This is a genomic window from Shewanella sp. GD04112, assembly GCF_029835735.1.
Classification (GTDB): Bacteria; Pseudomonadota; Gammaproteobacteria; order Enterobacterales; family Shewanellaceae; genus Shewanella.
This window is the reverse complement of sequence record NZ_JAOEAL010000001.1, coordinates 3,515,005-3,572,557: the sequence shown is the minus strand read 5'-3', so window position 1 is coordinate 3,572,557 and position 57,553 is coordinate 3,515,005. Positions and strand designations below refer to the sequence as shown.

Sequence of the window (57,553 nt, the reverse complement as noted above, 5' to 3'; positions counted from 1 at the left end):
ATGCAGTGGGCTTTAACCGATTAAAAATCGTGAGTCAATGGCAAAAAGGGGCATTTTTCCACGGGAGTGTGGGTAATTTTGGGTGAGCTCTGTGTATAACATTTAGGTATTACTTTGATTAAATCACTTAATTTGCATTAGGTTAAAAAGTGAGCTTTTTAGTTTTTGAGTCATAAACTCTTATATGCTATTTGCATAATTATTTGATTTGAATGTATTTATTTTGTTTTTGTACGCAGGCTGCCGTGAATGATATTTGCTGTTTTTTGAACGATATACCTAGTTTACCCGAGTTTCAAACAGAGATATCCACAGAAAATGTGGATATCCCCAAGGTTGAACCTCCTGGATTGTTGATAAAGTAGTAAGTTGAAGGTATTTATCCAAAAAATAGCTGTAAATAGAGGTTTGCTGAGAGACTGGCTTTGTGAAACAATCGGTTTATTAAAAGTTATCCTTATTTGGAGTCCATGTGATTGATAGCGACGGCTTTCGCGCAAATGTGGGCATAATAATTTGTAATAGATACGGCCAAGTGATGTGGGCCAGACGATTCGGACAACATTCATGGCAATTTCCTCAGGGCGGTGTCGATGATGGTGAATCGGCCGAAGAGGCGATGTACCGTGAATTGTATGAGGAAGTAGGCTTAAGACCCGAGCATGTCACTATATTAACCTCGACCCGTTCTTGGTTAAGATACCGCTTGCCCAAGCGTTTAGTGAGACAGGACAGCAAGCCTGTGTGCATCGGCCAAAAACAAAAATGGTTTCTGTTACAACTCAAAAGCCAAGATAGTGCGATTAATTTAAGTTCTTCAGGCCACCCTGAGTTTGACGATTGGCGTTGGGTAAGTTATTGGTATCCCGTGCGGCAGGTTGTCTCATTTAAGCGTGATGTTTATCGTAAGGTAATGAAAGAGTTTGCGGTAACGGCATTGTCATTCCAAACCCAGGAAATTCCGAGGAAGCGGGTAAGACAAAGAACAACGGGCTGATTTTCAAAAGAGGATTGAAAACAGTGTTAAATACGCTCAGGGATATTACTCAAGCTGTGGCGTCCGCCCACAGCTTAGAAACCGCATTAGAAGTCCTAGTTTCATCGACCAAAGCGGCGATGGAAACCCAATGTTGCTCGGTCTACATCCTAGATCAGCAAGAACTCGTATTATCTGCCACCGATGGCCTCGAAAAGAGTGCCGTTGGGCGCGTGCGCATGCCGTTAACCCAAGGCTTGGTTGGCTTGGCCGCAGAACGCGAAGAAGCGGTAAACCTTGCCGATGCCCGTCTGCATCCACGCTTTAAACTCTTCCCCGAAGTCGCTGAAGAAGAATACCGTGCCTTTTTAGCCGTCCCCATTATTTATCAAAAAGCCGTCGTCGGCGTAATTGTGGTGCAGCAGGCCAGCGCGCGGCAATTTAGCGAAGGGGAAGAAGCCTTCTTAATGACCTTGGCCGCGCAGCTCGCGATGGCGATCCGGGGATTAAAGCAAAAGGCACAGGTCAGTTCGCTGCATCAACAAATTTTATTTCAAGGAACCTCTGCATCCAGCGGTATCGCCATTGCCCACGCCTTGGTACTTGGTGGTGAAATATCCCTCGAGCAGCCCGATGTGCGCTGTGAGGATATTGCCCTCGAATCCAGCCGATTAGTGGCGGCGATGGTGCGTTGTAAAGAGGCAATCGGCGCCTTATCTCAACGTTTCGACCGTGAGCAGGATGAGGAAGTCGCCTCGATATTCAATGCCTTGCAGCTGCTGCTCGATGATGCCAGCCTAGGTGGTGAATATGCCCGAGAAGTGCAGCAGGGCTGGGAAGCCGAATCTGCGGTTAGCCGGGTTTCGCTGCGTTATATTCAACAGTTTTTAGCGATGGAAGATCCTTACCTCAAGGAGCGGGCGAGTGATATTCGGGATCTGGGGCAAAAGGTATTAAGGCAGTTAATCGAACCCGAGCGTTTAGAGCTTGAACCCGATAAGCCGGTGATTCTAGTGACCCGGGAAGCGGATGCCACAATGTTGGCGGAATTCCCTCGACAAAAATTGGCCGGTATTGTCACTGAATTGGGGGGCGTTAACTCCCATGCTGCGATTTTAGCGCGCGCTCTGGGCGTGCCTGCGATTACTGGCGTCGAGCAATTGTTGTCGGCCGATATTGACCAGAAGCTGTTAGTGGTCAATGCCAGCCGCGGGCAATTAATGGTGTCGCCATCGCCTGCGATTGTTAGCGAATACCGCAGTTTGATTTCGGCTCAAAAGGCGTTGCAACGCCAATACGCGCAGGAGTTAGCCCTGCCGTCGGTGATGCTCGATGGCACTCGCATTCGGTTATACCTTAACGCTGGGTTACTCAGTGGTGTCGCCTCTGAAATTGCCGAAGGTGCCGATGGTATCGGGCTGTATCGCACCGAAATTCCCTTTATGTTGCAACAGCGTTTTCCGAGTGAGTCTGAGCAGGTAAAAGTCTATCAGCAGGTGTTATCGGCGGCATCGGGTCGTCCTGTGGTGATGCGTACCTTAGATGTGGGGGGCGATAAACCGCTGCCTTATTTCCCGATTAAAGAAGATAACCCCTTCTTAGGCTGGCGTGGTATCCGCCTATCATTGGATCACCCAGAGCTATTCCTCGTGCAGTTAAGGGCGATGTTGCAAGCGGGTGGAGAGGGCAAACAGCTTAGTATTTTACTACCTATGGTCAGTAATTTAGATGAAATTGAACAATCCTTGGTCTATCTAGAGCAGGCCTATGTTGAACTCAAAAACGATGTGAACAGCCAGATTGAAATGCCGCGCATTGGCATTATGCTCGAAGTCCCAGCGCTGTTATATCAGTTAGATGAAGTGGCAAAACGCGTCGATTTTGTGTCGGTCGGCAGTAACGATTTGACCCAATATTTACTCGCGGTGGACCGTAACAACCCACGGGTTAGCTCACTGTTTGATAGTTATCATCCAGGCATTCTTCGGGCGCTGCATCAGGCTCGGCTCGATTGCGACTACCATCAACTCGATATCAGTATCTGTGGCGAGCTGGCGGGGGAACCCATGGGGGCGATTCTGCTGGTCGCGATGGGATACCAGCATTTGAGTATGAACCAAGGCAGTTTAGCGCGAATAAATTACCTGCTGCGCCGAGTTTCCCGTGCCGATTTGACGCAACTCTTGTCGCAGGCCTTGAGCCTATCAAACGGTTTTCAAGTGCGTGAGTTGGTTAAAGAATATTTAACACAGCAGGGATTAGCCACAATTCTTAATTAACTAATCGCGCCTTTTGCTTTAAGCTAAGGCTTCACTTAATCACGCTGTAGGTACCCGTGTGGATAGTTTGCTGTCGGTGTTCTTTATTTGCTTGGCTTTAGGCGCGTTTGTCGGTTTTATGGCGGGGTTATTGGGCATCGGTGGTGGCTTAATTGTCGTGCCCGCACTGCTTTATATCTTACCTTCGGTTGGTATCACTTCGGCTCAGTTACCCCATATTGCGATTGCCACATCCCTTGCGGCGATTATTTTAACCTCGATTTCTTCTGCAAGAGCCCACCATAAACGCGGTAATGTGCCCTGGGGATTGTTTCGAACCATGTTTCCGGGGATTATTCTCGGCGCCTTAATGTCTGGCTTTATTGCCGAGCAAATCCCAGCGGCGACCCTCAGACAAGGGTTTGCGGTGTTTGTGATGTTAATGGCGATTCAAATGGCTTATCCCTTCAAAACTGAATCGAACCGAGAGCTACCAAACTCAATGATTCTGTTTGTGGTAGCCGTGATTGTTGCCGCGATTGCAGGATTAATGGGGATTGGCGGCGGCGTCTTGTTAGTGCCGTTTTTAACCTATTTTGGTTTACAGATGCGCCTTGCGGTGGGATTTTCCGCCGCGACCGGATTATTAATCTCCTTGTCGGGCAGCTTAGGGTATATAATCGCGGGCTTTAACGCGCCGGATCTCCCTGAAGGAACCTTAGGGTATATCTATTTACCTGCGCTGTTTGGCTTAATAATAACCTCAATTTTAATGGCTCCTGTAGGCGTTAAGGCAGCAAGCACTTGGCCTACCTCGGTCCTTAAAAAAATATTTGCACTTTTACTCCTGTGTGTCGGTCTCAAATTAATTCTGAGCTGATTTTTAGTGTTTAGCCCTCGATTTGAGGCTGTTGATGGATAAGTTATGGCATTGAATTTTCCCAATATCGATCCCGTGATCGTGAAGTTTGGTCCCTTTGATATTTTTGGACAAACCTTTGAACCCGCCCTGCGTTGGTATGGATTTACCTACTTAGTTGGCTTTGTCGCCGCCATGTGGTTACTCAATCGTCAGGCCGACCGCTCCAATGGTTTATGGTCGAGGGAACAGGTTTCCGATCTGCTGTTTTATGGCTTTTTAGGGGTGATTCTAGGTGGCCGTATCGGCTACGTGCTCTTCTATCATTTCGATTACTTCCTTGCTAGCCCAATGTATTTGTTTAAGATTTCAGAAGGTGGCATGTCTTTCCACGGCGGCTTGATGGGGGTGATTACCGCCATGATTTATATCGCCTGGAAGCAAAAGCGTACCTTCTTTGCGGTTGCAGACATGGTGGCGCCCGTGGTGCCCATTGGCTTAGGTGCGGGGCGGATCGGTAACTTTATCAATGGTGAGTTGTGGGGCCGTGTCACCGATGTCCCTTGGGCCATGGTGTTCCCAAGTGGTGGACCTGAACCTCGTCACCCATCACAACTCTATCAATTCGCCCTTGAAGGGGTGGCCTTATTCCTGCTCCTCTATTGGTTCAGTAAACGAACGAAGAAAGTCGGCGCCGTGTCGGGCATGTTCTTACTCGGATACGGGATTTTCCGTGTGATTGTTGAAACCGTAAGACAACCCGATGCGCAGTTAGGCCTCTACTGGGGCTTTATGACGATGGGGCAGATCCTCTCTGTGCCGATGATCCTCTTCGGTTTATATTTAATTCTTCGTCCAGAGGGTAAGCAGTAATGCAACAGTATTTAGACTTGATGAAGCACATCTTAGCCGAAGGTGTGGATAAATCAGACCGCACAGGTACCGGCACTCGTTCGGTATTTGGTTATCAAATGCGTTTCGATTTGAGTAAGGGCTTTCCCTTAGTCACTACCAAAAAGTGCCATATGCGCTCGATTATTCATGAGCTATTGTGGTTCCTGAAAGGCGATACCAATATTGCTTATCTGCGTGATAATAAAGTCAGTATTTGGGACGAATGGGCCGATGAAAACGGCGATTTAGGCCCTGTCTATGGCGCGCAGTGGCGCAGCTGGCCGACCCAAAGTGGCGATGCTATCGATCAAATTGCTCAGGTGATTGAACAAATCAAATCTCAACCCGATTCACGTCGTTTAATTGTTTCGGCGTGGAACGTGGGTGAACTAGATAAAATGGCGCTGGCACCTTGCCATGCCTTTTTCCAATTCTATGTTGCCGATGGCAAATTATCCTGTCAGCTGTACCAGCGTAGCTGTGATGTGTTCTTAGGTTTACCTTTCAATATCGCCAGTTATGCGCTGCTGACCATGATGGTGGCACAGCAATGTGATTTAGCTTTGGGTGACTTTGTGTGGACGGGCGGCGATACCCACTTGTACTCCAACCATATGGAACAAACGGCGTTGCAGTTAAGCCGCGAGCCAAGACCGTTACCCACCATGACTATCCTGCGTAAACCTGCTTCAATCTTTGATTATCAATTCGAAGATTTCGAGCTAACTCACTACGATCCACACCCGCATATCAAAGCCCCTGTCGCCGTTTAATGGCGAATTTATCGACTAACACCTCGGAATTACCGAGGTGTTTTGTCGAAACTATCGATTATACTTGTTTTTTTTCTTCGTCTACACTCAGTTCATTATGATTTTTTGGAGTGCAAGATGGAAAAAGCAATTAGAAATTTTCTGAGCCAGGAATCGGCTGGCGGCATCCTGTTATTGGTTGCTGTTGTCTTAGCCATGCTCATGGCCAATTCTCCTCTAGCGGGACTCTATCAAGGTTTTCTCGGTACTGAAGTACAAGTGCGTGTCGGCGCGCTCGATCTGCATAAGCCGCTGTTGCTGTGGATTAACGATGGCCTGATGGCATTGTTTTTCTTACTGATTGGCTTAGAGGTGAAGCGTGAACTGTTAGAAGGCGCCTTATCCAGTGTGGCCCAAGCTTCACTGCCAACCTTTGCCGCGATTGGTGGTATGTTAGTGCCTGCTGGCATTTATCTGCTATTTAACTACGGCGATCCTGTAACCCAAGCGGGCTGGGCCATTCCTGCTGCTACCGATATTGCGTTTGCACTCGGCATCATGGCGTTGCTGGGTAGCCGCGTGCCTGTGGCATTGAAGGTCTTCCTACTGGCGCTCGCTATTATCGATGATTTAGGCGTGATTGTGATTATTGCGCTCTTCTACAGCAGCGATCTGTCGACCATTAGCTTAATTATTGCCAGCATTGCGATTGTCGGTTTAGTGGCCTTAAACCGTAAAGGCGTGACCGCGTTAGCACCCTATGGCGTGTTGGGACTCATCCTGTGGGTCGCAGTATTGAAGTCTGGTGTCCACGCGACTTTGGCAGGTGTGATTATTGCCTTCTGTATCCCACTGCGGGCAAAGGATGGCAGCTCACCCTCTGAGCATTTAGAGCATAGCCTGCACCCTTGGAGCACCTTCCTTATCCTGCCAGTCTTTGCTTTTGCGAATGCGGGGGTGGCCTTGGGTAATATGAGTCTAGATACCCTAATTTCCCCTGTACCCGTTGGGATTGCATTGGGACTCATGCTAGGTAAGCCGATTGGTGTGATGCTGTTTAGTTATGTGGCCGTCAAACTGAAGTTGGCGCAATTACCCGATGGAATTGGTTGGAAGCAGATTGCGCCTGTGGCGGCAATGTGTGGTATTGGTTTTACGATGTCGATGTTTATTGCTTCGCTGGCATTTGAGCAAGCAGACCCTATGTACGGCGACTTAGCGCGCCTTGGCACCTTGATAGGCTCAATTCTGGCGGCCTTGATCGGGTATTTCTGGTTATCAAAAGTGTTACCTAAAAAAGGAGTATAACTATGATAAATATGAAATTAGTAGGAATGGCAGCACTGTTAACACTTTCTTCAAGCGCAATGGCTTCGCAGATTGATGCCTGTAACAAGGATGTCGCATCACAAACTTGTCAAAGCTACCTTGAGGGCATAGTCGATGGCGCGTTAATGTTTAAATCTGAAGCATTAGGCGCACGGCTTGAAACCAATGGCTATGAGTCTAGGGCGCTCAAGTACCGTGGCGGTAAACGTTTCCAAGAGGCGAATCGTACGTATTGCGCCAACCGTATACCGGATAGAGACAGTTTAGTCTCAGGCGTAACGGAAGCGGTTAGCACGGGGACGGCAGCCGATTTAGAACAGCTGCAGGGAATAGTGGTTAACTTATTGGATTGTCAGCGTTTAAAATAGCGCAATCGACTCATCATTTGTTAAGCTGAGTCACTGCGATCCGACATACCGCAGCCCTTGAGGCTGCGGTATCCATTAGAGGAAGCTCATTGGCGATGCTGCATCTTAATTACAACCATCTGTATTATTTCTGGATGATCAAGAAGAAGGGCTCTGTGGCCAAGGCGGCCGAAGCCCTTTGTCTGACGCCCCAAACCATCACGGGGCAAATTCGTGCCCTCGAAGATCGTCTTAACGGCAGTCTATTCAAACGTGTCGGACGCAATTTAGAGGCAACGGAACTCGGTGAGCTGGTATTTCGTTACGCCGATAAGATGTTCTCCCTCAGTTATGAGATGCTCGATTTACTCAACTATCAAAAAGATGATGCCATTTTATTTGAAGTGGGTATTGCCGATGCCTTGTCTAAAGCCCTGGCGAGTCGGGTGTTGCTTTCTGTGGTGCCCAATGACGGCTCCATGCACCTTGCTTGTTATGAAGCGACCCACGAAAGTTTAATGACTCGTTTACGTGAGCATAAACTGGATATGATCCTCTCAGACTGTGCAGGTGAGTCATTGAAATATCCTGAGATTTTATCGAAAAAACTGGGTGAGTGTGGCGTGAGCTTTTTCTCCGCTGAAACCTACAGCGCCGATTTCCCTGCCTGTTTAGAACAAGCTCAATTGCTGATCCCCGGCCGTAGAACATCGCTTGGGCAACAATTATACCGTTGGTTCGATGAACAAAATCTTAAGGTGAGCATCCTAGGTGAGTTTGATGATGCGGCGATGATGAAGGCCTTTGGCTACCTTAAACGCGGGATCTTCGTCACGCCGTCGGTCTATCCGCAAGAAGTTATTTCCCACGGCATGCATTTGCTCGGCGAAACCTTAGATGTGAAGGAAGAGTACCATGTGATGTTTGCCGAGCGGATGATCCAACATCCCGCGGTGAAACGTTTATTAGAGACGGATTTCAGTGATTTATTTGCCGGATTAGACAGCCAAGTTCAGCGGTGTTAAACCGAGTTTCAATACGGCTTGCATCGACACTCAACGGCGTGAACTGGTAAACTAAGGCGAAATTTGTTTTGGGAGAATTAACTTGGAGTTAATGAACATTGCACGGGTCCGCTGGGCATGTCGCCGCGGAATGCTCGAATTGGACGTCTTGTTCCAGCCTTTCGTCGAAAATGTTTATCAGGATTTGTCGGATGACGACAAGGCCCTGTTTATTCGTTTACTCGAGTGTGAAGACCCTGAATTATTTGCCTGGTTTATGGGTCACGAAGCCTGTCCCGATGCAGAGCTTGCCCGCATGGTAGTGCAAGTCCGTGGCAGAGCGGCGCCATAGTTTTAGCGTAAAAGCCTCTAGCGACCAGCGACTCTCGTTGGTCGTTTTTGTTTGTGTCTGCAGTACCTCTTTACTTATCTGGCCTGAAACGGACGTTATATTTTGGCTTGTGCTTAAGTTGGTGTTCGCCGTTTTAATCCTCGGATTCTTGGGCTATCAGTTATGGAGACTGAGGTCTTGGCATTGCCGTTTTGAACTCAATGGAAAAGGGGAAGGCTGGCTCTCGACGGGGGAGGCGTTTTATGTGCTCCCGAGAACTTGGGTAACGCCCTTTGTCTGCTTAATTTACTATCAGTCCGCCGATAAGTTGTATCTCTTGCCCCTATGGGCCGATATGTTTAGCGATACAGATTACCGCCACTTATGCCGTTTATTACTCAAGGTTAAAACTCAGGCGACGAGCCAACGCGAGTCCCTTTAATTCATATCTAAAATGATTCCTTCAGCCTAAATAAAACGGGCTTAATCTGAGTAGATTTAGCCCGTTAAAAGTGTCCCTAAAGCAACTCGGTTATTTTTCAGGTTGCAGAATCGTTGGTTGCGGTGAGTCTACCTTCTCGGGATGGTCGATATTATAGTGCAGACCACGGCTCTCTTTACGATCCATCGCGCAGCGGATAATCAGTTCCGCCACTTGCACTAAGTTACGCAGTTCCAGCAGGTTATTGCTGACTCTGAAGTTGCTGTAATACTCTTGGATTTCCTGTTGCAACATCAAGCAGCGGCGCAATGCACGCTCCAAGCGTTTATCCGAGCGGACAATCCCCACATAGTCCCACATAAAGAGGCGCAGTTCATGCCAGTTGTGGGCAATCACCACTTCTTCATCGGAGTTGGACACTTTACTCTCGTCCCACGCCGGAATTTGCCCCGGTAATGGAATTTTGTGCATTTGGCTCTCAATATCCTGCGATGCAGCGCGGGCAAATACCAAGCACTCGAGCAGCGAGTTACTCGCCAAGCGGTTCGCACCATGTAAGCCGGTATAGGCGACTTCGCCGATGGCATAGAGGCCGTTGAGGTCGGTTTGGCCGTGTAAGTCCGTCATCACGCCACCACAGGTATAGTGGGCTGCAGGCACCACTGGAATGGCATCCTTGGTGATATTGATACCCAGTTCCAAGCAGCGACTATAGATCGTTGGGAAGTGCTTGATGATAAAGTCGCTGTCTTTATGGCTGATGTCTAAGTAGACGCAATCGGCACCTAAACGCTTCATCTCATAGTCGATGGCGCGGGCTACGATATCGCGAGGCGCGAGTTCGGCTCGTTCGTCAAAGTCTGGCATAAAGCGGCTGCCATCGGGGCGGCGTAAATAAGCCCCTTCACCGCGCAGGGCTTCGGTCAGCAGGAAGTTACGCGCATCGGCATGGTAAAGGCAGGTCGGATGGAATTGATTAAACTCCATGTTAGCCACACGGCAACCTGCACGCCACGCCATGGCAATACCATCACCACTCGCCACATCGGGGTTTGAGGTGTATTGGTAGACCTTAGAGCTACCGCCCGTGGCTAATGCGACAAATTTTGCCTTAATGGTTTCAACCTGTTCGGCATTACGGTTCCACACATAAGCGCCTAACACGCGATTGCCAGGGCGATTTAATTTACGGGTGGTGATGAGGTCGATGGCGTTGTAACGTTCTAAAACTTGAATATTGGGATGGGCGAGGGCGCGTTCTTGCAGTGTGGTTTGCACTTCTTTGCCAGTCGCATCGGCGGCATGCAGAATGCGTCTATGGCTGTGGCCTCCTTCGCGGGTCAAATGATAAGGCGCGTCTTTGGCATTATCGCCAGCGGTTTCTTCTTTATCGAATGCCACACCACATTCAATTAACCATTGCATGGCGCTCTTGGCGTTTTCAGCGGTAAAAGTCACCACTTCTTTATCGCACAAGCCGGCGCCAGCCACTAACGTATCGGCCACATGGGATTCGATGGTGTCACTTTCATCGAACACGGAGGCGATACCGCCTTGGGCGTAGTATGTCGACCCTTCTGAGAGTGGGCCTTTTGAGAGCAGAATTACGTTTGCTTTTTCAGCAAGATGCAAAGCTAGTGTCAGACCTGCGGCACCGCTACCTATGACTAATATGTCAGATTGGTGTTCAACTACTTGTTTCATCGGGTATCATGCTATGACTGAGAGTGCCATCTATGGTAAACCAACTCACCGATTATGGGTACTTTCCTTTTAACCTTACTTTTTTTGTATAATTCTTAGAACTTTTTCAAAGCACGCTAGTCTACATAAGTGAATATGATTCGAGCGACTGAGAAATCAGCATTTTAGATTTGGGAGAAGTCGGCTCGGATGAGTGGACAAATAAGTGATCAACAATTAGTTGAGCGCGTACAACGGGGAGATAAAAACGCTTTTAACCTGTTGGTGCTTAAATATCAGAGTAAAGTGGTGAGCTTGATTTCACGCTATGTGCGTAACCAAGCCGACGTTACCGATGTAGCACAGGAAGCGTTTATCAAAGCTTATCGAGCTTTGCCAAACTTTCGCGGAGAAAGTGCGTTTTATACCTGGTTGTACCGCATAGCCGTAAACACGGCTAAGAATTACCTCGTGTCACAGGGGCGCAGAGCACCTGCAAATGATGTGGATGCAGAGGATGCCGAATACTACGAAGGCAGTGATGCGCTAAAGGAGTTTGCCTCCCCTGAGCGACTAATGTTATCGGACGAAATCAAAAAAGTGGTTTTCGAGACATTAGAAACCTTGCCGGAAGAATTACGTATGGCGATTTCGCTGCGTGAACTCGATGGGATGAGTTACGAGGATATTGCCATCATCATGGATTGCCCTGTGGGTACTGTAAGATCTCGTATCTTCCGCGCCCGTGAAGCAATCGATAAAAAACTCCAGCCATTACTGGAAGAGTAACACCCTTAAATTTAGACAGGTGAACAATGGATAAATTAGGTCAAGAATGGGTATCTGCCGCTGTCGATGGAGAGACAGATCTGCAGACTATGGCAGAACTTGCTGCCGATACGCATTCACATAATAAATGGCGTAACTATCATGTGATAGGTGATGCTATGCGGGGAGAGCTGCCCCAAACTATGGCGTTAGACCTTTCCGCCAGTATTGCGGCTGCAATCGAACTTGAGCCTGCCATTGTCTCGCCTCAAGTGAGCGCGCCTGAAGTCACAGCGGCTCCACAGCAAGTGGCTGTAAATGCTGGCCAAAGCCGTGTTGTGCCTTTATTCAAGCAGTTTGGTCAGTATGCGATTGCCGCTACTGTGGCTATGTTCGCCATCGTAGGCGTACAGAACTTTAACCAAACCGCCGATGATGCCGCGTCGCCATCGCCTGTGCTCATCACCCGTCCTCTGGTCGGTAGTGCATCGCCAGTGAGCCTACAGACAGGTCCTGTGCAGCAAAATCAGAGCTACACAAATGACCAAATGAACGAGCAACGTCGCCGAATTAATACTTATATTCAGGACCATATGTTGCAACAACGATTGAATACGGGTGCCGTTGTAGAAGACAATAGCGAGGTTATTCCCGTTCCTGTCAATCAGTAGTAAGGAGTTAGCTTGCGTCTAATCCTGTTGGCTTTGTTAGCCTTGGTATTCCCTGCAGTGGCGCAGGAAGATATGCCTGCCAAAGTCTGGCTTGAGAAAATGAGCCAGGCTTTAAAAGAGAAAGAGTTTAAAGCATCGATTATACAACTTCAGGCCGACCATATTCGGCCTTTGGTTTATCTTCACGGTAAGGTGAATAATCAAGAAGTTGCGTTTCTTGAGTACCTCAATGGCCCGCCAAAAAATGCGGTCAGAGTGGGAAACCGAGTCACCTTTATCGAACACGATCAACCCGCCTATAGCATCCTTTCTAATCATATTCAGGGCGTGTGGCCTGCGGCTTTCTCATCAAAGATGAGTGACTTAGAAGTGGGGTATCAGTTTGTTCTCGGTGGGCGCACGCGCATTGCGGGACGTCCCGGTCAAATGATCCGTTTACTGCCAAATGATGAGTACCGTTACGGTTTCCAAATTTGGCTGGATATGGACACCTATCTGCCCCTCAGATACGACATGCTAACTCAAGATAAACAATTACTTGAACAGTTGATGGTGATTGAGCTTATTGAGTTAAATGAGCCGCCATCGATTTTACAGGAAGCCTATAAGCAAGAATGGCCAGCGGTTATCGACCAGGCTGAACGCCAAGATGGACAAAATTGGCAGTTTTCTTGGTTACCGGCAGGATTTAGTGTTGTGGTGCGTGATCACCATCGTTTGATTGGCAGTCACGAGGCGGTTGAATACATTGCCTTAACCGATGGCTTAGCCAGCATTTCTGTCTATGTCGCCCGAGCAGGTTCCACGCCATTACCCGAAGAGTTAATCACTCGTAATGGCTTGTCTTTGGTGTCTGAAAAAGTGGGTAATGCCGAAGTAGTTGCCGTGGGTAAAGTGCCGACTGAAACCTTGGCCCGTATCGCAAAAAGTCTGATGTTAGAATAAGGCCTCTTATTATGATGGAAGAAGTTGCGCGGGTTGTCGCCTGCGATAATCAAGGTTGGCTGACCGTCGAGGTTGAGCTTAAAAGTACTTGCAAGAGCTGCAGCAGTAGCGAGTCTTGTGGTACATCGGCGGTAGCTCAGGCTTTTTCGGCAAAGACACAACAATTCTCCATTCAAAGTGAACGAAACTGCGAGGTTGGCGAACTGCTAAAGCTCGGTTTGCCTGAGAGCGTGATCCTGAAAGCGGCGGCCTTAGTTTATTTGATGCCGCTGCTTGGTTTATTTGCTGGCGCGGTACTTGGCCAGTTTTTCGCAGGTTTGTTGGAAATCAATTCGGATCTCAGTGCGATAGCCTTTGCTGCCTTAGGTGCGTTAACCGCTTGGTTCTTTGGAAAGCACAAGGCAAAACAACTCGAAGTCGATTCGCAACCTGTCATTTTGGCTTATTTAGGCTCAGGGATCAGTTTAGATAAATTACCCGTTTAATTTCATGTTGTTATTGATTTTAATCTGGCAATAAACTTCCGCTGAGAGCCACATTTTCCGACTTAAAGAGAAGGATGAGTGAATCTGATTGGTATTGAAACCGCAATCAGGTACAATTTCGCACCTTTGAACCGTATCCATTTTTCAGTATTAGTCATAGCAGCATAATGAAACACATTAGAAACTTCTCAATTATTGCCCATATCGACCATGGTAAATCGACGCTATCAGATCGTCTTATTCAGGTTTGTGGTGGGTTAAGCGACCGTGAAATGGATGCGCAAGTTCTTGATTCTATGGATCTAGAGCGTGAGCGCGGTATCACGATTAAGGCCCAGAGCGTCACGTTGGAATACAAAGCCAAAAATGGCGAAACTTACCAACTTAACTTTATTGATACCCCTGGCCACGTTGACTTTTCCTATGAAGTATCTCGTTCATTAGCCGCCTGTGAGGGCGCGCTGCTCGTGGTGGATGCGGGGCAAGGCGTTGAAGCTCAGACGCTTGCAAACTGTTATACCGCGCTGGATATGAATCTGGACGTGGTACCTATCCTGAACAAAATCGACTTACCCCAAGCCGATCCTGAGCGCGTAGCCGCTGAGATTGAAGACATCGTGGGTATCGATGCGATGAACGCTGTGCGTTGTTCGGCCAAAACTGGCGTGGGTATTGACGAAGTATTAGAAGTCATCGTTGATCAAATTCCGCCGCCAGAAGGCGACCCAGAGGCGCCGCTACAAGCGCTGATCATCGACTCTTGGTTTGATAGCTACTTAGGCGTTGTTTCTCTGGTACGTATTAAAAACGGCGTGCTGAAGAAAGGTGACAAGTTTAAGGTGATGTCTACTGGACAAAACCACACCGCAGACCGCGTGGGTATTTTCACACCTAAACAAACCGATAAAACCGAGCTGAAAACCGGTGAAGTAGGTTTCGTTATCGCGGGTATTAAAGAAATTCACGGTGCACCTGTGGGTGATACCTTGACGCTGGCTAAGCATGGCGCAGAAAAGCCATTACCCGGCTTTAAGAAAGTGAAGCCTCAGGTTTACGCCGGTGTGTTCCCAATTTCGACCGATGAATATGAAAACTTCCGCGATGCGCTGAACAAACTCAGCCTAAACGATGCGTCATTGTTCTTCGAGCCTGAAAGTTCATCAGCCCTAGGTTTTGGTTTCCGTATTGGCTATTTAGGCCTGCTTCACATGGAAATCATTCAAGAACGTTTAGAGCGTGAATACGATCTTGACCTTATCACGACGGCACCTACCGTAGTGTATGAAGTGCTGTTGACCAGTGGTGAAACCATCTATGTTGATAACCCAGCAGACTTGCCGGCGATTAACAACATTGAAGAGATGCGTGAGCCTATCGTCGAAGCTAACATTCTGGTGCCAAAAGAATACTTAGGTAACGTGATTACCCTGTGTATCGAAAAACGTGGTACCCAAGTGAACATGGTTTACCACGGTAATCAAGTGGCCGTGACTTACCACCTGCCAATGGCAGAAGTGGTGATGGACTTCTTCGACCGCTTAAAATCGACCAGCCGTGGTTATGCATCGTTAGAATACAACTTCATCCGCTTCGATCCTGCGGACATGGTGCGCTTAGACATTCTGATCAACGGCGACCGCGTAGACGCATTGGCGATGATTATTCACCGTTCAAACATTCGTCACCGTGGTTTAGCGCTCGTTGAGAAGATGAAAGAGCTGATCCCACGTCAGATGTTTGATATCGCGATTCAAGCCGCTGTTGGCAGCCAAATTATTGCCCGTTCTACCGTAAAAGCCCTACGTAAAGACGTAACGGCGAAGTGTTACGGTGGTGACGTTTCCCGTAAGAAGAAACTCTTGAATAAACAAAAAGAGGGTAAGAAACGGATGAAACAAGTGGGTAACGTTGAGGTGCCACAAGAGGCGTTCTTAGCGGTACTTAAGCTAAACGAGTAACACTCGAGATAACACAATTTAGCTATTATTGCGCCGCAGTTTGCGGCGCTTTACTTAGCTTATCGTATGTTTTGTGGTGTTTTTTTAGAAATACGGTAAGTTAACTAAAGTTCGCGAGTCGAAATACAATAGTCGCTGAGTTTGGATCTTTACATTTCAAGGCAGGAGTTCAATAAGCAATGGCAGCCTATTTTTCCATTATTTTAGTGCTAGTCACCCTGATTTCAGGGCTGATCTGGTTAATCGATGTGCTGGTATTTGCGCCTAAACGCCGCGAAAGCTTAGCCTTAGCCAAGGCTTCGCAGGCTAATTTAACCGAGGAAGCCGAATATAACATCATTCGCGAACCCACAGTGGTTGAAACCGCACATTCCATCTTCCCTGTGATTGCCTTCGTGTTGATCCTGCGCTCGTTTATTTACGAACCATTCCAAATTCCCTCAGGCTCTATGATGCCAACCCTGTTAGTGGGTGACTTTATTCTGGTGGAAAAGTTTAGCTATGGCCTAAAAGATCCCGTATGGCGCACTAAACTGATTGAAACGGGCGAGCCGAAACGTGGCGATGTGATTGTGTTTAAATACCCTGAGAACCCTCAGATTGACTACATCAAGCGTGTGGTGGGTTTACCGGGCGATAGGATTATCTACCGCAACAAGCAGTTGATGATCCAAAAAGCCTGTGGTGCAGAGCAAACTAATTGTCCAGAGCCAGAACTGGTGGCGCGTACCGAAATCAGCCGTGGTGATTTCAGCCAAGATGGTGTGCCACTAATTCGTTTTAAAGAGCAACTCGGTGAAGTGGCCCACGATATTTTAATCAATCCAAGCCGCCCCGATATGCTGGGATACTTCAAGCGTGAAGGAAATTTACCAGCGGGTGAGTTTCTTGTACCCGAAGGCCATTATTTTGCGATGGGTGACAACCGCGATAACAGTACCGACAGCCGTTTCTGGGGCTTTGTCCCTGAAGAGAATCTTGTGGGTAAAGCGGTCGCTATCTGGATTAGTTTTGAGTTTGACCGTTCTAAAGCCGACTTCCTGCCCACTTGGGTGCCAAGTGGCGTGCGTTTTGAACGAGTAGGTGGAATTCACTAGTATGGAACCGATTAAAAATTTGCCACGTTTGTGTCGTACTTTGGGTTATGAGTTCAAGAATATTGATCTCCTCACCCAAGCATTGACCCACAGAAGTGCGGCAAATAAGCACAACGAGCGTTTAGAGTTTTTAGGCGATTCGATTTTATCGATTGTGATTTCTGACGCCTTATACCATCAGTTTCCTAAGGCGACTGAGGGTGACTTGAGCCGGATGCGCGCGACCTTAGTGCGTGGTGATACGCTCACCTTGATTGCTAAGGCCTTTAAGCTTGGGGATTATTTATTCTTAGGCCCCGGCGAGTTAAAGAGCGGTGGTTTTAGACGTGAGTCCATCTTGGCCGATGCGGTCGAGGCGATTATCGGCGCAATCTACTTAGATTCCGATCTCGAAGTGTGCCGTAAGTTATTACTGCATTGGTACGCCGAGCGTTTGGCCGAGATCCAACCCGGAGTGAATCAAAAAGACGCTAAAACTTTACTGCAAGAATATTTACAAGGGTTAAAGAAGCCGCTACCCGATTACCAAGTAATCAACATAGAAGGCGATGCCCACGATCAAACATTCACCGTTGAATGTCGTATAGATGACTTGAGCGAAAGCGTGATTGGCGTAGCGAGTTCGCGCCGCAAAGCCGAGCAGATTGCCGCGGCTCAAGTATTGGAGTTACTGAAGAAATGACCAAAAAAACAGACTTGCCAGCTGTCGATGCCGCTAACGCGAGCAATGAGCCGAGCTTAGATGAATTACTGGCAAGGATGAATGCAGCGAGCGCGGCGGCGCCGTCTGTTCACTATGATGTGACCTACTGTGGCATGGTGGCCATTATTGGCCGCCCTAACGTGGGTAAATCGACCCTGCTGAACCGTTTGCTTGGGCAAAAGATCAGTATTACCTCGAAAAAACCGCAAACGACGCGTCATCGCATCATGGGTATCCATACCGATGGCCCGCGTCAAATTGTGTTTATCGACACACCGGGTCTGCATATTGAAGAGCAGCGTGCGATTAACCGTCTGATGAACCGTGCTGCGGCGAGCTCGCTTGCCGATGTGTCTATGGTGATTTTTGTGGTCGATGGTATGACATGGACCGCCGATGATGAGATGGTATTAAGTAAACTTCGCCGTGGCGGTGAAGAACGTAAAACCGTGTTAGCCATCAACAAAGTCGATAATATCAAAGACAAAGAAGCCCTTTTCCCCTATTTGGAAGAAGTGGCCAAGAAGTACCCCTTCGATGAAATTCTGCCGATTTCTGCCAGCAAGGGCACCAACGTTAAGCGCATTTTAGAGATGGCGGCAGAGTCTCTGCCCGAGAATCCCTTCTTCTTCCCAGAAGATTATGTGACCGACCGTTCGCAGCGTTTTATGGCTTCTGAAATTGTCCGCGAAAAACTGATGCGCTTTTTAGGTGATGAATTGCCCTACGATGCGACGGTTGAAATCGAGCAGTTTAAGATGATGGAAAACGGCGTTTATCAAATCAACGCCCTGATCTTGGTCGAGCGCGAAGGCCAAAAGCGGATGGTGATTGGTAGCAAAGGTGAGCGCATTCGTACCATAGCCACGCAAGCGCGCCTCGATATGGAAACCTTGTTTGATAACAAAGTGTTCCTCGAGGTGTGGGTGAAGGTCAAATCCGGTTGGGCCGATGATGAACGCGCCCTGCGAAGCTTAGGCTACGGTGACGATTAATCGTTACTGATAATAGGCCGAGCCTGACCATGAACGAGCGCGCAGACCGATGAAACGGGGGTATGTTTTGCATCATCGCCCTTATCGGGAGTCTAGCGCGCTGGTCAATCTCTTGGTTGACGGTATTGGTCGTGTTGATGCCGTCGCGCGAGTCGGGAGTGGTAAACGCTCCATCAAAAGTATTCTTCAACCCTTTCAGCCGCTGATTTTTGAATTTAGCGGCAAGTCTGAACTCAAAAACATCAGCCAAATTGAAGCAGCCGCGCCAGCCGTGCCTTTATCGGGTTATAGCCTGTATGCCGGCATGTATATCAATGAGTTGCTGATGCGCACCCTGTCGGTCCACCATAATGCCGAGGCGTTATTCCTCATTTACCATCAAGCCTTGGTCGGGCTCGCGGCGCAATTTTGCGAGTCGAAGCTACGCTACCTTGAGCTGGCGCTCTTGCGGGAGCTTGGGGCCATGCCATCCCTTATCCGCGATACTCAGGGCGAACTGCTGATCCCTGAACATTACTATCAGCTCGTGCCAGAACTGGGTTTTCAATTTGTGTTGAACAGCAGGGCAAAGCATACCTATCAAGGCGCGATGTTAACCGCACTTAACGATAATCAATTGTTGCAAGAGCAGTTTTTAGAGGCCAAACGATTGATGCGGTCTATGCTGCAACCCTTGCTCGGAAATAAGCCGCTGGTGAGTCGACAGTTGTTTATTCAAGCGACCGCCTCTAACAGAGATGGGAATAATTAGCCCTAGCTCCTGTTTTTTACTGTCTGTGCCAGTACAATAGGGCGCAAATCAGCGTTAATTCTAGCCTTACAAACATAAAGGAGTTCCCGATGAGCCGTATCTTATTGGGTGTTAATATCGACCATATTGCGACCCTGCGTCAGGCTCGCGGCACCAGTTATCCTGATCCTGTCCATGCGGCGGCGGTTGCCGAGCATGCGGGTGCCGACGGTATCACGATTCATTTACGGGAAGACAGACGTCATATTATCGACCGCGATGTGTATCTGCTGGCAAAAACCTTAAAGACGCGGATGAACTTTGAGTGTGCCGTGACTGAAGAAATGCTCAACATTGCCTGCGAAGTCAAACCAACCTACGTTTGTTTAGTCCCTGAAAAGCGTCAAGAAGTGACGACTGAAGGCGGTTTAGATGTGGCTGGTCAACTCGATAAAATCACAGCAGCGGTAAGCCGTTTAGCCGCCAATGGTATTCAAGTGTCACTGTTTATTGATGCCGATAAGACGCAAATCGACGCAGCGGTCGCCTCTGGCGCGCCACTTATCGAAATCCATACCGGTTGCTATGCTGACGCTAAAACAGCTGAGGAAGAGGCCAAAGAGCTTGCGCGTATCAGCGAAATGGCAAAATACGCCCACGGTAAGGGCTTAGTCGTGAATGCGGGCCACGGGCTGCATTATCACAATGTTAAGCCGATTGCGGCGATCCCAGAGCTGTATGAACTCAACATTGGCCATGCCATTGTCGCGCGTGCGGCCATTGATGGCTTAGCGACAGCGGTTAAAGACATGAAAGCGCTGATGTTAGAAGGTCGTCGAGGCGAATAATGGCAATCGTTGGGCTTGGCACTGACATAGTTGAAATCGAGCGTATCACGGCCCATGTGGCACGTTCCGGCGATAAGCTGGCTAAACGTGTACTCACGGAGGCTGAGTTCGAAATCTATCAACAGCATAGCCAACCGAGCCGTTATTTGGCGAAACGTTTTGCCGCCAAAGAAGCCGCAGCTAAGGCCTTGGGGACGGGGATTGGTCGAGGGGTATCTTTTCAGCATATCCATATCGGGAATACGCCCGATGGTGCGCCGACGATTGATTTTACACAAGGGGCGCAGCAGCGTTTAGCTTTGCTCAACGGCGTGGTGGGACACATTTCAATCGCGGATGAAAAATCCTACGCCATTGCGACGGTTATCCTCGAATCGCGCTAGTTTCTAACCCATTAGCACAAAGGGAGCCTTAGCTCCCTTTTTTATTGAGTAAAATGCGTGGCAACATTTTTGTTACTTTTTTCTGTTCAGTTTCGCATTTTTGGGCTAGGTTAGGTCAAAAGTGGTATCTAGATACTTATTTGCAGGGACACAGCAAAAGGAGCCCCAGATGAAATCCGCTGTAGAGCAGCTATCAACCTATAAGAGTGTGCATTTAAATCAGCGCAACATACTTACCCATTTCGTTGGTATTCCATTGATTATATGGTCTGCTTTTCTATTGCTGGCGACTATCCGTATTCCACTTGGTAGTACGGGCGATGTGAGTTTAGGTGTGATTTTAGGGGCAGGTGTGCTGGTTTATTATTTTCGCTTACATGCAAAGTTAGCGATTGGCCTAGCTTTATTTATCGCCCCCGTCGTATATACCACTGAACTCATGGCAGACTCTCCCAACGCCTTCTGGTTGGCTATATCGGTATTTATCGTGGGATGGATTTTCCAGTTAATTGGCCATCAATACGAGAAGGCCAAACCCGCTTTTGTGGACGATTTAAACCAACTGCTAATTGGTCCGTTCTTCTTAATGGCCGAAGTGTATTTTATCTTGGGGTTAGAAAAGGCGTTAGATGCTGAGATTACACCTATTGCTATCGAGAAGCGCCGGGCTCTCGAAGCACGTCTAAAGACGCAAAGCGTTAAATAATTTCTTGGGGGAGAAGGAAATCGGCTGATTCCATTTGGATTCAGCCGATTTTTTATCTGGGAACGTTAGCGTGGCGACTGATAATGCTGCGGAATGATACGTACTGTTTTGACCATATTGTCAGCAACTTCAATGACTTCTAATGGATAACCTGCTAGGCGAAGGCTAGTGTTTTCAGCGGGGATATCCTCTAAATACTCTAAGATCAGGCCATTGAGGGTTTTGGGGCCATCGGTTGGGAAATCCCATTTCATTTCTTTATTCAAATCACGGATAGTGATACTGGCATCGACTAAGTAGCTTCCATCCTGCTGGGCGGTAATGTCTTCACTCGGTGTGGCCAGCATCGAGGTGGTGAAGTCACCGACAATTTCTTCGAGAATATCTTCGAGTGTCACTAATCCTTGGATATCACCGTATTCATCGACCACTAGGCCGATACGTTCTTTATTGTGCTGAAAGTTGGCTAATTGCACATTGAGCGGTGTACCTTCGGGAATAAAGTAGAGTTCTTTGACAGCACGTAGCAATGAGGATTTACTGAACTGCTCTTTTGATTGCAGGCGCAGTGCGTCACGTAGATGAATAAAGCCGACGGCATCGTCAATGGTATCGCGGTATACCAACACTCGAGTATGTGGGCTTTGGATCACTTGGCGATTGATAAACTTAAAGTCATCGTTGACGTTAATCGCGTAGATATCCGAGCGCGGCACCATAATGTCTTCAACGGTCACCTTTTCTAAATCGAGAATCGATAACAGCATCTCTTGGTGGCGTTGGGGGATCAAGGCGCCAGCCTCATGTACAACCGTCCTTAACTCTTCTTGGCTAAGTGCATCGCTGCTGCTGATGGTTTTGATGCCGAAGAGACGCAGTATGCCTGTGGTTATCCAGTTAACGCTGGTGACGACATAGGCGAAAATCGTTGATAGACCAATGAGTAAAATACTCGATGGGAAGGCAATGCGTTCAGGGTTTAAGGCGGCGATAGTTTTGGGGGTGACTTCGGCAAAGACCAATACGACTAAGGTCAGCACACCAGTGGCTACCGCGACGCCTAAATCACCCCAAAGGCGCATACCAATAATGGTCGCAATGGCCGATGCGAGAATATTAACTAGGTTATTACCTATCAGAATCAAGCCAATTAAGCGGTCAGGACGTTCGAGTAGCTTGAGGGCGCGTATCGCACCTTTATGGCCGTTTGAGGCGAGATGTCTTAACCGATAGCGGTTAAGGGTCATCATGGCGGTTTCAGAACCTGAAAAGTAGGCAGAACAAAGGATAAGCACTAGTAAGAAAATGAGGAGTGCGCTTGTCGATATAGCGTCCAAAAATAGGCTCCAATCAGGCCGATAAGGTTAAGTTGATACCGAGAAATAAACGGGGTGTCAAGTCAGCTTAGGGAATAAGCGCCTAAGCTGACTTGAAATTATTAACTAAGAATTAACTCTTTGACAATCCGAGCGCCAAAATAAGCTAAGGATAACAAGGTCGCGCCTGTTAAGGTGTAAATTACCGCGGTGCGAATTTTACAGCCGACCCAATACTGTTGCCACAACATGGCGATGTACACAAACCACGCGATGATAGACAGAATCGCCTTATGGCCTTTGCCATCGGCAAACATATCATCGAGGAAGATAAAACCAGTGGCGAGGGATAAACTCAGTAAAATTACGCCAATAATCACAAGATGATAGAGCTGTTTTTCTACCGTCATCAGCGGCGGAATGCCAGGGCTTAGCATTAATTGTTTCTTCTTGAGTTTATTTTGGATCATCGCCAGCTGAATCGCATACAGGGCGGCGATCATCAGGGCGCTGTATGCCATAAGAGAGAGCACAACGTGGGCTAAGACCTCAGGGTACAGCTCAAAGTGAGTAATAAACTTAGGCGGCAATAACCAGAGCAGGGCCACAGAGAGCACAGAACAGGCGTAAACCACGGGCACAACCACAATCACTTTTAGCCTAAACATCATCACGGTAAAGGTGAAGGCGATGATCCAGTTCACTAAGGAGATCACATTAGTGAGGCTGAAGTTTTGTCCATCGGTCGTAAAAATCGCTTGAGAAAGGGCGGCAGCGTGCAAAATCACGGCGATTGCGGCGACACCAGCAACGGCCTTACGATTAGGACCTTCAGGATGGAACAGTCGACTTGTCACTAATACCAATGCGATGCAATAAAAAAACATGGCTGAGGCAGAAAAAATGACCATGGGTAATTAACCTATTCGTGTTGTTAATGGTGCCTTGAAAACGGGGCATACAGATCAATATTTTGCCTAGAATAACATGAGCCGTCGGCAAATGGGCAGTGACATAAGTTGCAAAATTTAGCAGATTCTTATTGTTAGACGTAAATAGTCGTAGGCGAATCGCAAAATATGACCTAAAGCAGGTTAGTTGCCGAAGTTAACGCAAGTAGGGCATAGCAGTAGCATAATGCGCCCGCATCGTTATAATACAGCCCATTAATCGAGATCCTAAAGGTATAGAGCAGGACGATGTTTGAGAATCTAACCGACAGACTGTCACGCACGCTGAAAAATATCAGTGGCCGTGGTCGCTTAACCGAAGAAAACGTTAAGGAAACCCTGCGCGAAGTGCGTATGGCGCTGCTGGAGGCCGATGTTGCCCTGCCTGTGGTGCGTGAATTCGTTAACAATGTAAAAGAACGTGCCGTTGGTCAGGAAGTGGCGAAGAGCTTAAGTCCTGGTCAAGCCTTTATTAAGATTGTTCAAAGTGAACTTGAAAAATCCATGGGCGAGGCAAACCAAGCTCTGGATTTAGCCACTCAGCCGCCAGCCGTGGTGATGATGGCGGGTCTTCAAGGTGCGGGTAAAACGACCAGCGTTGCCAAATTAGGTAAGCTGTTGCGTACGCGCCATAAGAAATCGGTTCTGGTCGTCAGTGCCGACGTTTACCGTCCTGCGGCGATTAAACAGCTAGAAACCTTAGCGACCGAAGTCGATGTGGAGTTCTTCCCATCGGACGTGAGCCAAAAGCCAATCGATATCGCCAAGGCCGCTATTGCCCACGCTAAGCTTAAATTTATCGATGTGGTGATCCTCGACACCGCGGGTCGTCTGCACGTCGATGAAGCCATGATGGATGAAATCAAGGCGCTACACGCGGCGGTTAAACCGATTGAGACACTGTTCGTGGTCGATGCCATGACGGGTCAAGACGCAGCAAACACGGCCAAAGCCTTTAACGAAGCGCTGCCGCTCACTGGTGTGATTTTAACTAAGGTTGACGGTGATGCGCGCGGCGGTGCGGCATTATCAATTCGCCACATTACCGGCAAGCCGATTAAATTCCTCGGTGTTGGCGAGAAGACCGATGCCCTAGAGCCTTTCCATCCCGACCGTATCGCCTCACGTATTCTCGGCATGGGCGACGTATTGTCGCTTATCGAAGAAGTTGAGCGCGGTGTCGATAAAGACAAGGCGATGAAGCTGGCTTCCAAAGTGAAGCAGGGCGGAAGTTTTGATCTCGAAGATTTCCGCGAGCAGCTACAGCAGATGAAAAACATGGGCGGCATGATGAGCATGATTGAAAAGCTGCCCGGTGTGGGTCAACTGCCCCCGGATGCCCTAGCGCAAATCCAAGACGGTAAAATGACCCGTCAAATGGAAGCCATCATTAACTCAATGACGGCCAAAGAGCGCAAAAACCCCGATTTAATCAAGGGCTCACGTAAGCGCCGTATCGCTGCGGGTTCTGGTACGCAAATTCAAGACGTGAACCGTTTATTGAAACAGTTTACCCAAATGCAAAAGATGATGAAAAAGATGTCGGCCAAGGGCGGCATCCAAAAGATGATGCGCGGAATGCGTGGCATGATGCCAGGCGGCATGAAATTTCCTGGCCGTTAATTCCAGCGATTTTCATCAAAGTTGATGTTTTATCAGTTGGTTGATTCTATTTGAAATGAGGCGGGCAATCCTAAGGCAGGTTTAATAATCGCCAGATTTGGTTGCATTCGTTGAAAAGTCAGGTAAAATCTTCCGGCTTTCTATCTGGGACTCTTCGCGAACACGGGGTTCCAGTTTTTATTTTTGCTTCAAGCAAATCATTAGAGGATTGAAAACGCATGGTTACCATTCGTTTAGCTCGTGGTGGCGCTAAAAAGCGTCCATTTTACAACATCGTTGTTGCTGACAGCCGTAACGCTCGTGACGGTCGTTTCATTGAGCGTGTTGGTTTCTTCAACCCATTGGCTCGTGGCCAAGAAGAAACTTTACGTTTAGACCTAGCTCGCGTTGAGCACTGGGTTGCGAACGGCGCTGCGACAACTGATCGCGTAGCAAAATTGATCAAAGACGCTAAAGCAGCTGCTTAATAGCGTTAAGGTATAGATTGATGAGCAGTAACCAACAGCCAGTCGTACTGGGGAAATTAGGCTCCTGTCATGGCATTAAAGGTTGGCTGAAAATCACCGCCTATACCGATTCTGTTGAAGGTATCTTTGACTATTCACCTTGGCTTATTAAAGAAAATGGTGAATGGCGCGAAGTAAAAGTCATTCAGTGGCGTTACCAAGGTAAGGCGGTTGTCGCCGAGCTTGAAGGTGTCACCACGCGGGAGCGAGCACAAATGCTCACCAATTGCGAAATTGGGATCCTGCCAGAGCAGATGAACGATTTGCCAGAAGACGAGTTCTATTGGCGTGACCTCATCGGTTGTGAAGTGATTAATACCAATGGCTATAACATGGGTGTTGTCGATCAAATCGTGGAAACCGGTTCGAACGATGTGCTCTTAGTGAAAGCCAACGCGAAAGATAGCTTCGGCAAAGTGGAACGTATGCTTCCCTTTGTCCCAGGGCAATTCATCTTAAAGGTGGATGTCCAAGGTAAACAGATTTTAGTGGATTGGGATCCTGACTTTTAAGTCGAGGTACAACATATGTGGTTAGGGGTAATTACCCTGTTCCCAGAAATGTTTCGTGCCGTAACAGACTTTGGGGTTACGGGTCGTGCCGTGAAGAACGGTCTGCTTGAGTTGCACACGTGGAATCCTCGCGATTTCACCCATGATAGACACAGTACGGTAGATGACAGGCCTTACGGCGGTGGTCCCGGAATGTTGATGATGGTGCAACCCTTACGCGATGCCATCCATGCTGCGAAAGCGGCGGCAGGCGAAGAGGCAAAGGTGATTTACTTGTCACCTCAAGGACGCAAGCTGGATCAGCAAGGCGTTACTGAGTTGGCTGAATCATCCCGGTTGATTCTGGTGTGTGGTCGATACGAAGGTATTGATGAACGCATCATTCAAACGGAAGTGGATGAAGAATGGTCGGTTGGGGATTACGTGCTTTCGGGCGGTGAATTACCCGCAATGACCTTGATAGATGCAGTATCGAGATTGGTTCCTGGCGTGCTAGGAAAACAAGCTTCGGCGGAGCAAGATTCTTTCTCCGACGGTTTACTGGACTGTCCTCATTACACGCGCCCTGAAAGTCTGGATGGACTCGATGTACCCGCAGTACTGCTAAGTGGCAACCACGAACAAATTAGACTCTGGCGTTTGCAGCAAAGCCTTGGTAGGACTTTTCTAAGACGGCCAGAATTATTTGAAAATCTAGCTCTGACTGACGAACAATCGACTCTTTTAGCGCAGTTCGTTGAAGCAATGGACAAGAATGCTTAGTCGTAGCTCAGTTAATTCTAGAACGGAGTAAGTTATGAACAACATCATTAAAATGCTCAACGATGAGCAAATGAAACAAGACGTACCTGCGTTTGGTGCTGGTGATACAGTAGTAGTTCAGGTTCGTGTTAAAGAAGGTGATAAAGAGCGTTTACAGGCTTTCGAAGGCGTTGTAATTGCTAAACGTAACCGTGGTCTGCACTCTGCATTCACAGTACGTAAAATCTCTAATGGCGAAGGTGTTGAGCGTGCATTCCAAACGCACAGCCCTCTGATCGCTAGCATTGAAGTTAAGCGTCGTGGCCGCGTTCGTCGCGCCAAACTGTACTACTTACGTGATCGTTCAGGTAAATCTGCACGTATCCGTGAAAAGCTGGCTACTAAGTAATAGTACCCGCTACAGAAAACAAGACGTAGTGTTCGCACAGAAAACCGCCCTCGTGGCGGTTTTTTGTTGCCTGCAGTTTGTCTTTTTAGCCATTTCGAGTGCGTTTCGGGTTAAGTGCCGATTTTATTAAATTCTTCCTTGATCTTCTGCCAATTAATAGGCATATTGGTCGCTCATTGTAATGGTGTATCATTACAATGTTACGTGGTGGCCTCGGCTATTTATTCTTCCCCGCAGCGGTTTGAGATCCAGACTCCTGAGCAAATGGGGATATGACTTCAGTTTTCGGTGGTAAGCATGCAACAGGATACGATCAATAACGTACACATCAGTTCAGAGAAAGTTCTTATTACACCGCAGGAGCTAAAAGCGACTCTGCCACTCTCTGAGCACGCGTATCGTTATATCCTCAATGCACGCAAAACCGTGGCGGATATTGTCCATAAGCGTGATAACCGCGTGCTTATTGTCACCGGACCTTGCTCTATCCATGATATCGATGCCGCCAAGGAATACGCCTTAAAGCTTAAACAACTCCACGATGAACTCAGCGATGAGTTTTACATCTTGATGCGAGTCTACTTTGAGAAGCCACGTACCACAGTGGGTTGGAAGGGGATGATTAACGATCCTGATATGGATGAATCCTTCGATGTCGAGAAGGGCTTGAAGATGGCCCGTGAGCTGATGATTTGGTTGGCCGAACTCGAACTGCCTGTGGCAACCGAAGCGCTCGACCCTATCAGCCCGCAGTACATCTCAGAATTAGTGACTTGGTCAGCCATTGGTGCCCGCACGACTGAGTCGCAAACCCACAGGGAAATGGCGTCGGGTTTATCTATGCCCGTCGGTTTTAAAAATGGTACAGACGGAAAGCTCGATGTAGCCATTAACGCGCTGAAATCGGCGGCTAGTAGCCACAGATTTATGGGGATTAACCAACAGGGCCAAGTCGCGTTATTGCAAACTGCGGGTAACCCAGATGGGCATGTGATCCTCCGCGGTGGCGCAACGCCAAACTACGATGCTCAGAGCGTCGCCGAATGTGAGGCGCAGTTACATAAGGCCAAACTCAATGCGCGCCTTATCATCGATTGCAGCCACGGTAATTCCTCTAAGGATTACACCAGGCAAATTCCGGTGTGTGAAGATGTATTTAACCAAATCTACAACGGCAATAAGTCCATCATTGGCGTGATGTTAGAAAGCCATTTAAATGAAGGTAATCAAAGTTGTGATAAACCATTGAGCGAACTGGCCTATGGGGTTTCTGTGACAGACTCCTGTATTAATTGGGAAAAAACCGAAAGCGTTTTACGTGCGGGCGCATCGAAGTTATCTTCGGTATTAGCAACCCGTTTCGATATGCTCAAAGTGGCCAATGCTTAAGAGTTAATCTTAAGAGCCGAATGTTTAAACACCTGACTTTAGGTGTGTAGTGGACTGATAAGATGAACGAAAAAACCACAACTGAATTAGAACACCTTCGCGGACTCATCGATGGTGTCGACCAGCAATTGCTGCATTTACTGCGTAAACGCTTAGATTTAGTCGCGCAGGTGGGCACGGTTAAACACGCCGCAGGCCTGCCGATTTATGCGCCGCAACGTGAAGCGGCAATGTTGGCAAAACGCCGCGAAGAAGCCAAAACCATGGGCATTGCGCCGCAACTGATTGAAGATATTTTGCGCCGTTTGATGCGTGAGTCCTACCTCAATGAGAAGGATGTTGGCTTTAAGCAAGTGAAAAACGATCTCGGTTCGGTCGTGATTGTTGGTGGTAAGGGCCAGCTTGGTGGATTGTTTCAACAAATGCTGTCGCTCTCGGGTTACCAGGTCAAAGTGCTGGATAAAGACGACTGGCAGCAAGCTGAAACCTTATTTGCCGACGCCGGATTGGTATTGGTGACTGTGCCTATCGCCATCACCTGCGACATTATCCGTGAGAAACTGACCCAATTACCGCAGGAATGTATCTTAGCCGACTTAACCTCGATCAAGACTGAACCCATGAATGCCATGTTGGCCGCTCATAAGGGGCCTGTTGTCGGCTTTCATCCCATGTTTGGCCCGGATGTCGGCAGTTTGGCTAAGCAGGTGGTGGTGGTGTGCCATGGCCGCGAAGCCGATAAATACCAATGGCTGCTCGAACAAATTGGGATTTGGGGCGCGCGGATTGTCGAAGCTGAGCCAGAGCGTCACGATAATGCGATGCAGTTGGTACAGGCGATGCGCCACTTCTCGACCTTTGTGTATGGCTTGAATCTTTGCAAAGAAGAGGCGGATATAGAAACCCTGCTGCAATTTAGCTCACCTATCTATCGCTTAGAGCTCGCCATGGTCGGGCGTTTGTTTGCCCAAAGCCCAGAACTCTATGCCGATATTATTTTTGCCCAGCAGGATAGCCAGCATGCGATTGGCGATTATTTGGATAACTATCGCGAAGCATTAGAACTGTTAAAGCGGGGCGATAGGGACGCGTTTATCAGCCAGTTCCAAACGGTGGCAAAATGGTTTGGTGATTTTGCACCTCAGTTTCAGCGTGAAAGCCGCATGATGCTGCAATCGGTCAGTGATATGAAAACAAACTGATAATGAATGAGTTAGCCATAAAAATGCCCATCTTTGATGGGTATTTTTTTAGGTTTTTCAGGTGGGCGTTATTGTGTTAATTAGCAATTACTGAAGGTGATCTCTCTCTAAGATTTCACATTCGAGCCAAGAAAAGGCTATCGCTTATTTACGGTTTCGGTAGACTTATTTTAAACATGCAAAAATAAAGCATGAATTTAAATTAGGAGTCTATCCATGTTTTGTATTCAGTGTGAGCAAACTATTCGTACCCCAGCTGGCAATGGTTGTAGCTATGCCCAAGGCATGTGCGGCAAATTGGCCGCGACCTCGGATCTGCAAGACTTGTTAATCTATATGCTGCAAGGTGTTTCAGTGTATGCGACTAAGGCGCGTGAACTGGGCGTCATTAACCCTGAGGTGGATACTTTTGTTCCTAAAGCTTTTTTCTCGACCTTAACCAACGTCAACTTCGATGATGAACGCATCATCGCCTATGCCAAGCAGGCAGCTGAGTACCGTGAAAGTTTAAAGAATGCCTATGAAGCGGCGTGTGAAATTGCGGGTAAACGGGCTGAATCGCTCCCTCCTGTGGCGCAATTTGTACTGGGTACCAGCAAGCCTGAAATGTTGTCTCAAGCACCAGTCGCCTTACTCAATAAAGATAAAAATGAGATCCACGAAGATATCCTTGGGCTGAGACTACTGTGCTTATATGGCCTTAAAGGGGCAGCGGCTTACATGGAACACGCCCGTGTTTTAGGTAAAACTGATGCTGAGATTGCTGGTCGATTCCATGAGATTATGGCGTTTCTCGGTGAGCCGAGTGTCGATGCTGACAAACTGTTCACCACGGCCATGGATATTGGTCAACTGAACTACCGTATCATGGCCATGCTCGATGCGGGCGAGACCGAAGCCTTTGGTCATCCTGAACCGACTGTCGTCAACACTAAACCCGTTAAAGGCAAAGCGATTCTGGTTTCTGGCCATGATATGAAGGATTTAGAGCTTATCCTCGAGCAAACGGCGGGCAAAGGCATTAATGTTTATACCCATGGCGAAATGCTACCTGCGCTGGCGTATCCCGCCTTTAAAAAATATGCCCATTTAGTGGGTAACTACGGCAGTGCCTGGCAGAACCAGCAAAAAGAATTCGCTAATTTCCCCGGCGCCGTAGTGATGACTTCAAACTGTATTATCGACCCGAATGTGGGCCAATACAGCGACCGTATCTTTACCCGCAGTATCGTGGGTTGGCCTGGTGTGACCCATGTAATTGGGGATGATTTTTCAGTTGTGGTCGACAAGGCGCTCGCACTCGATGGCTTCCAATACGATGAAATTCCACACAATATCACCATTGGTTTTGCCCGTAATGCTTTAATGGCCGCAGCGCCGACTGTGGTGGAAAACGTGAAAAACGGTTCTATCAAACACTTCTTCTTAGTCGGTGGCTGTGATGGTGATAAGTCGGAGCGGAGTTATTTCACCGATTTAGCGAAATCGGCGCCAAAGGATTCCGTTATCCTGACCTTAGGTTGTGGTAAGTACAAATTCAACAAGTTGGAATTTGGTGATATCAACGGTATTCCGCGCTTACTCGATATTGGCCAATGTAACGATGCTTATTCGGCTATCCAGTTGGCTATCGCGCTATCACAAATCTTTGAATGCGATATCAATGAATTACCATTGAATCTCGTGCTTTCATGGTTTGAGCAAAAAGCCATTGTCGTGCTGCTGACACTGTTGTCACTCGGGGTGAAAAACATCCGTACTGGCCCAACGCCGCCGGCGTTTTTAACAGCCAATCTTGCCAAAATTTTGGAAGAAAAATTTGGTCTGCGTAACACCACCACAGTTGAAGCCGATCTGAAGACCATGCTGAACGTGGCCTAGGCCGATTTATGCATGGAGTCACTGCGGCTTTCGCGCTAAAGCCGCAGTGTTATGGATACAAAGACGATGAATATCAGTACTATGCAAAATATCATGCCAAGTCTCGCTTTATCTACTGCGCCTGCAAGTGTTGTGGGCTTTAGCCAGTTAGTGTGTGTGGAGCGCTGGAACGAAACCGCCGATGTCGTGAGTTTTCGTTTTCAAGCCGGTGAGCCGATGAAGTTTGATTATAAGCCGGGGCAATTTATGACCTTAGTGCTAGAGATCAACGGTGAGCAGGCTTGCCGCAGTTATACCTTGTCCTCAACCCCTTCGAGACCCTATTCCTTAATGTTAACCATTAAGCGAGTCGATGGCGGACTGGTGTCGAATTACTTGATTGATCATTTACAACCGGGGCAAACGGTACGAGTCCTACCGCCGACGGGGCAGTTTAATCTATTTGATATTCCTGCCAAAAAATACCTATTTTTGAGTGCAGGCTGTGGGATCACGCCCATGTATTCGATGTCGCGTTATTTAACCGACAGCCAAATGAATGCCGACATTGCTTTTGTGCACAGCGCTCGCACCCAGGCCGATATTATTTTTAAAACCTCATTAGAGACAATGGCTACGCGCCATCGAGATTTTAAGCTGCGTTATATTGTTGAGGATGTCACCGCTAACACGGCTTGGCATCCCGAGGCGGTATTGCATGATATCGGCCGTTTAAGTGCCAATAATCTTCGAGCTTTAGTCCCCGATTTTGCCGAGCGAACCGTTTTTTTGTGCGGACCAGAGCCTTATATGCAGGCGGTCAAAACGATTCTTGCAGAGCTTAACTTCGATATGACTCAGTTGTATCACGAGAGTTTTGCCACAGCGGTGAAAGAGGCGCAAAGCCGCGTTAAACAGGCAGAAATGCAGACTGAGGCTCCTGTGAGTGGCAGTAACAGCTTTATGTTATCCATAGGCGATAAAAAGCGGGCTTTAACGGCCGAGCAAACCTTGCTTGAGGGGATTGAAGCCGAAGGCTTACCGATTATTGCGGCCTGCCGTTCGGGCGTATGCGGCGCGTGCAAATGCCAAGTGCTCGAAGGGGAGACCGAGTCCACAAGTAGCATGACCTTAACACCTACCGAAATCGAAGCCGGATATGTGTTAGCTTGCTCGACTAAACTCAAATCGGATGTAACGCTGTCTTTGACCTGATACTTGCCTGCGAAGGGCATGGTCGCTTCAAAACATTGGTGATTTAAAAAACTCGCGCGGAAATATTTTTGCGCCTTAGTTGCGATTATGTCTGCGAGAACGTAAGGTTAAAGACGAGGGCGGAGTAACGCCCAGTCCCATCGTCTGGCTGGAGTCTCTCAATGACAACGACAACCACATATGCCGCAAAAATTGAAGATCGCAGCTTAGGCCATTTGCTTTACGCCTTAATGTCAGGCTTTCCGCTGTTACTGCTGCCGGTATTGCTGAGCCTATTTATCAACTTGTCTCAACGACATACGCAAGATAATGCTCTGCTGGCATCACATCTACGCTGGCAACGTCACTCCAATGTGATATTTCTTGGTCTGTTGGTGTTGGGCTATTGCCTGCCCATCACTTGGCTCAGCCTTTCGATTTATCTCTTTGGTATCATTTGGTTTTGCCATCGGATTATTAAAGGCTGGCTAAGTCTGTTGGATGGTTTAGAAGTCTAAAACTTGTGCTAGAGTCTCTTCATCTTAGGGTGATTAGAGACTCTTATGACTAGTTATCAAATTCTCTGTATTCTCTGTGCGTTAGCCTTAGTCACGTCTGTGGCATCCTCGCGTTTGCATAAGTTGCAAGAAACCGTCGCCATTACCGCATTAGCCTTAGGAATGAGTCTGTTGCTTTTACTGGGCGGTAAGGCGCTTGGCGGCCATGTTTATGGCTACTTTGTGGCGGGGCTGGAAAAGCTCGACTTTCAGGCGCTATTGCTCAATGGCATGTTAGGTTTTCTCTTATTTGCCGGGGCATTGCAGATCCGCTTAAAAATCTTACGGCATCAGAAATGGGAAATTCTCATTCTTGCCTTTGTCAGTACCTTACTCTCGACTTTTATCGTCGGTGGTTTGCTTTATTACATAGCTCCCATGCTGGGATTACCCTTGGTCTTAAGCCATTGTTTGCTCTTTGGTGCCTTGATTTCACCCACAGATCCGATTGCCGTGTTAGCCATTCTGAAGAAGATGGGCGCGCCCGAAGATATTGCGATTCAGGTAGAAGGGGAATCGCTCTTTAACGATGGCATAGGACTGGTGATTTTTGTGGCGATCTCCCATCTGGCTTTTTCAACTGAGCCGCTGACCTTTTCGCAAATCTCGCTATTGTTTGTCCAAGAGGCACTCGGGGGCGTCGTTTATGGCGCCGTGCTCGGCGTATTGTTGCACCATTTCTTTCGCTACTGTGAGGAAGAAACCCAGTTGATGCTAGTCACTTTGCTGATCCCGACGGCGGGTTATGTCATCGCCGAAGTGTTAGGGGTATCGGGGCCACTGGCGATGGTCAGTGCAGGGATGATTATCGGTAACTACAGCGTGCCTAAGTATTTTGTGCGCCATGAGCGGGTGAAACTCTACACTTTTTGGTCACTGATTGAATCCTTCTTTAATGCGTTGTTGTTCCTCCTGCTCGGATTATTACTCTTGCTCGTCACCTTTAAGGCGCCATTATGGTGGTTTATGTTAGTGGCTATTCCTCTGGTGTTAACGGCGCGGGCGGTGAGTGTATTTTTGCCCTATATCGGATTTAGGATGGTGAAGTCTTACAATCCCTATGCCGAGTCGATACTCATTTGGGGTGGGCTCAGGGGGGGGGCTGGCCTTGGCCATGGCGATGAGTTTACCCGAGGGCGTTATTGTCGATTCACAAAGCGGTGTCGAGCTGCGTGAGCTACTGCTCGTGATGACCTATGCTGTGGTGGTGTTTTCAATCTTAGTGCAGGGCTCGAGTATGACGGGGTTAATTCGTCGCAGTAATGCGGTGGCAACAGAGGCTTATCATCAGATTGCACCTGAGCGGACCTAGGTTAGCTGGGTTTAACCTTGAGGGGTAAAACCCAAACCCTAAGCTCTAAATCTACAGTCCTAAATCCACAGCTATGAAGCCTAAGTTCTAAACAAGACAGCCACGATATTCGTGGCTGTATGTTCCTTAGTATCCTTATATGCTCAAATTAGCGATATAACTCCCTCACGACCTCGGCCATCAGCGCCAATGCGTCATGTGCTTTATCTTCTTCGAGGGAGCAATTCAGCACTAGGCCATCGGCTTTCAGCTGTTTAATCCCTTGAGTTTGCAGTGGCAGCGCATCTTCGCTGATGGCATAACAAGGGTTAATCACTATGGGGAGATGACTGTGGGCCTTAATTTGGATGAGGCTTGCTAAATCCAAGGTGGGTAAGTTGGCATTGTTATAGGTTCGAATGCCGGAGTCACATAGGATAAGCTGTTGGTTACCTTGGCTTAAAATCGTCTCTGTTGCCGCCATAAACTCCTCATAACTGGCCATATCGTTACGTTCGAGGAATAGCGGGATCGGCAAGGTGCCTGCCTGAGTCAGCAAGGATTGATTAAACATTTGTTTGCCCGTTAAGAACAGCATGTCGGCATGAGCAGTCGCTAATGGCATATCCGTCGCCTGTTCGATGGCGATGACACAAAGCAAATCATACTGATGCAGGGTTTGGCGCAGCTTAGGGATGATAGCTTCGGCCGAGGCGAGTGAGTGGCATCCGTCTAAAATTACCGCTTGAAAACCCGCTTCTTTTAGCTGTTTTACTCTGCGCTCAAAGGCGGATAAGGCAGCCTGTGACGACTCTTGCTGCAGCAGGCTTTTGCTCAGCGTGATCTTGGCAATAGTACCAATATGGCCTGCGCCAATGGTAAAGGGGCCGCAGTGAATTTCACTCGCCTGCGCCTTGTACGCCTTACTGAAGCGATAGGGAGACGGATCAAGGCTCACCGTACTTATCACCTCAGCTTTTGAGGTGCTCGGCTCGATAAGTAATTGGCTATTACTGAGTTGTGTCGGTTTGACGGTTTCACAGGGGTAACAACCTAATACTTTGATAAAACGCGTGATCCTCTCGAGCTGCTTGAGCCCTTGTTGCATGGCTTCGCTGGAGATATTGGCATCGATATCCAGATAGAACATTTCTTCCCACGGCGTACCAGGAATAGGGCGAGATTCGAGTTTGCTCATATTGAGCTGATGCGCCTTGAGCACCAATAGGGCTTCAACCAAGGCACCCGCCTTTTGGCCTGTGGCCATAATCAGGGTGGTTTTGGCTGGCAGTTGCTCGGGTACGGCTACGGCTTTTCTAGCCACAACGATAAAGCGGCTCTGGTTAATCTTTTGGTTTGCAAGACCCGACTCAATCGACTCGAGTTGGTACAGCGCGCCACCTTCTGTGCTACCAATTGCTGCAGCGCTATTATCGATAGATTGGTTGACCTTCTCCATTGCTTCGGCGCTGCTTGAGCAATATTCCAGTCTTAAGTCTTTGTGCTGGCTCAGATAACGGCTGCACTGACTAATTGGCTGCGGATGGGCATAGACGGTTTTGATATCACTCAGTTTGCTGCCCGGTTTGCCCAACAGGCAATGGCTGACTTCGATAGTCGTCTCGCCGACGATGGAGAGGCTGGTGTGTTGCAGCACGTCATATACTTCGTTGATAGAGCCGGACGAAGTGTTTTCAATCGGCAAAAAGCCATAGTCGGCGTGGCCTGACTCAACGGCTTGGACAATCTCATCGAAACTTTGGCAGCCTAAGTCGAGCATCTCAACCTGACGACGTAGGCAATAGCGAGAGGCGGCCAGGTAAGAGTAGGAGCCGCGGGCGCCAAGGTAGGCGATGCAGTACTGCTGTTTTTGCGTTTCTGGATTAGCACGGCCGTGGAGATAAGCCTGTTGATTAAGGACTGAGTCTTCGATAATGCTTTGATACAGTGAGATCACGTAATGGGCATCTAAGCCTTTTTCTCGGCCAGCTGTGACTAATCTAGCCAGCAGTTCTTTTTCCCTTTGGGTGTCGCGAATGGGTCTCACATCTACTTCTTTACTGCGGGCCACTTCAAGGCTTAGGCGTCGACGTTCGGCGAGTAACGAGAGAAGCTCATTGTCGAGGTGAGTAATTTGTTCTCGCGTTTGATTTAAAGGCTGTGGTTTTTGCATTCTGACCTCATTTGCCACCGTATTATCGAGCGTTTAAGACGAAAAAGCCTCCCAGTGGGAGGCTTTGGATTTTTACTTTCGTTTTTACACAGTAAATCCGCCTCCTAGAGTGGGGGTGTAAAAAAGAAAGTAAAAAAAGCTGCGGTATTTGTTTTCATAGGGAGTAAAACTAAAGGGCGAGGGCGTGGCTGTCAATCAAAAATTATTCAATCGCGATTTTCTTTCCTCTTCGCGTAGCTAAGCTGCAATTATTCCTGAGCCAATCGTCATTTCGCCTTCGAGCCTAATAAAAAAAGGCGAAGAAATTCTTCGCCTTTTCAGTGCTATTAGCGATTACTCGCCTAATTCTACGCCAGCTCGATTGATCAGGAACTGAGTCAGAATTGGCACAGGGCGACCGGTTGAACCTTTATTCGCGCCGCTGTTCCACGCAGTACCCGCCACATCTAAGTGAGCCCAGTTGTACTTTTTGGCGAAACGAGACAGGAAACAAGCCGCGGTAATCGCGCCAGCTGGACGACCACCTAAGTTGGTCATGTCGGCAAATGGGCTATCGAGCATATCCTGGTATTCATCCCACAGTGGCATGCGCCATGCGCGGTCACCACTTTGCTCACCAGCATTGAGTAGCTCATGAGCCAGAGGGTTGTGTGATGAGAACAGGCCTGAGGCATGTTTGCCTAAGGCAATCACACAGGCGCCTGTCAGTGTTGCCGTGTCGATAACCAGCTCTGGGTCAAAACGCTCAACATAGGTTAATACGTCACACAGTACCAGACGACCTTCGGCGTCGGTGTTGAGGACTTCAACGGTCTGACCCGACATTGTGGTTAAAATGTCACCTGGGCGGTAAGCATTGCCCGATGGCATGTTTTCACAGCCCGCAAGAATACCGACGACGTTGATGGGTAGCTTCATATCACAGATGGCTTTCATGGTGCCGATAACACCAGCTGCGCCGCCCATGTCGTATTTCATTTCATCCATGGCTTCGCCTGGTTTTAATGAAATACCGCCTGAGTCGAAGGTTAAGCCTTTACCAATCAACACGATAGGTTTCTCAGTGCTATCGACTGCACCCTTGTATTCCATCACTGTCATAATGGATTCATTGGCACTAGCGCGGCCAACAGCAAGGTAAGAGTTCATGCCGAGTTTTGCCATTTGCTCTTCGCCCACAGTCGTGACATGCAGGTTTTCGTGAACTTCGGCCAATTGGCGAGCCTGAGAGGCTAAATAGGCTGGATTGCAGATATTTGGCGGCATGTTAGCCACATCGCGGCATAAATGCATGCCTGCAGAAACGGCCATGCCGTGCTCAATCGCACGCTCACCTAAGGTCAGTTCGCGGCGAGTTGGGACATTAAACACTAACTTGCGCAGCGGACGACGGGTCTCACCTTTACGGGTTTTGAGTGCATCGAAGCTGTATAAACTGCTATTGGTCGTTTCGACTGCTTGGCGAACTTTCCAATAGGTATCGCGACCTTTCACGTGTAACTCGGTCAAGAAGCACACAGCTTCCATTGAACCAGTTTCATTTAAGGTGTTGATGGTTTTAGTGATGATCTGCTTGTACTGGCGTTCGTCTAGTTCTCGTTCTTTGCCGCAACCGACTAACAGCACTCGTTCACTCAATACGTTAGGAACGTGGTGCAGTAATAACATTTGGCCAGGCTTACCTTCTAAATCGCCGCGACGCAGTAGATTACTGATATAACCTTCGCTAATCTTGTCTAATTGCTCGGCGATGCCGGATAGACGGCGGGGTTCATAAACACCGACAACGATGCAGGCTGAGCGTTGTTTTTCGGGGCTACCGCTCTTTACGCTAAACTCCATGAGCACTCCTAGATTCTTAAAGACAAATTTTTATATTTATTGGATAATGTCTGCTTGTCCCGAAAAGGGCCTAAGTTATTACTCCAAAGGTGATTTATTCTCGGCACTTGAGTCACGTTTTTGTGAAATATCCGTGACATTTATCGTTTGCCAGGAACCCCTGAAGCTGGTCAGAAAACTACCAAAAGTAAACAGTTTACATGAAAGTTAGTCTGTTACCAGCAAAAAGATAAGTTTAGAGACCGGATCCTACCTGTGATTGTATTTAGATACCTTATTCGAGAAGTTTTAAAGGCGCAAATTGCAGTACTTTTCGTACTGTTAACTATTTTTATTAGCCAGCATTTCGTGCGCATATTGGCCGACGCCTCAGACGGTGAATTTCCTGCTTCTCTTATCGCTACCTTGATAGGCCTCAACTTACCCTATCTTGTTGTTCTCGTTTTACCTTTAAGTTTGTTCCTTGGGATCCTCATGGCCCACGGCCGCATGTATGCCGAGAATGAAATGGTCATTCTCCACGGTGTTGGCGTAAGTGAATGGTATGTTACCCGAGTAACTTTGATCCTCGCCGTTATCAACATGTTGTTTACTGGCTATTTATCCCTCTATGTCGCGCCTTGGGCCGAGGAGCAACAAAACCAAGTGCTCGAGAAAGCCCAATCCGAGGCGGGCCTTGCCGCATTAGTGCAAGGGCGTTTTCAGGCGAGTCCTAACGGCCGTGCTGTGCTGTTTGTCGAACGTATCGGCAAGGATAACGATCTGGATAAAGTGTTTGTGGCCCAGTTGCCCGACCCCAATGACGAAATTGGTTTAACCAACGTGGTGGTGGCTAAAGGCGGACGGGTACTGGAAGATCAGAATGGCTCGCAGCAGTTACAGCTCAATGATGGGGTGCGCTATCAGGGCAGCCCACAACAGAAAGACTACCAAATGATTGAATTTGGTGGCTATAAGATGCAAATCAAAGAGCAACAGGTCGATGAACGTCGCCGTAAACTCTCAGCCTTACCGCTGACTGAATTGATGAAAGTCGAAGGACCTGAAGCCGTGGCCGAGTTCCATTGGCGTTTAGCGATTCCGCTGGCGATTCCTATCATGACACTCATTGCCGTGCCGCTGGCGCGAGTCAATGTGCGCCAAGGTAAGTTTGCCAAAATGCTCCCAGCGGTACTGTTATATCTTGGCTACTTTGGCCTGATGGTCGCGGGACGTAAAGCCTTGCAGGATGGGGTGATCCCACAATATTTAGGTATGTGGTGGATCCATTTGTCGGCACTCATTATGGGGATTTTACTCCTAGGTAAAGATAGACCCTTATTTGCTCGTTTATCGACGGCAATGGCGCGTAAAAAGGTGGCCGCATGAAGATTTTAGACCTTTATATCGCCAGAGTTTTATTAAGTACTTCGGCGCTGTGTTTGCTGGTGCTGACGGGCTTGTCGGGCATCATTAAGTGGGTTGACCAGCTGCGTTTAGTGGGGCGTGGTTCCTACACTATGATGGATGCAGGCATTTATGTGTTATTCCTCGTGCCTCGCGATATTGAAATGTTTTTCCCGATGGCGGTGCTGTTAGGCGCCTTGATCGGCATGGGGATGCTGGCCTCGAACTCTGAGCTAGTAGTGATGCAAGCCTCAGGGATGTCGCGATTGCAGATCACCTTATCTGCGATGAAAACCGCAGTGCCATTGATGTTGATGGTGATGGCATTGGGTGAGTGGGGCGCACCAGTGGCCGAGCAAAAGGCCAATGAACTCCAAGCCATTAAACTCTCCGGCGGCAGTTTGATTAAATCCCACCGAGGCATTTGGGCTAAAGACGGCGATTTGTTCGTGAATATTGGTGAAGTCGCCGATATTGATAAGCTGAATAATATTACTTTGTATAAGTTTAACAGTGAGTTAAAGCTTACGAATGTGGTGCATGCCAAGAGTGCTTTGTTCAGTAAGGACAGTTGGCATCTTATGGATGTGAAGCGTACCGACTTAAGCTATGACGAAGTGAAGCTCGAACACTTAGACGAAGATATTTGGCGCTCAAGTCTTACGCCCGACAAACTCAGCGTAGTATCGGTCAAGCCAGAGGCCTTATCGATTCGCGGTTTAATGGGGTACTTAGATTACCTTAAAAATAATAGCCAAGATCCAAGCCGTTACGAATTAGCCCTCTGGCGCAAGGTGATGCAGCCTGTCACTGTTGGGGTGATGATGCTGGTGGCCTTATCCTTTGTGTTTGGACCTCTGCGGACTGTGACTATGGGCGCGCGGGTGTTGCTTGGGGTGGTCGCTGGGTTTAGTTTCTATATCAGTAACGAGATCTTTGGTCCCATGAGTATGGTATATGAGTTACCGGCCTACGTGGGAGCCATCGCGCCGAGTCTGTTATTTACCGGTATTGCCTTTTACTTTATCCGGCGGTGATACACACGGGTAATAAAAAACGACGCCATGGCGTCGTTTTTTTATTGGGGCAAGGTTAGCTTAATCGCGGTTGTAAGGCTTAGATGCCAAGTTTAGCACTATGGTTTAACCGCTATGATCTAACCGCCTGTGGTTTATGCACCATGCCAATTGCGCATTTGGTTAGCTTCCTTAGAAAGAACAACCACTTCTGAGCGGGTCATCATATCCTGTAGCGCGAGTTTATCGTCGTTGATCAGCACCCACAAATTACCAATGCCGAGTAAAGACCAGACGATGCGTGCATAGGCGGTGATAAGGCTTAAGTTTTGGCCATTAGGATGTTGGATCTTAAGGCGCCAGGCGCGCATCCCGAGGGTTTGACCGCCCTTACTCCAAAAAAGCGCATAGAAAGTGCCTACGCAGAGCACTAACCAGAGTTGATAAATCCCATGGTAAATCGGCGTGCCATTGAGGGCGTCGGACACATGTTCAAAGCCATTCATGCTAATCAGGCCCGAGGCTGTGAGTCCGAAGAAAATACCAAAGCCGATGGCGCCAGCAAACATATACACGGCTACCGCGAGCAGCAGGTCATAGATCATTGCCCCTAAGCGGCGGAAGAATCCTGCACGGGGAAAGTTAGCATGTTCAGCATTTAACATCTGCAATCCTAATTCTAAATGGATAAATGACGATAAGGCTTAGGCCTCGGGTTCTTCATCACGTACAAAGTGGATATTGCTAAAACCAAAGCGGGCAAATTCAACTTTGCGATAGTCTTTTTCAGCCTTGGCACCTTTGCGTGAGGTCATGGCAATTTGTTGTTCCATCGCGAGAAACTTGGTTAAGTCAATGCCTTCGGCCTCGGCCACGGCTTCATATAAATCGCGGTGTTTATCATAACTAAAGGCGATGGTTTTCGTCTCACCTTTGAAGGTGTAAGTCACTTGACGCGCCATGGTTTTCTCCTGAAATAAGTCTGGAATTAGTTAAATTCGCTTCTAAAAATAAAATACACCGCACCGAGGATACACAGGCCCGCCCAGAGATAGTCGAGTTTGAGCGGTTCCTTCATATAGAAATAGGCGAAGGGCACAAACAAGCTTAAGGTGATGACTTCCTGCAGGATTTTTAATTGGCCGACATTCATCACTGTGTAGCCGATGCGATTAGCGGGCACTTGCAGTAGGTATTCAAATAGAGCGATGCCCCAACTGACTAAGGCGGCAATAATCCAAGGCTTTGAACCTAAGGATTTTAAATGCCCATACCATGCAAAGGTCATAAAAATATTGCTAAGACAGAGTAAACCAATAGTCGTTAGGGTGGGGTTCATCATTCTTCTCGATGATTAAGCTTATAAATCATATACATTGCATCGTCGGTATAGCTGCCAAGGCATTTCTCAATCGCTTTAGGTTTAAAGCCCATTTTACGCCAGTAGCTATCGGCGCCTTGTACTGCGACCAGAGAGAGGGAGCTCAAGTTAAAGCGATCCGCGAGCTGCTTTAAGCGCATTAAGGCCTTGGAGCCAGCGCCTAAACCTTGAGCCCTTACCGAGATGGCAATATCGTGCAGATACAAGGTATCGGCCTTAGGTAACTGAGTGATGGGCTCATACAATGCAGGAGGCATATTGGTGGTCCAAGGGTGGGCGAGGCAATAGCCCACCACCGACTCATTCACCTCAAACACAAAGCAGGATTGAGGTGAGACGTGCCACTTGCTTTGCAATACATGCAGGGGTTCAGGATCCAGTTGGGAGTAACATTCTTCCTGGATCTGTAAAATAGCATCCCAATCCTCTGGGGTGATTGCACGCAGTAACATGGTCGACCTTTTTCCGTCCAAAACAGTGTGAATAAATAAGTTGGGGATTATATACCCAAATCGCAGCAAAAGCTTTGAAACTCGCCAGTGCTGCGATTGTCTAGGCGGTTTACCGCGCTTATCCCAAATAACGTTGCTTCAAATGTTTAGCAAGATATTGGCTATTGAGCGGCTCGCCTGTGGCTTGAATGATGAGCTCATCCGTTGTCAGTAGTGAGCCTTTGGACCAAATGTGGGTGCCAAGCCAGTCAAATACTTGGGATAACTGCCCATTATCGATGAGGTTTTCAATCGGGCCTAAGCTTCGCTCCAGCGCAAAACGGCATTGGGCGGCATACATGGCGCCTAAGGTATAACTTGGGAAATATCCCAATTCACCCACGGCCCAATGGATATCCTGCATACAACCATCGCGATAGTTACCATCGGTATTGATCCCGAGTAGTTGTTGCATCTGGCTTGACCAAAAATCGGGGAGGTCATCTACGCTCAGGCTGCCGTCAATAAAGGCTTTTTCGGCCTCAAAGCGCAATAGAATGTGGCAAGGGTAAGTGACTTCATCGGCATCAACACGGATAAGCCCGGGATTGACGCGGGTATAGTGTCTTGCCAAGTCTTGGGCGCTGAACTCGCAACCCAAATGCTGTTTAATCAGTGGTTGCAGTTGGCGTAAAAACGCGGGATTGGCACCGAGCTGCATTTCACAAAATAAGCTTTGGCTCTCATGGACGCCCATGGAGCGAGCCAATCCTGCGGGCTGACCTCGCCATGGTTTCGGTAAGCCCTGTTCATAACGGGCGTGACCAGTTTCATGCACTATGCCCATGATAGCGCTGCTAAAATCGGCTTCATTATAACGCGTCGTGATACGTACATCGCTAGGCACTCCACCACAAAATGGGTGGCTGCTGATATCGAGCCTGCCATGGTTAAAGTCAAACCCTAAATAGGCCATCACCGCTTGGCCTAGGGCTTCCTGTGCCTTGATTTCGAAGGGGCCATTAAGGGTAAGCTTGGGTTCACTGGCTTGTTTTGCAAGCACATCTTGAATAAGAGAGGGTAACCAAGTTTTTAAGTCGCCAAAGGTCCGTTCGAGCTTTGCCGTGGTCATGCCGGGCTCAAATTTATCGAGCAGGGCATCGTAGGGGGAGATGTTAAGCGCCTGCGCGCGAATTAAGGCTTCTTCCCTCGAGAGGGAGATCACCGCTTTTAGATTCGGTTTAAAACCTTGCCAATCATTGTTTTTGCGTTGCTCGCGCCAGGCATTTTCACATTGGTAGGCCATTTTCGTTTTGGCCTGTACTAGCTCGCCGGGCACTAAGGTCGCCTGTTGATACTGATATTGCATTTCCCTCAGATTGGCCTGTTGCTCTGGACTCAGCGCTTCTTGTGTGGCAAGTGCGAGGTTATCGCCAAGCTCTGGCGCCGTTTTAAGGCTATGGATATGTAATGCCAGTTCTGCCATGGCATCACCACGCTCGCTGCCACCACCGAGGGGCATCATGGCGGCCTGATCCCAATCACCAAGCGCACTAAAATGTTCAAAATGTGAAATTTTCTGGAAATGCGCCGTGAGTTTATCGTAACTTGGCGTAGGTTCTTTGCTGTTCATAGCGGTATCCATAGACTCAATCTTAAGGTGCTGTCGTTATCTATTAGCACGAAAAAATAACAATAACAGGATGATAATATCATGCAGCCAAAATCACATCACACTAAAACCCTTAAAGCCATGACCATGGCGCTGTTGGCTGGCTTATCTAGTGCCGCCCATGCTGGAGCCGACAGCTTTGCGCCGGGAACGGCTATCCCCGAATTTGGTCAAGTGGCTAAGGTCGAAAGCAACCTTGTTATCCCTGCTGGGATGAAGTTTAAGGTGGCATTCGATATGAGCAAGGCGGCCGATGTCGGCCAAGTGAATCGTCAGCTCGACAGCCTTGCCCGTTTTATTAATATGCACGTGGCGGCTGGCGTTAAAGAAAGCGATATTGAGCTAGCTATGGTGGTGCATGGCAGTGCCGTTGGCGATTTAGCTGATGATAGCTTTTATGCCAAGCAGCACAAAGGGGCGCAAAACCCCAATAAAGCCTTAGTGAAAACCTTAGTGGCCCATGGGGTGAAGTTTTATATCTGTGGTCAGAGCGCCGCTTATTTTGACTTACACAATGCCTCTTTGTTACCGGGCGTCGATATGGCCCTGTCTGCGATGACGGCCCATGCGATTCTGGCGCAGCAAGGATTTAGTCAAAATCCGTTTTAGGGCAAATTTTTTGTTTGGAAACTAGGCTCGCCTTGCTATTCTGTCACTCGTAAGTTGATAATTACAGTGAAGTAAATGGAATGCTGTATCGTTCAAGGAGATGACTATGTGGGCGTTTTTAGTTGAACAGCCTAACCTACCTTACACTATTGCCTTCGCCTGCGTGCTTGTCCTTGGTGTGTTTGAAGCCTTAGCCCTAGTGATAGGGTTAAGCATGATGAGTGCGCTCGACCAATGGGTGCCCGCCGATGTGGATTATGATGCCAATATTGGTGGTACTGGCCTGACGGGGATTGCGGGCTGGCTATGTCTGAATCGATTACCCTTACTTATCTGGTTTGTGCTGGCACTGACCAGCTTTGCGATTGTCGGTTATATTGCAAATTACCTGAGCCTGCTATTCACGGGCATCTTGTTACCGCAACTCTTCACCTTACCGATTGCTGTGGTTGGCAGTGCGTTTGCCTGTCGCTATCTCGGGCGGATCTTGGCCGATTTACTCCCTAAGAATGAGTCCACCGCCATATCCCTTGATGATTTAAGTGGCTATGTCGGTACTATCACCTTAGGCTGCGCCATGAAGGGCATGCCTTCGGAAGCCGTGGTGCGGGATAAACATCAACAAAAACATTATGTATTAGTCGAACCCGAAACCTCGGGTATCGAGTTTGCCAGTGGCACGCAAGTGGTGCTGCTAAAACGAGAAGGAAGAGTCTGGTCTGCGACTCGCTTTGATAATTAATTTTCCAAAGCCATTAACGAAAAAGGAAAGCAAATGGATGTGTTAAATGATGTAACCAGTTCGAGCAACTTCGTGTTGTTAGTTGCCGGAATGGTATTGGTTGGCCTGATTGTGATTGGTCTGATTTTTGCCAAATTATATAAACGTGCGACGAAGGAAATGGCCTTTGTACGTACGGGTTTTGGTGGTGAAAAAATTATTAAGGACGGTGGCGCAATCGTTTTACCCGTGCTGCATGAAACCATAGCCGTAAATATGAATACCCTGCGTATCGAAGTGGAGAAAACCCAAAAAGATGCGCTGATCACTAAGGATAGAATGCGTGTCGATGTGAAGGCGGACTTCTATCTGCGTGTGGCGCCCAATGCTGAAGGCATTTCAATGGCGGCACAAACCTTAGGTACCCGTACCACGCGTGTGGAAGAGCTGAAAAAGCTGATGGAATCTAAGTTTGTTGACGTGTTACGTGCGGTCGCCGCGGAAATGACCATGACTGAAATGCACGAGCAGCGCGCCGATTTCGTCCAGCGGGTACAGAATAACGTCGCTAACGATCTCGAGAAAAACGGGTTAGAACTCGAATCCGTTTCGTTGACGGGTTTTGACCAGACTGATCTGCAATTCTTTAATGAAAATAACGCATTCGACGCCGAAGGTCGCGCACGTTTAGCTAAGATTATCGAAGAAAAACGTAAAGAGACCAACGATATCCAGCAGGAAAACCGCATCAAGATCGAGCAGCGTAACCTAGAGGCTGAAAAAGAATCGCTGGAGATTGAAAAGGCCGAAGAAGAAGCGCGTCTGGTGCAGCAGCAGTCACTCGAATTTAAGCGTGCCGAGCAGAAAGCGGAAATTATTAAGCAAAAAGAAAACAAGTCCCGTGAAGAGCGCGAAGCTGAGATTGCCAAAGAACGCGCAATCGAAACTGCACAAATCGAAAAAACTAAAGACATCGAAACCCGCGAGATTGAAAAGCGCAAATCTATCGAACAGGCCCGTATTCAACAGCAACGTGATATCGAAGTTGCCGAGCAGGAAAAACACATCGCGGTAGCCGCGAAGTCGGAAGAAGAGTCTGCTGCCCGTGCCCGCGCCGCCGAAGCGGAAAAAACCAAGGTAGAGAAAGAAGAAGCGGTTATTACGGTGCGCCAAGTGGCTGAGGCGAATCGTCGTAAAGAGATTGAAGTGATCGATGCGCGTAAAGAAGCGGAGCGCGATGCGGTAGGAGTGACGGTACAAGCCGAAGCGGAAAAACGTGCCGCCGAAGACAGATCGAGCGCAATTCTGATTGAAGCTCGCGCCAGTGCAGATGCCAAGAAGCTGCAAGCCGAGGCCGACGAGAAGGTCTATGCCGTTGAAGCGGCGGGTAAACAAGCTCTGTATGAAGCCGAAAACGTGCTGCGTGATGAGCAGATTGCGCTGCAAAAATCCCTCGCTATCTTAAAAGCACTGCCTGAGATTGTCGCGCAGGCGGTTAAACCGCTGGAAAACATTGAAGGCATTAAAATTCTTCAAGGTTATGGCGCCGGTAATCAACTGGCATCGGGAGCCGATGGCGCAGTCGCACATCAAGGTGGTATCGCCGAGCAAGTCACCAGCGCCGCGTTAAACTACCGCGCCAATGCGCCAGTGGTGGATGCCATGCTGCGAGAGTTAGGCTTAGTGCAATCTGAGTCTGGCACGTTAAATGATTTACTCAATGGCAATAATGCCTTAACCACCGAAGCCTTAAATGTCGTGAAGTCGGCCAATAGCGGATTAAATGGTTATAGCCAGCAACATACAGTGGTAGAGCCAAAGATAAGTAATTGATATTAAAAGTTTAGATTAAAGCGCCTGCGGGCGCTTTTTTTATTTTTAGCTCAAAACCACCTACTTCAGTAGGTGGTTATCATCATTTGAGGCTTTGCCTGTATACCTACCCAAGTTAAATGCATCTTTGATTTTTAGCGAAGTCAAAAGAGGCAAATAACATGAGTAGATACGAGCAAGCATCGCATGTGTTCTGGCGATGTCAATATCATATAGTCTGGACACCAAAGTACCGCTTTCGGATATTGAAGGGTAATGTCGGAAAAGAGGTTTATCGATGCATTCAGGTTTATTGCCATCAAATGGGATGCATAGTCATGGAGCTAAATGTTCAAGTTGACCATGTCCATTTAGTGCTGAAGGTACCTCCGAAGATATCTATATTGAATTTAATGGGGACGTTAAAAGGTAAGATAGCGTTGAAAATATTCAGTAAATTTCCTTACCTACGTAAGAATAAACTTTGGGGAAATCATTTTTGGCAGAGAGGATACTTCGTCGATTCGATTGGAATTAACGAGGAAATAATCCGTAGATACGTTAGGCATCAAGAGAAAGTAGAGCGGCAAGAGCAGGGTCAACTTGCTCTTGAATAAAGGCCCCCTTTTAGGGGGTTAAAACAAAGCCACCTTCTTCAGAAGGTGGATTCTTTACGCCTGAAACCGCTGAGCCAATTTGTAGTATTCCACTATTACCCTAAATTTAATGGTCGGAGTAGAGTGAAATCCGATGTTGCGTTTTCCCTTATCGAATAAAAGGAGTTTCTCATGGCCAATATTTTGATCATCGCCGGTGATTTTGTTGAAGATTATGAGTTAATGGTACCGTTCCAAGCCCTGCAAATGGTGGGGCACAGCGTAACGGTTGTCTGCCCTGATAAAGTGGCGGGACAAACCATTAAAACGGCAATCCATGACTTTGAAGGCGACCAAACCTATACCGAAAAACCAGGGCACTTATTTGCCCTAAATGGCAATTTTGTCGGTACCAACGCCAGTGATTTTGATGCGCTGCTGCTTCCCGGTGGTCGTGCACCTGAGTATTTACGCCTAAACCCTGCGGTTATTGCCTTGGTGGCTGAATTTGCCGCCCAAGATAAACCCATTGCCGCCATTTGCCATGGCGCGCAGCTACTGACGGCGGCCGATGTGGTACGCGGTAAGAAAGTGTCTGCCTATCCTGCTTGCGCGCCCGAAGTGAAACAAGCGGGCGCCGAGTACTGTGATATTGAGGTGACGGCGGCAATCACCGATGGCAAGTTAGTCACAGCGCCCGCATGGCCTGCGCATCCTGCATGGTTGGCGCAGTTTAACAAGTTACTGAATTAACGATATTCATCTAGCGTAATTTATGGCATAACAGTTCGGGTAGAGGCTTAAGTTAAGTATTCACTTGGGACTTAAGCATGACGCAATGGCTGGAGCTAAGCGCAATAGCTGCTTGGGGAGTAATATTGTGTGTGAAATCTATTCCGGTGCCGAACCCGAACTGTTTGAACTCAAAACCCGCTCCATTCGAATCGATGGGGTCGTGACGAGCGTGCGGCTCGAGGCGATTTTTTGGCAGATTATTGAAGAGATTGCCGAAGATGCTGAGCTGAGTGTGGCGGTGTTTTTAACCCGTATTTACCGTGAAGTGTTAACTCGGCAGGGCGAAGTGGCTAACTTTGCCTCTTTGCTGCGGGTTGCCTGCACCACCCATCTGAATCAGGGGCAGCGTTTGGTGTTAAAACCTAAGGTTGCGCTAAACGCGGCATCCTCTTAACTATCCATTTCATCTTTGCTGTTTGAAAAAGACAAAGCTTGCCGCGTTATTGCAGAGCCACTTTCTGGTGAACACTTGGAAACATGGGCATTTATCGGTTTAGCTGGCAAAGGCTTGGGTGTATTTCTGGATAATCTGTTCCACTTTTCCATCGGCTTTTAGCTGTGCTATCGCGTGATTGAGTGCGGGCAGTAGATCGGCATGCTCCTTACGTAGCCTTAACACCAATACGCCATCGGAATGCACTGCGGCCAATCCAACGGGGATCTTAAGCTTGTTCGACCAATATAAGGCGGGATAGTTACCCGCGATAATGGCCGTGATGCGGTGTTTATCCAATGCCTTAATCAGCTCTTGTTCCGAGGTAAAATCGACACGGATAAACTCTTTGTCGTCGTGGTACAAATATCCCCTGACGGTACCGATTTGCTTACCTTTAATTTCAGCGACTTCCTTAAAGGATTCGACATTCTCGGGTCTGGTCACCACGTATTCTGTGATGGGCATAATGGGATCGGATTTAACGAACGAGGGGCCAAAGTCTTGATCCGCAAACCAACTTGGGCTGACCACATCAAAGTCTAACTGGCCAGTTTCAAGGGCGTTGTTCGTCCGTTTCGGTGGCAAGGACAGGTTTTCGCCCTCGATATTGGCTAAGGATAAAATCAGTGGGATTAACTCAGACACCATGCCAGGGGCTTCGGGCTGGTTAGCAATAAAATAGGGATACCAAGAATAGGACCCGGTGATGTTGTACTTGAGTAATTGGGCAAAGGAGGGGGGAGTAAATAATAGAAGTAATAACACGGCGTGCGCTCGCCAACGATAGAGAATACTTCCTTTACCCATCTTGTCCTTCACTCCTTGGTTGAACGAGCTTCGTGGTGACTGCGCTACATCTTACCTAGCCATTGTGAAAAATTTGTTATCCGTAGCGCAGTTTCCCTATTCAAGCAGCTTTTTAGGCTTAAGCCAAGAGTTGGCACAAGGCCGGCAGCTGATTTTGCGGGTAAATTTGATAGGTTTTATGGTGCTTAATCAGGCTGGTCTTTTTATTGCCTTGGCTTATCAGCAAACCATGGGAGAGGGCGATTTGAGTCAACAGCTGCTCATCGGCGCGAACATACAAGTTGATCGGCTTGATGAGCTGATTATCTTGGATGTGTTGAGTAAACTCTTTTACATCAATTACTAAGCTTGATTGGCCATCGGCGTCCAGCTTGAGTTTGGTGTTAATCTCGGTGTCAGTAAACACTAGCCATTCGAGCTGTGTTAACTCGGCAATCATAGCGTTTAATGCGGTACCTAACTCCACGTGAGAGTTTTCAACACTCTGATATTGATGAACAATTCTTTCCAATAACCGCTTAAGTTCGGCGCCAGCACCTTGGCTGCGCGCCATACGGATCCATGCCGTGAGATCGTCGGCCACCAGTTTCGAGAAACGCTTTTCTTTGAGCGCCTCAACCATCCAGTTACACAGAAAATGACTCTCCTGCGCAGGTGTGCGTTGGGCTTTTTTAGCTTGGGCTGAGGCGGTTAAATCGGCAAGACCCGCGCGGGCGAGTTCGAGTACGGCTTGGTTATAGGTTTGAGAATTCATTGTGGCTCCGCCGCGGGCTAAAGGATTGATCTAATGGAACGTGTAGTATCGATTGCGGCCAAGCTAGTTTAGCAAAGCAGCCGCTAAATCGATAACGATTCTTAGCGGCTGTTTGGACGGGGGATGGATTATTCTGGTGCTCCGACGAGGCTGGCGGCGGTCAGAATCAACTTAGGTGCGGGTCTCACCTTATAGTTGGGATTCACATATTGGAAATGGATTAATCCTTGAGTGTCAGCGATATAAATTGCCGGAACAGGCAGAACTAAGCGTTTGTCGCCTTCGGGCGTTGTCCACAGTGGGTTATCCAGTTTTAAGCGACTCAGGTAAGTATCAGTGACTTGTTTGCTGGTGTAAAAGGCAAGACCAAAGGCTTGCGATGCCTGCATTTTTTCATCGGAAAGTAGTTGATATTTGAGCTCGTTTTTAGCGGCCGATGCCTTTAACTGTGCGGGCGTATCAGGGGAAATCCCCACCAGCTGAAAGCCCATGTCGATAAGTTTAGGTTCAATGGCTTTTAGTTGCCCCATTTGGTTGTTGCAAAAGGGGCACCAGCCGCCACGGTAAAAGAAGAAAATGGTTGGTTTTTGTGCGGTTAATTTTGCTAAGTCAACGCCTTGGCCATTCATATCTTGTAAGGTGATTGCGGGAATTTGCTCGCCATTGAGCAGTGGGCTAACCGAATATTCATCCTTAGCGATAGGTTGAGCTAACGTGGTAAAACTGCCAAGCAGTAGGCTGGTGGTCAGTAAAAAGCGCTGTAGTAGGGACGGCATAAGTAATCTCTCTGTGTTATGGGTTATTCTATCAATTCAAGCGATTGGCTCTGGTTTGTACGCTTGTTGGTCCGTGAATGGGGTTGACAGTTATAAGAACGGCGAATGTTGCAATTTATTGCAGTGTGTATCCAGATTTCGTGGTTTTTTAAAGCAATGTTGCTCAATCACCCAAAAGCTCGTTTTAGTCTCATATGAGTCAATGGTGTGAGCCGATAATGTGGGCTAATTGAGTGAGCTAATCGAGTCCGCTAATCAAGTGAACTAAGGTGGGGCGCCGAACGCGAAAGTGGTAATATTGCCACAGCCTTGAAAGGCAGAAGTAATATTTGGTAATTTTTTCAATAGGAAAGCCGTAAATGGATAAGGGATTATTTAACGCATTAAAGAAAGTCTATGTTAAAAAGTCGTACCGCAAAGACGAGCATGGTTACCAACAAAGAATCGATAATGGCGATGTGTTTGATGTCGATACGGGAACTTGTATCTACTCCTATCAAGGCCTATCTGATGCTGAAATCGCATTGATTGAACAGAGTGGCTATCCGGTCAACGACCGAGTTAACCTGAGCCATGATGATGTGGTGCTCGGCTATAAAGCGATACTAAAGCAGCCGAATCTTTCCCTCGAAAATGTACTGGCGGCCTATTTATGTGGTTTTTCAAGTTTCCCGCGCGGTCGTCAGCCAATACTCAGCTATCTGTTTGCGAAGGCGCTACCAGAACATTCGATGGCAACCGATAGTGACATTTGTCCCGTGTGTTCCATCAAGCGCGTTAACTGGATTGAGCAAGGGCAAAAAATCTTTTCCTGTTACGCTGGCAGTGTGTGGAACGAGCGCTGGGCGCACAACCTCATAGAATTACAAGAATTTTGTACGCTATCGCCTTGTAAACCCAGTGCCGAGGATGTGGCCATCTTCAGTGCGTTAATTGAGGCTATCCGTCAGGCTCCTTTGGATGAAACACCCGGAAAACTCGAGCAAAGGGTGAAGAAAGCCAAGATTATTCCTCAATTTAATCAGTACAGTTTCCGTGGCCAACTGATGGTGTTAGCTGAGCTTGGCATTATGCCAAATCCCTATGTTGCGCCGCTTTATGAAGCATTTACGCCATTTGAAGCGATCTGCAATATCAAATATCCGGGCAGTATTCGCTCTGACATCATCTTACCGCTTGCGAGCTGGCGCGGCGAGAACCCTATTGATGAGCACAGGCTTAAACAGTTATTTGGCCTGTTTATATCCTAGAGCCTGAGCCATGTTGGGTGTTAAGCACTCGGTTGGAGTTGAGTTGTCAATTGAGCAACTTATTCAATCTTGTGGTCGAGCATAAATGGCTTTAGGATGAATCACGAGTCCTATGTGCTCATATTTGTTGGCATCTTTATCGGTAGAGCACTGCACTATTGATGTTGAACGATGAGTTTGGGTTTTTGGCTATTTTCAATCTATACAAGGAGTTGTTGATGAAAAAAGTACTGTTATCCCTCGCCGCAATCATGACGAGCCAAGTTGTTTTTGCACAATCTATTTCGGATAAAAATGCACAGGATGCATTTATTTATGGTTATTCCATAGATGAAGCCTATAAGTTTTTCTACGAAACAGCAGTTAAAACCGATACTCCGCTAAATCGTTTCCAAAATATTCGCCATATTGCCGATGATACTTACACCGCGCATCCCACAATTAACAACGATACCCTGCACTTAATGGGATGGTTGGATGTGGCGACCGAACCTGTGATCGTAAGCGTGCCCGATATGGATAAAGGACGCTATTGGATCCTCCATACGATGGATATGGGCCATTACACAACCTCTATGATTGGTTCTCGTCTGAGGGGGAATGAAGGTGGGCGCTTTATGTTTGCAGCCCGCTCATGGAAGGGGGATGTCCCCGCGAGTGTAGACGAAGTGATTTATGTGGATTCGAATCTGATCAAGCTGATGGGGCGTATTATGGCCGTTGGCAAAGAGGATGAGAAAATCGCGTTAAATTATATGGATGATTGGAATATCCGTACTTTGTCTGCCTATCTTGGTGTGGCAGGTCCTAAACCTAAGGTGCGTACCTACCTCGATCCAGAGAAGACTAATTGGTTGCAAAGGGTCAATTATATGCTCTGCGATGGTGATATGGGGACTGCAGATAAGCAATGGTTGGCCCAGTTTAAGGATATTGGTCTGGCCCCTTGTAAGGAAGACTTCACGGCCGCCCAAATTGCTGCCGCTAAGGTCGGCGAAAAGTTAGGTATGAAACACATTATTGATTTAGCGCCTAAAATGACCAATGCGGGTAAGTTATTAGGTACTCGTGAGCAGTTGAGTGATGGTGCTCGTGACCTTTTCGCCGAAGGCACTTATCTTGGTCAGTGGGGATTGCCACCCGATGAGTCCGTTTATCTGAAGGAGGAAAAGGGCGATGACGGTAAATCTCTCAATGGTTCAAATGGCAAAAAATACGTGATGCATTTTAAAGCACCAGAGGTGAGTCAATTCTGGTCATTTACGGTTTATGGTTCAGATAACCGCTTGATGGCACACAACGCAATTAATCGTCATAGCCGTGGTGATCGCAACCTTAAACCCGATGCCAATGGTATGTATACCATTGAACTGAGTGCTAAGGGGGATGAGAGTAACAGTAATTGGTTGCCTATCCCGGAGAAGGACGCTTACATCATTATGCGGATGTACGGCCCGAATAAAGACATCCAAGAGGGGAAATATCCGTTCCCTAAAATTCAAGTTGTTAAGTAATTTTAAGCCCATTATTGGCTCAATAAAAAAGCGTCCTTTGGGACGCTTTTTTGTTTTTTATGACTAGACACCTTGGTGAGGTTTAGTTGCCTATGTCAGTTGTTTATTTCAGCTTTTTTGCCTTGCTTGGGGCTTGGCCAACTTTCATTTTTACGCGGCGGCCCTGCATGCTTTTTTCGGCAATGATCTGCTCGCTGACGTTGTCGAGTCGCTGTTGTTTCTTGGCAAAACTGCGGCGGGTTTGTAGCTGCTTTAACAGCAAGTCGCGGCTACCAACTTCGTATCCAGGAACGGTAATACGACGAATTTTTTGGCCGATAAGCTTTTCAATATCCGCTAAGGTGCGCTCTTCTTCACGGCTCACAAATGAAATTGCAACCCCAGATTTACCCGCGCGGCCGGTACGGCCAATACGGTGCACATAGTCTTCGGCGAGGAAGGGTAAGTCGAAGTTGACCACATACTCAAGGCTTGGAATGTCTAAGCCACGGGCGGCGACTTCGGTCGCGACTAAGACGCGTACCTTACCCGACATAAACTCACGCAATGCGCGGCGACGGCTACCTTGCGCCTTTTCACCATGGACGACTTCAGAGGGAATGCCGTCTAAATTCAATTCTTTCACTAAGGTGTCGGCCGCATCGCGCGTCGCGGTAAAGACCAACACTTGTTGCCAGTTCTTCTTGCCAATTAGTTCGGATAAGAGTTCACGCTTACGGCGCTGCTCAACCGGATACACCACTTGGCTCACGGTATCTGCGGTGGTGTTTTGCTTGTCGGCGCTGATGACTTGAGGCTTGACCATCATGTCGTTGGCCAGTTTTTTCACCGCACTCGAGAAGGTGGCCGAGAACAATAGGTTTTGACGCTTCTTATTCACCGCTTGGAGGATTTTTTGAATATCCGCATTAAAGCCCATGTCTAACATACGGTCGGCTTCATCGAGCACTAAAAAGTCGATGCTAGAGAGGCTTAAATTACAGGCGGTAAGGTGCTCGAGCAAACGCCCTGGTGTCGCGACAATAATATCGGCACCGCGTTTAAGTTTTTGCGCCTGAGTCTCAACCTTTACACCGCCGTAAATGGTTAACACGCTGAAATTTAAATACTTGCTGTAGGCTTCAACATTGTCGGCGACTTGAGCTGCGAGCTCGCGAGTCGGCGTTAAGATTAATACCCGTGCGTTCGATTTTAAAGTCTCGCTGGGATTTTCTACCATCTTTTGCAGTATAGGTAATGCGAATGCCGCCGTTTTACCTGTGCCCGTTTGCGCGCTGGCGAGCACATCTTGCCCGCGGCGGATGGCGGGGATCGCTTGCTGCTGAATAGGTGTCATTTTTTGATAACCGCAATCTGAGATAGCGCGTAAAATCTCGGGGCAAAAACTAAAAGATTCAAATCTCATTTTGGATTCCTGTTGTTCACTTATTCAATCACTCAAACGCCTTGACTCGAATGCAATCACTTTAACACCTGAGTCAAACCATCATGCGCTTGGTTACGCATTTCCCCATCCAGTATTTTACTGCACGGTGAGCATAAAAATGGCGGGCGCGGAGTATAGCAAAATTTTCGGTTAAAACCTGTACTTTTTAACCTTTTGGGCTTTTATGGGGCAGTGTTAGTAGGTTTTGATATGGATAAAGGCGTTGGAAAGGCTGAGGAGAGCGTCTCGCACCATTGTCTGTATCGACAATGGTGCGATAGGCATATTAACCAAAGGCGCGGCGTAGACCGAGCGCCTTTTCGGCGTTTTGTTTGAGGTGATTGGCGGCATCACCAATTTGATGGGTGGCGGCGAGGTTTTCGCTACTGGTTTGGGTGATGGAGTGAATGTTGTTAGTGATTTCATGCACCACTTGGCGCTGCTGATCGGCGGCCACCGCGTTTTGCTGGGCGAAGGTGTGGATCTCACTTACCTCTTGGTAAATGGTGTTGACGTTCTCGGCGGAAGTTTGAATATCGTTAGCACACAACTCGGCATGTTGACGACTTTGCTCCATCTCCTTCGCCCAAGCATTTAGCATGCTGAACATTTTGTCGACGCTCTGGGAAATACTGTTAGTTGATAACTGGGTACGGCTCGAAAGCGCGCGTACTTCATCAGCTACCACCGCAAAGCCGCGCCCTTGTTCACCCGCTCTAGCGGCTTCTATGGCCGCATTGAGGGCGAGCAGGTTAGTTTGCTCGGCAATCGAGTCAATCTCACCCATGGCACTGGCAACCCGCTCGGCTTCTTGATTGAGTTGATGGGCATTATTGGCCGCATCGGCGACGGATTTGGCTAATTGCTCAACTTTTTGGGTGTTGGCCTTCATATTGGCGCTGCTTTTGAGACAGAGATCATAGGCGGTGTTGATACTGGTCGAGGTCAGCTGAGTATTTTGCGCGACTTCGGCAATGGTCGAGCTCATTTCTTCCATTGCACTGGCGAGTTGCTCAAGCTGGTTTTTCTCTTGATCTAAACTGACATAGGTTTGCTCAGTGGTCACCACCAGCTGATCGGCAATGGCGTGCAACTGATGAGCCTGATCTTGAGTGCGTCCAAGTACGCCGTTCATCTTGGCTTGCAATAGGATCAATTGGAAATCGAGAATCGATGAGGTATCTGCGCCCGAGTAGATATAGCGGCTGATAGAGTCATATTTCTCCTGCATTTCAATCAATTTGGCTGGAATGCGAAAGGCCTCGTCGTAGAAAATGGCCAGATTGAGGCTCATCAAAACCGCCCCTGCGAAAATCACGCCCCAACCCCAAAAGTAACCTGCAATCAGTAAACCTGTGGTAGCGACGACTGCGGAGACAAAACGTTTTTGCATTAAGCTGAGTGGTTTAGGGATGGGTTTATTTTGTATTAGCCTGCGGTAG

57 protein-coding genes, 1 pseudogene and 1 other annotated feature (1 of these 59 cut by a window edge) are annotated in these 57,553 nt (G+C 48.0%); of the genes and pseudogenes, 43 read left to right on the top strand and 15 right to left on the bottom strand.

What is annotated here, in order from left to right; genetic code table 11:
- Positions 1-472 precede the first annotated feature (472 nt).
- The 10 genes from rppH (at position 473) to N7386_RS15745 (ending at position 9,192) form a co-directional block, all read left to right on the top strand.
- Positions 473-997, top strand: a complete 525-nt coding sequence (rppH, locus tag N7386_RS15790; RefSeq protein WP_011717888.1) for an RNA pyrophosphohydrolase — start codon at positions 473-475, stop codon at positions 995-997.
- A gap of 23 nt (positions 998-1,020) precedes the next feature.
- A complete protein-coding gene (ptsP, locus tag N7386_RS15785) occupies positions 1,021-3,255 on the top strand; it encodes a phosphoenolpyruvate--protein phosphotransferase (RefSeq protein ID WP_279769608.1) in 2,235 nt (744 codons plus the stop codon).
- 58 nt (positions 3,256-3,313) lie between these two features.
- Positions 3,314-4,114: a sulfite exporter TauE/SafE family protein gene (locus N7386_RS15780; protein WP_086903298.1), complete on the top strand. Its 801-nt coding sequence runs from the start codon at positions 3,314-3,316 to the stop codon at positions 4,112-4,114.
- 45 nt (positions 4,115-4,159) lie between these two features.
- Complete coding sequence (gene lgt, locus N7386_RS15775) at positions 4,160-4,966, top strand: prolipoprotein diacylglyceryl transferase (protein ID WP_011717885.1); 807 nt, start codon at positions 4,160-4,162, stop codon at positions 4,964-4,966.
- On the top strand, positions 4,966-5,760 hold the full coding sequence (gene thyA, locus N7386_RS15770) for a thymidylate synthase (protein WP_279769607.1): 795 nt from the start codon (positions 4,966-4,968) through the stop codon (positions 5,758-5,760). Before lgt ends, thyA begins: the two co-directional genes overlap by 1 nt.
- A gap of 117 nt (positions 5,761-5,877) precedes the next feature.
- Positions 5,878-7,047, top strand: coding sequence for a Na+/H+ antiporter NhaA (gene nhaA, locus N7386_RS15765; RefSeq protein WP_279769605.1), 1,170 nt, complete (start codon positions 5,878-5,880; stop codon positions 7,045-7,047).
- Positions 7,048-7,049: 2 nt separating this feature from the next.
- Complete coding sequence (locus N7386_RS15760; RefSeq protein ID WP_011717882.1) at positions 7,050-7,436, top strand: hypothetical protein; 387 nt, start codon at positions 7,050-7,052, stop codon at positions 7,434-7,436.
- A gap of 95 nt (positions 7,437-7,531) precedes the next feature.
- Positions 7,532-8,440, top strand: a complete 909-nt coding sequence (nhaR, locus tag N7386_RS15755) for a transcriptional activator NhaR (RefSeq protein ID WP_086903346.1) — start codon at positions 7,532-7,534, stop codon at positions 8,438-8,440.
- A gap of 82 nt (positions 8,441-8,522) precedes the next feature.
- The gene (locus N7386_RS15750) at positions 8,523-8,771 is read left to right on the top strand and encodes a succinate dehydrogenase assembly factor 2 (RefSeq protein WP_084294861.1); all 249 of its coding nucleotides are present in this window, start codon (positions 8,523-8,525) and stop codon (positions 8,769-8,771) included.
- On the top strand, positions 8,752-9,192 hold the full coding sequence (locus tag N7386_RS15745) for a protein YgfX (protein WP_279769602.1): 441 nt from the start codon (positions 8,752-8,754) through the stop codon (positions 9,190-9,192). Before N7386_RS15750 ends, N7386_RS15745 begins: the two co-directional genes overlap by 20 nt.
- Positions 9,193-9,282: 90 nt before the next feature.
- Here the strand turns inward: N7386_RS15745 and nadB are convergent, their stop codons facing one another.
- The gene (gene nadB, locus N7386_RS15740) at positions 9,283-10,896 is read right to left on the bottom strand and encodes an L-aspartate oxidase (RefSeq protein WP_279769600.1); all 1,614 of its coding nucleotides are present in this window, start codon (positions 10,894-10,896) and stop codon (positions 9,283-9,285) included.
- Between the two features lie 189 nt (positions 10,897-11,085).
- Between nadB and rpoE the strand changes: the two genes are divergently transcribed.
- The 12 genes from rpoE (at position 11,086) to N7386_RS15680 (ending at position 21,164) form a co-directional block, all read left to right on the top strand.
- A complete protein-coding gene (gene rpoE / locus N7386_RS15735; RefSeq protein WP_011623604.1) occupies positions 11,086-11,664 on the top strand; it encodes an RNA polymerase sigma factor RpoE in 579 nt (192 codons plus the stop codon).
- Positions 11,665-11,690: 26 nt separating this feature from the next.
- Positions 11,691-12,314, top strand: a complete 624-nt coding sequence (locus tag N7386_RS15730) for an RseA family anti-sigma factor (RefSeq protein WP_279769598.1) — start codon at positions 11,691-11,693, stop codon at positions 12,312-12,314.
- 12 nt (positions 12,315-12,326) lie between these two features.
- Positions 12,327-13,259 (top strand): MucB/RseB C-terminal domain-containing protein, encoded by a 933-nt coding sequence (locus N7386_RS15725; protein ID WP_011717876.1) that lies wholly within the window; start codon positions 12,327-12,329, stop codon positions 13,257-13,259.
- Positions 13,260-13,270: 11 nt separating this feature from the next.
- Positions 13,271-13,744: a SoxR reducing system RseC family protein gene (locus N7386_RS15720; protein WP_279769595.1), complete on the top strand. Its 474-nt coding sequence runs from the start codon at positions 13,271-13,273 to the stop codon at positions 13,742-13,744.
- A gap of 167 nt (positions 13,745-13,911) precedes the next feature.
- The gene (lepA, locus tag N7386_RS15715) at positions 13,912-15,702 is read left to right on the top strand and encodes a translation elongation factor 4 (protein ID WP_011717874.1); all 1,791 of its coding nucleotides are present in this window, start codon (positions 13,912-13,914) and stop codon (positions 15,700-15,702) included.
- 179 nt (positions 15,703-15,881) lie between these two features.
- The gene (gene lepB, locus N7386_RS15710) at positions 15,882-16,799 is read left to right on the top strand and encodes a signal peptidase I (RefSeq protein WP_279769593.1); all 918 of its coding nucleotides are present in this window, start codon (positions 15,882-15,884) and stop codon (positions 16,797-16,799) included.
- 1 nt (position 16,800) lies between these two features.
- Complete coding sequence (rnc, locus tag N7386_RS15705; RefSeq protein ID WP_011717872.1) at positions 16,801-17,481, top strand: ribonuclease III; 681 nt, start codon at positions 16,801-16,803, stop codon at positions 17,479-17,481.
- Complete coding sequence (era, locus tag N7386_RS15700; RefSeq protein ID WP_011623597.1) at positions 17,478-18,497, top strand: GTPase Era; 1,020 nt, start codon at positions 17,478-17,480, stop codon at positions 18,495-18,497. The genes rnc and era overlap by 4 nt, the downstream gene beginning before the upstream one ends.
- Before the next feature lie 49 nt (positions 18,498-18,546).
- Entirely contained in the window at positions 18,547-19,248 is a 702-nt protein-coding gene (recO, locus tag N7386_RS15695) for a DNA repair protein RecO (protein WP_279769589.1), read from the top strand.
- Between the two features lie 89 nt (positions 19,249-19,337).
- Complete coding sequence (pdxJ, locus tag N7386_RS15690) at positions 19,338-20,075, top strand: pyridoxine 5'-phosphate synthase (RefSeq protein ID WP_133178708.1); 738 nt, start codon at positions 19,338-19,340, stop codon at positions 20,073-20,075.
- Positions 20,075-20,458 carry a holo-ACP synthase gene (gene acpS, locus N7386_RS15685; protein WP_011626879.1) on the top strand — a complete coding sequence of 128 codons (384 nt, stop codon included), beginning with the start codon at positions 20,075-20,077 and terminating at the stop codon, positions 20,456-20,458. The genes pdxJ and acpS overlap by 1 nt, the downstream gene beginning before the upstream one ends.
- Before the next feature lie 169 nt (positions 20,459-20,627).
- Positions 20,628-21,164, top strand: coding sequence for an Mpo1-like protein (locus tag N7386_RS15680; RefSeq protein ID WP_089067270.1), 537 nt, complete (start codon positions 20,628-20,630; stop codon positions 21,162-21,164).
- Between the two features lie 65 nt (positions 21,165-21,229).
- On the opposite strand, the gene N7386_RS15675 is transcribed toward N7386_RS15680, so the two are convergent.
- Together N7386_RS15675 and ccsA are read right to left on the bottom strand one after the other, a co-directional pair.
- Positions 21,230-22,501 carry a CNNM domain-containing protein gene (locus N7386_RS15675; RefSeq protein WP_011717867.1) on the bottom strand — a complete coding sequence of 424 codons (1,272 nt, stop codon included), beginning with the start codon at positions 22,499-22,501 and terminating at the stop codon, positions 21,230-21,232.
- A gap of 101 nt (positions 22,502-22,602) precedes the next feature.
- The gene (ccsA, locus tag N7386_RS15670; RefSeq protein ID WP_011717866.1) at positions 22,603-23,391 is read right to left on the bottom strand and encodes a cytochrome c biogenesis protein CcsA; all 789 of its coding nucleotides are present in this window, start codon (positions 23,389-23,391) and stop codon (positions 22,603-22,605) included.
- Positions 23,392-23,679: 288 nt separating this feature from the next.
- Here ccsA and ffh point away from each other — a divergent pair, with 288 nt between their 5' ends.
- The 11 genes and pseudogenes from ffh (at position 23,680) to N7386_RS15615 (ending at position 34,735) form a co-directional block, all read left to right on the top strand.
- Entirely contained in the window at positions 23,680-25,053 is a 1,374-nt protein-coding gene (gene ffh / locus N7386_RS15665) for a signal recognition particle protein (RefSeq protein ID WP_011623589.1), read from the top strand.
- Between the two features lie 218 nt (positions 25,054-25,271).
- Entirely contained in the window at positions 25,272-25,520 is a 249-nt protein-coding gene (gene rpsP / locus N7386_RS15660; RefSeq protein WP_011071566.1) for a 30S ribosomal protein S16, read from the top strand.
- Between the two features lie 20 nt (positions 25,521-25,540).
- The gene (gene rimM / locus N7386_RS15655) at positions 25,541-26,071 is read left to right on the top strand and encodes a ribosome maturation factor RimM (RefSeq protein ID WP_011717865.1); all 531 of its coding nucleotides are present in this window, start codon (positions 25,541-25,543) and stop codon (positions 26,069-26,071) included.
- 15 nt (positions 26,072-26,086) lie between these two features.
- Positions 26,087-26,833: a tRNA (guanosine(37)-N1)-methyltransferase TrmD gene (gene trmD / locus N7386_RS15650; RefSeq protein WP_011623586.1), complete on the top strand. Its 747-nt coding sequence runs from the start codon at positions 26,087-26,089 to the stop codon at positions 26,831-26,833.
- A gap of 34 nt (positions 26,834-26,867) precedes the next feature.
- Positions 26,868-27,221, top strand: a complete 354-nt coding sequence (rplS, locus tag N7386_RS15645) for a 50S ribosomal protein L19 (RefSeq protein WP_006080791.1) — start codon at positions 26,868-26,870, stop codon at positions 27,219-27,221.
- Positions 27,222-27,518: 297 nt separating this feature from the next.
- On the top strand, positions 27,519-28,610 hold the full coding sequence (locus N7386_RS15640; RefSeq protein ID WP_011717864.1) for a 3-deoxy-7-phosphoheptulonate synthase: 1,092 nt from the start codon (positions 27,519-27,521) through the stop codon (positions 28,608-28,610).
- A 62-nt stretch (positions 28,611-28,672) separates the two neighbouring features.
- Positions 28,673-29,812 (top strand): bifunctional chorismate mutase/prephenate dehydrogenase, encoded by a 1,140-nt coding sequence (gene tyrA / locus N7386_RS15635; protein WP_086903310.1) that lies wholly within the window; start codon positions 28,673-28,675, stop codon positions 29,810-29,812.
- Between the two features lie 216 nt (positions 29,813-30,028).
- Positions 30,029-31,693: a hydroxylamine reductase gene (gene hcp, locus N7386_RS15630; protein ID WP_279769579.1), complete on the top strand. Its 1,665-nt coding sequence runs from the start codon at positions 30,029-30,031 to the stop codon at positions 31,691-31,693.
- Positions 31,694-31,759: 66 nt separating this feature from the next.
- Entirely contained in the window at positions 31,760-32,887 is a 1,128-nt protein-coding gene (locus tag N7386_RS15625; RefSeq protein WP_279769577.1) for a hybrid-cluster NAD(P)-dependent oxidoreductase, read from the top strand.
- Positions 32,888-33,048: 161 nt separating this feature from the next.
- Positions 33,049-33,384 (top strand): hypothetical protein, encoded by a 336-nt coding sequence (locus N7386_RS15620; RefSeq protein WP_279769575.1) that lies wholly within the window; start codon positions 33,049-33,051, stop codon positions 33,382-33,384.
- A 45-nt stretch (positions 33,385-33,429) separates the two neighbouring features.
- A pseudogene (locus tag N7386_RS15615) lies at positions 33,430-34,735 on the top strand (sodium:proton antiporter).
- A gap of 148 nt (positions 34,736-34,883) precedes the next feature.
- Here N7386_RS15615 and N7386_RS15610 read toward each other — a convergent pair.
- Positions 34,884-36,887: a chorismate mutase gene (locus tag N7386_RS15610; protein ID WP_279769573.1), complete on the bottom strand. Its 2,004-nt coding sequence runs from the start codon at positions 36,885-36,887 to the stop codon at positions 34,884-34,886.
- Between the two features lie 37 nt (positions 36,888-36,924).
- Positions 36,925-37,043, bottom strand: a sequence feature (Phe leader region).
- A gap of 177 nt (positions 37,044-37,220) precedes the next feature.
- Entirely contained in the window at positions 37,221-38,729 is a 1,509-nt protein-coding gene (gene pepA / locus N7386_RS15605; protein WP_011717858.1) for a leucyl aminopeptidase, read from the bottom strand.
- A gap of 255 nt (positions 38,730-38,984) precedes the next feature.
- On the opposite strand from pepA, the gene lptF reads away from it, so the two are divergent.
- Positions 38,985-40,097: an LPS export ABC transporter permease LptF gene (gene lptF, locus N7386_RS15600; RefSeq protein WP_011623577.1), complete on the top strand. Its 1,113-nt coding sequence runs from the start codon at positions 38,985-38,987 to the stop codon at positions 40,095-40,097.
- On the top strand, positions 40,094-41,152 hold the full coding sequence (lptG, locus tag N7386_RS15595; protein WP_011717857.1) for an LPS export ABC transporter permease LptG: 1,059 nt from the start codon (positions 40,094-40,096) through the stop codon (positions 41,150-41,152). Before lptF ends, lptG begins: the two co-directional genes overlap by 4 nt.
- A 134-nt stretch (positions 41,153-41,286) precedes the next feature.
- Here the strand turns inward: lptG and N7386_RS15590 are convergent, their stop codons facing one another.
- From N7386_RS15590 to N7386_RS15570, 5 genes are all read right to left on the bottom strand, one after another.
- Positions 41,287-41,796 (bottom strand): RDD family protein, encoded by a 510-nt coding sequence (locus tag N7386_RS15590; RefSeq protein WP_011717856.1) that lies wholly within the window; start codon positions 41,794-41,796, stop codon positions 41,287-41,289.
- Between the two features lie 39 nt (positions 41,797-41,835).
- On the bottom strand, positions 41,836-42,093 hold the full coding sequence (locus tag N7386_RS15585) for a DUF2960 domain-containing protein (RefSeq protein ID WP_011626864.1): 258 nt from the start codon (positions 42,091-42,093) through the stop codon (positions 41,836-41,838).
- Between the two features lie 26 nt (positions 42,094-42,119).
- Positions 42,120-42,470, bottom strand: a complete 351-nt coding sequence (locus N7386_RS15580; RefSeq protein WP_037415674.1) for a DMT family protein — start codon at positions 42,468-42,470, stop codon at positions 42,120-42,122.
- A complete protein-coding gene (locus N7386_RS15575) occupies positions 42,470-42,964 on the bottom strand; it encodes a GNAT family N-acetyltransferase (RefSeq protein WP_279769568.1) in 495 nt (164 codons plus the stop codon). The genes N7386_RS15580 and N7386_RS15575 overlap by 1 nt, the downstream gene beginning before the upstream one ends.
- A 118-nt stretch (positions 42,965-43,082) precedes the next feature.
- Positions 43,083-44,588, bottom strand: coding sequence for a carboxypeptidase M32 (locus N7386_RS15570; protein WP_279769566.1), 1,506 nt, complete (start codon positions 44,586-44,588; stop codon positions 43,083-43,085).
- A 69-nt stretch (positions 44,589-44,657) separates the two neighbouring features.
- Between N7386_RS15570 and N7386_RS15565 the strand changes: the two genes are divergently transcribed.
- The 6 genes from N7386_RS15565 to N7386_RS15540 all read left to right on the top strand — a co-directional run bounded on the left by N7386_RS15565 (position 44,658) and on the right by N7386_RS15540 (position 49,542).
- Positions 44,658-45,224: a DsrE family protein gene (locus N7386_RS15565; RefSeq protein WP_279769563.1), complete on the top strand. Its 567-nt coding sequence runs from the start codon at positions 44,658-44,660 to the stop codon at positions 45,222-45,224.
- A gap of 106 nt (positions 45,225-45,330) precedes the next feature.
- Positions 45,331-45,966, top strand: coding sequence for a YqiJ family protein (locus N7386_RS15560; protein ID WP_279769561.1), 636 nt, complete (start codon positions 45,331-45,333; stop codon positions 45,964-45,966).
- Positions 45,967-45,999: 33 nt separating this feature from the next.
- Entirely contained in the window at positions 46,000-47,778 is a 1,779-nt protein-coding gene (locus N7386_RS15555; protein ID WP_279769559.1) for a flotillin domain-containing protein, read from the top strand.
- 161 nt (positions 47,779-47,939) lie between these two features.
- Complete coding sequence (gene tnpA / locus N7386_RS15550) at positions 47,940-48,374, top strand: IS200/IS605 family transposase (RefSeq protein WP_279769558.1); 435 nt, start codon at positions 47,940-47,942, stop codon at positions 48,372-48,374.
- A gap of 171 nt (positions 48,375-48,545) precedes the next feature.
- Positions 48,546-49,106 carry a DJ-1/PfpI family protein gene (locus N7386_RS15545; protein WP_089067279.1) on the top strand — a complete coding sequence of 187 codons (561 nt, stop codon included), beginning with the start codon at positions 48,546-48,548 and terminating at the stop codon, positions 49,104-49,106.
- 127 nt (positions 49,107-49,233) lie between these two features.
- Positions 49,234-49,542 carry a ribbon-helix-helix domain-containing protein gene (locus N7386_RS15540; protein WP_086903349.1) on the top strand — a complete coding sequence of 103 codons (309 nt, stop codon included), beginning with the start codon at positions 49,234-49,236 and terminating at the stop codon, positions 49,540-49,542.
- Positions 49,543-49,641: 99 nt separating this feature from the next.
- On the opposite strand, the gene N7386_RS15535 is transcribed toward N7386_RS15540, so the two are convergent.
- The 3 genes from N7386_RS15535 to N7386_RS15525 all read right to left on the bottom strand — a co-directional run bounded on the left by N7386_RS15535 (position 49,642) and on the right by N7386_RS15525 (position 51,921).
- The gene (locus tag N7386_RS15535; protein ID WP_279769555.1) at positions 49,642-50,391 is read right to left on the bottom strand and encodes a transporter substrate-binding domain-containing protein; all 750 of its coding nucleotides are present in this window, start codon (positions 50,389-50,391) and stop codon (positions 49,642-49,644) included.
- Positions 50,392-50,509: 118 nt separating this feature from the next.
- A complete protein-coding gene (locus tag N7386_RS15530; protein WP_126511683.1) occupies positions 50,510-51,145 on the bottom strand; it encodes a DUF2913 family protein in 636 nt (211 codons plus the stop codon).
- Positions 51,146-51,273: 128 nt separating this feature from the next.
- Positions 51,274-51,921: a peroxiredoxin-like family protein gene (locus N7386_RS15525; RefSeq protein ID WP_089067281.1), complete on the bottom strand. Its 648-nt coding sequence runs from the start codon at positions 51,919-51,921 to the stop codon at positions 51,274-51,276.
- 359 nt (positions 51,922-52,280) lie between these two features.
- Here N7386_RS15525 and N7386_RS15520 point away from each other — a divergent pair, with 359 nt between their 5' ends.
- Both N7386_RS15520 and N7386_RS15515 read left to right on the top strand, forming a co-directional pair.
- Entirely contained in the window at positions 52,281-53,171 is an 891-nt protein-coding gene (locus N7386_RS15520; RefSeq protein WP_279769552.1) for a hypothetical protein, read from the top strand.
- Between the two features lie 218 nt (positions 53,172-53,389).
- Positions 53,390-54,685: a DUF1254 domain-containing protein gene (locus tag N7386_RS15515; protein ID WP_126511680.1), complete on the top strand. Its 1,296-nt coding sequence runs from the start codon at positions 53,390-53,392 to the stop codon at positions 54,683-54,685.
- 103 nt (positions 54,686-54,788) lie between these two features.
- Here N7386_RS15515 and N7386_RS15510 read toward each other — a convergent pair whose 3' ends face one another.
- Both N7386_RS15510 and N7386_RS15505 read right to left on the bottom strand, forming a co-directional pair.
- Positions 54,789-56,090 (bottom strand): DEAD/DEAH box helicase, encoded by a 1,302-nt coding sequence (locus N7386_RS15510; RefSeq protein ID WP_279769550.1) that lies wholly within the window; start codon positions 56,088-56,090, stop codon positions 54,789-54,791.
- A 307-nt stretch (positions 56,091-56,397) separates the two neighbouring features.
- Positions 56,398-57,553, bottom strand: partial view of a PAS domain-containing methyl-accepting chemotaxis protein gene (locus N7386_RS15505; RefSeq protein WP_279769549.1) — the 3' portion only. It continues 413 nt past the right edge of the window; 1,156 of the gene's 1,569 nt are visible here — the last part of the coding sequence; the start codon falls outside the window, past its right edge; it ends in the stop codon at positions 56,398-56,400.

Bases quoted from the DNA above. Each gene is read 5' to 3' on its own strand.
- N7386_RS15560 (WP_279769561.1), top strand. From the start codon at position 45,331: ATGTGGGCGTTTTTAGTTGAACAGCCTAACCTACCTTACACTATTGCC.
- ccsA (WP_011717866.1), bottom strand. From the start codon at position 23,391: ATGGTCATTTTTTCTGCCTCAGCCATGTTTTTTTATTGCATCGCATTG.
- N7386_RS15640 (WP_011717864.1), top strand. From the start codon at position 27,519: ATGCAACAGGATACGATCAATAACGTACACATCAGTTCAGAGAAAGTT.
- nhaR (WP_086903346.1), top strand. From the start codon at position 7,532: ATGCTGCATCTTAATTACAACCATCTGTATTATTTCTGGATGATCAAG.
- N7386_RS15575 (WP_279769568.1), bottom strand. From the start codon at position 42,964: ATGTTACTGCGTGCAATCACCCCAGAGGATTGGGATGCTATTTTACAG.
- lepA (WP_011717874.1), top strand. From the start codon at position 13,912: ATGAAACACATTAGAAACTTCTCAATTATTGCCCATATCGACCATGGT.
- lepB (WP_279769593.1), top strand. From the start codon at position 15,882: ATGGCAGCCTATTTTTCCATTATTTTAGTGCTAGTCACCCTGATTTCA.
- rpsP (WP_011071566.1), top strand. From the start codon at position 25,272: ATGGTTACCATTCGTTTAGCTCGTGGTGGCGCTAAAAAGCGTCCATTT.
- N7386_RS15520 (WP_279769552.1), top strand. From the start codon at position 52,281: ATGGATAAGGGATTATTTAACGCATTAAAGAAAGTCTATGTTAAAAAG.
- N7386_RS15570 (WP_279769566.1), bottom strand. From the start codon at position 44,588: ATGGATACCGCTATGAACAGCAAAGAACCTACGCCAAGTTACGATAAA.
- N7386_RS15720 (WP_279769595.1), top strand. From the start codon at position 13,271: ATGATGGAAGAAGTTGCGCGGGTTGTCGCCTGCGATAATCAAGGTTGG.
- trmD (WP_011623586.1), top strand. From the start codon at position 26,087: ATGTGGTTAGGGGTAATTACCCTGTTCCCAGAAATGTTTCGTGCCGTA.
- rpoE (WP_011623604.1), top strand. From the start codon at position 11,086: ATGAGTGGACAAATAAGTGATCAACAATTAGTTGAGCGCGTACAACGG.
- N7386_RS15580 (WP_037415674.1), bottom strand. From the start codon at position 42,470: ATGAACCCCACCCTAACGACTATTGGTTTACTCTGTCTTAGCAATATT.
- tyrA (WP_086903310.1), top strand. From the start codon at position 28,673: ATGAACGAAAAAACCACAACTGAATTAGAACACCTTCGCGGACTCATC.
- N7386_RS15585 (WP_011626864.1), bottom strand. From the start codon at position 42,093: ATGGCGCGTCAAGTGACTTACACCTTCAAAGGTGAGACGAAAACCATC.
- nadB (WP_279769600.1), bottom strand. From the start codon at position 10,896: ATGAAACAAGTAGTTGAACACCAATCTGACATATTAGTCATAGGTAGC.
- N7386_RS15525 (WP_089067281.1), bottom strand. From the start codon at position 51,921: ATGCCGTCCCTACTACAGCGCTTTTTACTGACCACCAGCCTACTGCTT.
- N7386_RS15590 (WP_011717856.1), bottom strand. From the start codon at position 41,796: ATGTTAAATGCTGAACATGCTAACTTTCCCCGTGCAGGATTCTTCCGC.
- recO (WP_279769589.1), top strand. From the start codon at position 18,547: ATGAAACGGGGGTATGTTTTGCATCATCGCCCTTATCGGGAGTCTAGC.
- N7386_RS15515 (WP_126511680.1), top strand. From the start codon at position 53,390: ATGAAAAAAGTACTGTTATCCCTCGCCGCAATCATGACGAGCCAAGTT.
- N7386_RS15535 (WP_279769555.1), bottom strand. From the start codon at position 50,391: ATGGGTAAAGGAAGTATTCTCTATCGTTGGCGAGCGCACGCCGTGTTA.
- N7386_RS15760 (WP_011717882.1), top strand. From the start codon at position 7,050: ATGATAAATATGAAATTAGTAGGAATGGCAGCACTGTTAACACTTTCT.
- thyA (WP_279769607.1), top strand. From the start codon at position 4,966: ATGCAACAGTATTTAGACTTGATGAAGCACATCTTAGCCGAAGGTGTG.
- lgt (WP_011717885.1), top strand. From the start codon at position 4,160: ATGGCATTGAATTTTCCCAATATCGATCCCGTGATCGTGAAGTTTGGT.
- nhaA (WP_279769605.1), top strand. From the start codon at position 5,878: ATGGAAAAAGCAATTAGAAATTTTCTGAGCCAGGAATCGGCTGGCGGC.
- ffh (WP_011623589.1), top strand. From the start codon at position 23,680: ATGTTTGAGAATCTAACCGACAGACTGTCACGCACGCTGAAAAATATC.
- era (WP_011623597.1), top strand. From the start codon at position 17,478: ATGACCAAAAAAACAGACTTGCCAGCTGTCGATGCCGCTAACGCGAGC.
- N7386_RS15620 (WP_279769575.1), top strand. From the start codon at position 33,049: ATGACAACGACAACCACATATGCCGCAAAAATTGAAGATCGCAGCTTA.
- N7386_RS15565 (WP_279769563.1), top strand. From the start codon at position 44,658: ATGCAGCCAAAATCACATCACACTAAAACCCTTAAAGCCATGACCATG.
- N7386_RS15545 (WP_089067279.1), top strand. From the start codon at position 48,546: ATGGCCAATATTTTGATCATCGCCGGTGATTTTGTTGAAGATTATGAG.
- rnc (WP_011717872.1), top strand. From the start codon at position 16,801: ATGGAACCGATTAAAAATTTGCCACGTTTGTGTCGTACTTTGGGTTAT.
- rplS (WP_006080791.1), top strand. From the start codon at position 26,868: ATGAACAACATCATTAAAATGCTCAACGATGAGCAAATGAAACAAGAC.
- rimM (WP_011717865.1), top strand. From the start codon at position 25,541: ATGAGCAGTAACCAACAGCCAGTCGTACTGGGGAAATTAGGCTCCTGT.
- N7386_RS15680 (WP_089067270.1), top strand. From the start codon at position 20,628: ATGAAATCCGCTGTAGAGCAGCTATCAACCTATAAGAGTGTGCATTTA.
- N7386_RS15610 (WP_279769573.1), bottom strand. From the start codon at position 36,887: ATGCAAAAACCACAGCCTTTAAATCAAACGCGAGAACAAATTACTCAC.
- pepA (WP_011717858.1), bottom strand. From the start codon at position 38,729: ATGGAGTTTAGCGTAAAGAGCGGTAGCCCCGAAAAACAACGCTCAGCC.
- N7386_RS15625 (WP_279769577.1), top strand. From the start codon at position 31,760: ATGAATATCAGTACTATGCAAAATATCATGCCAAGTCTCGCTTTATCT.
- hcp (WP_279769579.1), top strand. From the start codon at position 30,029: ATGTTTTGTATTCAGTGTGAGCAAACTATTCGTACCCCAGCTGGCAAT.
- acpS (WP_011626879.1), top strand. From the start codon at position 20,075: ATGGCAATCGTTGGGCTTGGCACTGACATAGTTGAAATCGAGCGTATC.
- N7386_RS15555 (WP_279769559.1), top strand. From the start codon at position 46,000: ATGGATGTGTTAAATGATGTAACCAGTTCGAGCAACTTCGTGTTGTTA.
- tnpA (WP_279769558.1), top strand. From the start codon at position 47,940: ATGAGTAGATACGAGCAAGCATCGCATGTGTTCTGGCGATGTCAATAT.
- lptG (WP_011717857.1), top strand. From the start codon at position 40,094: ATGAAGATTTTAGACCTTTATATCGCCAGAGTTTTATTAAGTACTTCG.
- N7386_RS15730 (WP_279769598.1), top strand. From the start codon at position 11,691: ATGGATAAATTAGGTCAAGAATGGGTATCTGCCGCTGTCGATGGAGAG.
- N7386_RS15530 (WP_126511683.1), bottom strand. From the start codon at position 51,145: ATGAATTCTCAAACCTATAACCAAGCCGTACTCGAACTCGCCCGCGCG.
- pdxJ (WP_133178708.1), top strand. From the start codon at position 19,338: ATGAGCCGTATCTTATTGGGTGTTAATATCGACCATATTGCGACCCTG.
- N7386_RS15510 (WP_279769550.1), bottom strand. From the start codon at position 56,090: ATGAGATTTGAATCTTTTAGTTTTTGCCCCGAGATTTTACGCGCTATC.